Here is a 57,671-nt window from a genome sequence, read left to right as displayed (position 1 = left end):
GGGACCCGCATGTCGTCGCGGATTATAACGACAATGACATTATGGTCGCCAAGTTCTCGGGCGAATTCCCTTTCCATCTGCATGAAGACACCGATGATTTTTTCCTTGTACTGCAAGGCGAATTCACAATGGACCTAGAAGGCGAAAGCCACGTTGTAAAAACCGGCGAAGTCTTTGTGGTGCCGCGTGGCGTGACCCACCGCCCCCGCGCCGTGGAAGAATGTCACGTTCTCCTGATTGAACCCAAAGGCACACCCAATACAGGTGACGCCGAGACAGCAAGCGACAAACCAAGGATCTAACGTTATGCAAGCAGGCCCCACAAATAGCCTTTGCGATATTGCAGGCTTGCGCGTAGGCAACGCGCAAGACGCCACGCTGAAGTCAGGCACTACAGTTGTTGTCGGGGATGAACCGTTTGTGGCCTCTGTCGCCGTTATGGGCGGCGCACCGGGCACCCGCGAGACGGATCTGCTGGCTCCTGACAAATCCGTTGTGGCGGTGGATGCGCTCGTGCTCTCGGGTGGCTCTGCTTATGGGCTGGATGCCTGCTCGGGTGTGGTGGACGGGCTGCGCGCCGATGCTCGTGGGTTTCGCATTGCCGATGCACAAATCCCGTTGGTGCCGGGCGCGATCCTGTTTGATCTGCTCAATGGAGGTGACAAAGATTGGGCCGATAATCCCTACCGCGCCCTTGGGCTTGCCGCCTACCGTGATGCACAAGCCGAGTTCGAGATCGGCACCATCGGTGCAGGCACTGGCGCTCTGAGTGCGATGCTCAAAGGCGGGCTTGGCACTGCGTCTTTGCAGTTACCCGATGGCAGCACGGTTGCGGCCTTGGTTGCCGCCAACCCTGTAGGCGCCGTCACCACCCCCGGTGATCGTCATTTCTATGCCGCCCCGTTTGAGATGAACGGCGAATTTGGCGGGCTTGGCCCTGATCCGGCCAGTGGTCTGGGCCTCAGCCGAGAGAGCCGCAAGATGAACGCCATGTCAGCCCGCGCCAACACAACCATCGCTATCGTGGCCACTGATGCGACCCTAACAAAGGCCGAATGCCACCGTGTGGCCACCGCCGCCCATGACGGGATTGCACGCGCCTGCGTGCCTGCACATACACCAAATGACGGTGATCTTGTCTTTGCCCTTAGCACAGCCGCCAAACCCGCCGCAGATGTTTTACTGACGGGCCACGCCGCCGCGCTCTGCCTCAGCCGTGCCATTGCCCGCGCAATATATGCCGCCACCCCCGCCGCAGGGGATGTCATGCCTTGCTGGAGAACCGCCAATGCCGATCTTTAACCACGACGGAATTTCGCAACATTATGAAGTGTCTGGCGACGGCCCTCCGCTACTTTTGATCGCAGGTATGATGAGTGATAGCGCAAGTTGGGCACCGCTTGTCCCCTTGTTAGAGCCTGATTTCACCGTCATCCGCCCCGATAACCGTACCACAGGCCAGACCACCCCATGGGATGCCCCTGCCAGCGTAGACATCTTTGCCGCCGATTGTGCGGCCCTGCTGACGCATCTGGGGCTTGGTCCCGCGCATGTCTTGGGTCACTCGCTGGGCGGAATGATCGCGCTACGCCTTGCCTGCGGTTTCCCCGATCAGGTCAAAACCCTAAGCCTCGCTGCTGCCGCTCCCCTACGGCTTGAGCGTAATGTGGCTCTATTCAAGGCGCTTTCGGCAATACGTGAAAGCAACGCCGCGCCTGATGCATGGTTGAATGCGCTGTTCCCATGGCTGTTTTCCCCCGCAATTTACGAAGTAGAAGGCATGGTGGCGCAGGCGGCAGCTGCCTCTTTGGCCTATCCCTATGCGCAAACCGCACAGGCGATGGGTCACCAGATTGCCGCATTGGATGGCTATACGCCTGATCCCCTTTCTACCCTACGCTGCCCCGCCCAAGCAATTTTGGCGGCGGATGATCTGATCTTGCCTGCCACATTGGCTGCGCCAACATTGGGCGATCTGCCTGTGCATCTGATTGAGGGCGCAGGCCATTCCGTGCATTGGGACGCGCCGGATGCGGTTGCCGATCACCTGTGCAATTTCATCGCCCAGCATGAGGAAGCCCAACCATGACCCAAGACCTCTACAGCTTGCCCGTCACCGTCCAAAATCCTGATACCCTGAAGGGCATCAATGATTTCATTCACGGCTTTCTCAGCTATCAACCCAAGGCGGCAGACATCATCGCAGCCGCTGATGCAGATCCTGAGTGCGCCTTGGTCAACGCTTATGCCGCAATGTTGTGGATGTTTATGGAGGCCCCGATTGCGCCCCAAAACGCGGGCCCCTATCTGGAGCGCGCCAAAGCCGCACGCACAACAGCCACGCCGCGCGAAGAGCTGGCCATAGACGCCGCCGCTGCATGGATCAGTGGCGATGTACCCAAACTGCTTGAGATTTGCGACACCGCCCTCACCGACCATCCCCGCGATATGGTGATGCTAAAGCTGGCGCAATATCACCTGTTCAATCTGGGCGATGCCGCAGGAATGCTCCGCCTTGCGCTTAAATCCCAACCCGCCGCTGCCGATATTCCTTACGCCCACGGTATGATCGCCTTTGGCTATGAACAATGCCACCTCCTTGACCGCGCCGAAGCCGCCGCACGCCATGCGATGAATTTACGGCGGGACGAACCATGGGCGCATCACGCGATTGCCCATGTCATGCTGACCCAAGGCCGCATTGCCGAAGGCGCCGCGTTTATGGAAAGCGTCGCCGATACTTGGGCAGGGCTGAACAGCTTCATGCACAGTCACAACTGGTGGCATCTGGCGCTGTTTTACCTCAGCCTCGGGCGGCACGAAGACGTACGCAACGCCTATGACTCTCACGTTTGGGGGCTGTCCAAAGAGTATTCCCAAGATCAGGTCGGCGCAGCTTCGCTTTTGGCACGGATGGAATTTGCGGGTGTAGATGTAGGCGACCGCTGGGATGATGTAGCCGACCATATCGCGCAACGCGGTGCGGATACGGTCAGCCCTTTCTTGACCTTGCAATACCTCTATGCCCTATGCCGCACGGACAGACCCGAGGCTGTCTTGATGATGCAAGCCATTAGGGACCGCGCCCAAGACACCTCCCAACATGACCACATCGCATGGCGTGACGTGGCCCTGCCCGCAGCGACCGCCATCCTTGCCCATGCAAAAGGGGACTGGAGCACAACCATAACCGACATGTCCCGCGCCCTACCGCGCATGGCAGAATGTGGCGGCAGTCATGCACAGCGTGACCTGTTTGAGCAAATCCATCTGGATGCTTTGGTGCAAGATGGCCGCGCATCGGCAGCACAACAAGTGCTGGAAATGCGCCGCACCTATGACCCTGACGGTGTCCCGCTGAACCTGCTGCTGGGTGATATCTATGCCAAATCCGGCTTGCCTGTCCTTGCCCAAGAGGCCCGGGCACGCGCCGAACAGACCCGCACCACCTATGGCGACTGAGACCGTTGCAGCACTTGCCAAGCCGCGTTAGGCTTAGACCGAAACAACTTAACAAAGGCTTAGACCGAACATGAGTGCACAATGGTATTATGCGGTTGAAGGCGCGTCCCACGGGCCAGTCAGCCAATCCGAATTTGACAATCTGGTCGCCACTGGCACCATCCGCAGCGACACATTGGTGTGGCAAGAAGGTATGGAAGACTGGCTGCCTTATGGCCGCGCAGGCACAGATGCTGGATCGCCGCCCCTCACGCCACGCGCCCCTGTCAGCCACGCCCAAGATCCTGCAAGCGAAGATGCCAATACTTTTGTGGGCGCGCTGAAAGACGGGTTTTCCCGCTATGTCGATTTCGGCACCCGCTCTACCCGTTCGCAATACTGGTGGTGGACCCTGTGGACGATCCTTATTAGCCTTGGCACGGGTTTTCTTGACGGCATGCTTGGCATGGGCGAATTCGGCGCGATCAATGCGCTCGCTTCACTTGTGACATTCCTGCCTTCTATTGCCGTCGCCATCCGCAGGCTTCACGATATCGGGCGCTCGGGTTGGTGGCTTTTGTTGATGTTCATTCCGATTATCGGCTGGATTGTCCTGATTGTCTTTTACTGTACCCCGACCCAAGAAGAGCCGAACCAATGGGGCATGCCGCCGCGCCGCTAGGTTAGTCGAAATAGGAACGGGGGCCATACAGCGGCCCCCGTTCCATTTATCTGCGCGGGCCGATTGTGACTTCAAGTGTGGCGATCCCATCAACACCGCCTGTCACCACATCGCCTTCTACCAGCGCTGCAACACCTGCGGGTGTGCCTGTCATCACCAGATCACCCGGCGCAAGGGTCATACCTTCACTTAGGGTGGCGATGTGATCCGCGACTGACCAGATCAGCTCACCGATATCCGAATCTTGACGCAGTTTACCGTTCACCGCCAGCCAGATACGGCCTTGCATCAGACTTGGCACCTCTGCAATCGGCTTGATCGGCGCAATGGGCGCGCTGAGGTCAAACGCTTTGGACCAATCCCACGGGCGGCGGGTTTGTTTGGCGTCGGCCTGTAAATCACGGCGCGTCAGGTCAATCCCAACAGAAGCACCCCAGATGTGATCCATCACATCCGCTGCTTTGATGTTGGCACCACCTTTGCCAATCGCAATCACCAACTCGATCTCATGGTGCAGATCGTTTGTCAGTGACGGATAAGGGATTGTGCACGGCGTATCACAAGCCGCATCCGCAGGTTTGGTAAAGAAAAAGGGTGGCTCGCGGTCAGGATCATTGCCCATCTCACGCGCATGTGCCTCATAATTGCGGCCAACGCAGAAAATACGGCGCACGGGAAACCGTGCATCGCTGCCTTGCACAGCAAGGCTTGCTTGGGAGGGAGGCGAGAAAACATAAGCCATAAAAAGGGACCTTTCAGCTGGGATTGAGCATTTGAAAAACTAGACCAAAGCCCGCCAGAATTGTCCAGCCATCCTAACGGGGCGCTGTCTTTTCAGCGCCCCATCATCTAACAAGCGACCCTATCGCGCTCAATCGCCCAGTTTGGCGTGAACTTCATCCAGATCAATTTCTCCAACAGGCATCTTATTGCCGGGGTTTTCAAAATCATACTTGAACAGATTGAAATCCCGTTTGTAGATTTCATAGACCAGATGCATCGAAAGATCGTCAAAATAGTCCTCAACCGGATGCGCACGTTTGGGCCCGTGGCCTTCGCTTTCGTTGAAACGCGGGATTTCGGCGAGATCAATAGCATGGGGCGTCTCGATTGCATCCAGCACCTCGCGCATGCCTTCGTTAAAGCTCTCGGTCCAGATGATTTTATCGTATTTACCACCATTCGCGATGAAGGTGCTGACGTGGCCAGACATACCAGACCAGTGGATGTCCGGGTCCATCGGGCGGCGCCAGCGAATGGTGTCACGCGTGAACAACAAGAAGCGGCGGAAGCTGGCGATCTGGTCAAACTCTTGTTTGCCGTCGTCACCGCCCACCTCAATCCCGTATTTCTGGATCAAAAGTGGTACCAAATTGCCACGGTATCTTTTACCATTCCGCTGGATGCCACATATTTTATCAAAGAACGAACTCAGAATCCGCGTGTAAGGGTTGCGAACACAGGTGAAGGAGTAGGAGCTATTATTCTGCACATTTCGCGTGATCGGTTCTTGGCTGTGATCCAACGCCCACTTATGCAGTCCCGCCTTGGCATCATGGATATCACCATCGAAAAACGTACCATGATCTGAATAAAACATGATCTGACCAATGGTCGAACAGGCACATTTGGGCACCACGCGGTACACCACGCTTTCACTTTCCGTCATCCAAGTTCCGGGGAAACCCATGGTACATAACTCCTGCTCATACTATGATGCCGCCTCTCGGGACAGCTTTCTCGACACAAAAGCAAATTATTACGGTTTATTCAATCTGTGTTCACCATTATCTAGGTAACCAGTATATCTAAATTTAGAGTGAATGGTTTTTTTGAATGGCTCGGATCGCCTACATACTTCTATGCCATAAAGACACCGACGCCATCATCAAGCAGGCGGAGCGGTTAACAGCTGTGGGCGACTACATGTCGATCCATTTCGATGCCAGCGCCGACCCTGCATTATACCAAACCATTCGTGACGCCCTCATCAGTAACCCGAACGTGACTTTTGCTCAGAAACGCATTCGATGTGGCTGGGGGGAATGGTCGTTGGTCCAAGCAACCCTCTATGCAGTCGAAGCCGCGGTAAAGGCATTTCCGCGGGCCACGCATTTCTACATGCTGTCCGGCGATTGCATGGCCATTAAATCCGCTGAATACACCCATCAGTTTCTAGACGATAACGAAGCCGACTTTATTGAAAGTTTTGATTACTTCAACAGCGACTGGATCAAAACCGGCTGGACAAAAGAAAGGCTGATTTATCGGCACTGGTTTAATGAACGCACCCAGAAAAAGCTGTTCTACGGAATGTTTCATCTCCAAAAGCGCCTTGGCCTTACCAGAAAAATTCCAAGCGATATTCAGGTGCAGATTGGCAGCCAGTGGTGGTGCCTACGCCGCCAAACCATTGAAACCCTTTTAGAGTTTTGTAAAAAGCGCCGCGATGTTATTCGGTTCTTCCGGACAACATGGATTCCGGATGAAACATTCTTTCAAACGCTGGTTCCCCACATTGTACCCAAGAATGAAATCCGCACCCGTACCCTGACATTTTTGATGTTCACAGATTACGGAATGCCCGTCACATTCCACAATGATCACTATGACTTACTGGTCAGTCAGGATTATCTTTTCGCCCGAAAAATCAGCGCAGATGCACGTGATCTCAAACGTCGTCTGGGGTTACTTTACTCGGCCAAGAATGTGGCGTTCCAGATCAGCAACGAAGGGCGCAACCTGTACAAGTTCCTAACAGGACGGGGCCGCATCGGGCGGCGTTTCTCAACACGTTTTTGGGAAACAGAAAGCACCCTTGGCCGCGAACGTGAAATGCTGATTGTTGTGTGTAAAAAATGGCATGTGGCCAAGCGGGTTCTGGAACGCATCCGGCAGGTTACCAATGTCCCCGCCTTGGAATATGTTTTCAACGAAGAGGACACCCCCCTGCCCGCCCTAGGTGGCATTGAAAAGACATTGGGCAAACGCACACGGCACCGCCGCGCGTTGATGCGGATGCTGTTTGATTACTTTGAAACAGACCGTTTAATAGTGTGCATGGATCCCGGCAATCTGGACTTGCTAGAAGATTTCGCCGCCGACAGATCAACAACGCGTATTCTAGAAATTGACTGCCACTTTTCAGATGATTACCTGATTGGCCATGCCATGCGCGTAGGCCTTGCGGGGGATCAAACATCAAGAGAAACGCTCAGACGGCTTTTGCCTACAATCCGCAATGACATGGTGTTTGAGAGCGACGCAATCCGCGATAGCCACTTTGAACACCACTCCCGCCTTCGTGAAAGCGCATCCACCGACAGAAATGCGAGCGAATTAGCGGAATTTCTGGGGGTGACCCATGAAAAAGCGCATGAGATAACCAGCACTGAATATCTATTCATCGACTAAGGAGCATTCCCGATGGGTTACAGCTATGACGATCAGAACATTTTTGCCAAAATCCTACGGGGCGAAATCCCGAATACCACCGTGTTAGAGACAGAACACACATTGGCCTTTCGCGATCTTTATCCGCAAGCGCCGACACATGTCTTGGTGATCCCCAAAGGCCCCTACATCAGCTATGATCACTTTGCAGCGGCGGCCAGTGATGCCGAAATCGTTGATTACACCCGCGCCATCGGTGAAGTCTGCCGTATGGAAGGTGTCACCCTAGATGCCAACGACGGGTTCCGCATGATCAGCAACGCAGGGGAACACGGCGTACAAGAAGTACCGCACCTGCACGTGCATATCTTGGGTGGTCGCAGCATGGGCCGGATGGTTCAGCCAAAAGCCTAATATTATCCACCTCCGAAACGACAAGAGCCGGAGCTGCACACAGCCCCGGCTCTTTTATTTTCCGATACTCTGGCGCTATTTCTTTTTGCGCCACGTCCCAAACCAACTACTGACAGCGCTGGTTTTCTCGGCAAAATCATCCTCAATCGCTTCTAACGTCGGATCAATCCGCGCCTTGCGAAATCTGCGCCACCGCACCCAAACACCATAAACAACCGCAAAGAACAGCGTCAGGATGATGATATTGAGCCAAGGAATACCTTTGCTGGCATCTGGTCCGTCAACAGCACGCACCGAAATCGCGTTCGGGAAAATTGTCAGGAATTCATTGCGCCAGCCATAATGCTTAATCGCAACATAGCGCGGCGCCGCTTCGGTTGATTTCAGATCACCCGCTTCAGCCTGTAGGTTCGAGGTGTCGAATTTGAAATATGGCGGCCAGCCCCAGCCGGTATCTTCGTTGCGATACACCATCACACCGCCACTCACACGGCGCGTCTGGATGAAAAACACATCACGGTTTAGCACCGTACCATCCGTCCCCACATCGGCCTGCGCCCAAAAGATCGAGTTTTCCCCGAAGTCTTGGCGTTTTTCATAGGTATCCGTGATCCGCACAATATCTGTTTGCGGCAACGTATAGTGAAAGAACCCGGCAACCAGCACCCAAACAGTGATCCAGAACGCCCAACGTAGAAGACTCAGCATGTAAAACCCTTTTCAGGCAAAATTCGTAAGATAAATGATCACTGACACAAGGATCACAGGAATAACATAGACCGACAGGATCAATTTGCGTCGCAGCGAGCTGTCATAGTCCTCCAGCCCCTCGTCCAGAAACTCGTCCAGCGTCTGGTCTTGCGGCCCCTCCAGCCATTCTGCGCGCAGCTTGCCCTTGCGGACCGCGCGGGAATAGAGCGACAGACAGACATAGATCACCGTCAAAACGATAAAACCCACAACCATCAGCCGTGCAAGTGCGAACATCCGCTACCTCCTCTTTGCCTTGCCCCATGGCCCGACAGGCGCGATGCGCTGGGGGACGGGGGGCGGCTTTTTCCCTTTACGCGGCAGCGGCGGCACCTCCAACGCAGGCTCATGCCCGAACAATGCGTCACGCACACCCGCCTTATCTACTTTGTACTCGCGTTCCAGAAAATCGGCAACATAGGCACGTTTTGCGTCGGGCCAGCCTGCATAAGTCGCGTAAAACAGGTCTTTGTGGCAAATGAACAACTGGCGAATATCTTTGGGCGCCAACTCGGCCAGCAGCATATTCACCAGCGGCGCATCAGGCGTATCCGCCGCCCGTAGCGTATAGAAATACACGGGGCTGCTGCTGTCCACATTCGGGAAAGCACCGCCATTTTCCGCCCAATTCACCAATTGCCCCAGCGTGTGGAATTCGGGTGGCAGAATATCGGAATGCTCCCGCGCAAGGCGCCGCAGATCGGCGCGGGTCAGGCCCGTCAGGTCCACGCCCTGATCCGCCACCGCGTCAATCAATATAAAATCCATCTTCTGCCTCAGGATCGCCGCCGATTTGATCCCGCGTGCTTCCAATATCGTCTGGGTCAGCCCGTTCAACTGAAAGAACTGCGCGATATTGTTACGCTGGCTGGCGTCAAACACGTATTTCAACGGCAGATCGTCCAGCCCATCCTTGCCCGCAGGGGCGATCACCGCAGGGTGCGCCACGTCTTGGAACACATAAAGCCCGCCAAAATGCGCCGTCCAGAAATTGCGCTGATCAAAGCTCATGGCTTTCAGGCTGACGGGGTTACGCACCACATCGCCTGTCTTGCCCGCAAGGTCGATCATCTGCGCAATCAGCACATCGTCGTACCAGCCGCTCTCACTCTCGCGAAAGTTGTCCACCATCTCGGCCAGCTTGGCCGCGTCTTTTACCGTGCCGCCCGTGGTATCCGCATCAACCGTGATCCGGCGAATATCAAACAGCCGCGCAGCGGTGGATACATCATAGACCGAGTTCACCAACTCCCCCGCCACCGCATCCTTCGCCGTCAGGGCAAACAACGCCGCTTCATTTTGCCCGATAAAGTCTTGCAAAATGGTTTTCGAAGTCGAGAATTTTGTGTTCAACAACGGCGCCGTGCGCTGCTCCACACTCAGCAAAATAAACTGACGGTTCACACCTTTGTGGTTCAGATACAGCGGATCACCTAACTCATCCCCCACTTCGGGCGAATAGCCGGAAATGTCGATGTAGAAATCGGTGAGTTCAGTGCGCTTGCCCGTAAGGTGCAAAAGCGCACGGTTATAGCGTTCCACCAAGGCGGGCGAATGGACGTGGAAGAGATTGCCGAACATCAGGCCGGCGCGGATGAGGCGGTTCATGGATTAGCCCACCCTTCTTGGCTGGCCCATTTTTTCGGATTTTCACTGACATCCAAAAGAAATTTTTGCGTTTGTTTTAGTCGTGAAATTCGAATTTGTGCCTTACCGTATGAAGAAAGTTGATCTTCCAAAGCGATAATCTCGTCAAGCATTGTTAGAAACATGCTCCAATCAAGCGTCGTTTCAGGACCATCCCAATGTGAACCTTTATCGACGCGCCCCTTGCGTTTCCTAATATGGAAGAAAAGGTTTAAAACAATTTCCGTCAGTTCCAAACCCTGTTTCTGTGTCGGTGTTTGTCCCTCTCTACCAAAGAGCCATTTGCAAAATGGACGGCGTCTCCGATACCACTCAACTGCGTATATGAACTCATACAATAACGCTTCAAAGTGCCGCAAAGCTTCTTGCTGATCTCGCATTAGGCTATCATGCTCTATCGAGGCCAGACTTGATTTAGAAATCAGGCGTTGCCTTTTATGTTCCTCCCTAGTCAGTTGCAATTCGGATCGTTGAGCCTTCAACTCTCTCGATTGCATCATGACAGTCAAAATAATCCACAAAAAAGCGAGGGTACTAGCAACACCAGCCAATGCATCTCCAACCTCGTTCGGTGAACTTTCCATAAGCCTTGTTAGCTTTGTAACACATTTGCCATTCTCGTTGCAGTAGGGAGTTCCGTAGACAAAAAATATCAACACAAAGGTCATCAAAGACCCAAGAATCCCAAACTTGAATAATGGATCTTGACCTCGCAACACACGAAGTCGAGCCTTTGCTCTGATCCGAATTTTTTTTGGATTCTCAAATTTGACAAAAGCAAATCCTAGACCAAGAAAGAGTACAAGTTGAACCAGAGCTTCAGCCGTTATTGAAATGCCATACCAATTCACCCGCGCTCTCCCAAATACCGCTTCTTAGCCTCTTCATTCCGCCCAAAGTCACGGACCATGTTCTCAATCGCCACCTCATCCGACTTATCGGCATAGCGGAACTCGGAATCCGCGTAGCGGTTGATCTCCTGCACCACCATCTCCACCGTGATCGGCTGGCGCATATCTTCGATCATCGCTTTTTTGGCGTCATAATCCTTGAACAAAAACAGGTCAGGCTGCTCCATCCATTCATCGGGCAGTTCGAAATCCATCGCGCGGACCTTGACCGCGTCGGTGATGTTCTTGATCGCGCGGCCTGTGAACCGCGGATCGGCCTCTTGGATCGCTTTCAGATAGGTACCCAATTTGTTGATTGTGTCCAATTCACCCACGGTGCCGCACACGGCGTCATAGACTTTCACCAGCCCCGCCTCATGCGGGCGCGAATGGCCTTCAAACGATGCGGCAACCGCCTTTTTGATCGCTTGCGCCTCAAATACCTCGTGATCACCCAGCGGGATCGCATGGTTTTTGCCCATCAACAGATAGAGGATATCCACGTAATCCTCACGCGTTTGCGGCCCATCCACAAGGAACCGCGCTCCCGCCCGTTGGCGCAGGGCGTCATCGACGTTTTCAGGATAGTTCGAGAACATCCCGAACGTACAATTCCCGCGCACAACTGTATTCGCGCCTGCGAAACTCTCCATCAGGACGGCAGTAATCTCCAACTGCCCCGCGCTGGATTGGCGATCACCGCGTTTACCCGCCAGTTGGTCAATATCGTCAATGGTGCCAAAGCCGATGACCGACGGATCAATCACATTGTTGATAAATGCTTTGGCATTCTGGCCCGATTTGCCCTGATAGCTGTCGATGTTATCGGTGCTCAGGTTTTGATAGCGAAACGGATACCCCGCATTCCCGCAGTAGTCCGAGATCAGCCCCGCCATCATCTGGATCAGCGTCGTCTTACCCGTCCCCGGTGCACCGTCGCCCATAAAGGTAAAGATAAACCCGCCCAATTCGGCAAAGGGGTTCAGCTTGCGGTCAAAATCATAGGCCATCAGCATCTTGGCCAGTTTCATGGACTGATATTTGGCGATGTGGTTGCCCACCACTTCGTTCGGTTTCTTAAACGTCATGGTCAGGGTTGATGATTTCGCCTTTGACGCGGGGCTAAACCCGCGCACGGTGAAATCATCCGCCTCCACATGCCACGCGGCATTGGCAAAGGCCTCCAGCCGTGGGGCCGTACCAGCGCGCAAAGCAACCTTCTCCATCAACGCCTCGGCAAAGGCGCTGACCGTGGCCACCAGCCGCGCGTCGTCTTGTGCATGGGCGGCGATGTCTTGGTCCAATTCCCACAACGCACCGTGCAGGGCAGTTTGCCCGTTATCCGTTAAAACTTCCTCAACATCACCCACTTCAACCGTGGTTTCGGACAGATGCGAAGACAGCAGATAGGCTGCCGCATTGCCAAAGACATAAAGCGTCACCAAAGCCTCAGCCGCCAACAGCTCGGAAAACTCCGCTTTGCGGGTGGCAGGCAGTGACCCTTCCAGATTGGCGCGTTTCAGGTCACCCAAACTGGACTGTTCGGCAAAATTCTCGGCCACGGCCAAAGCAATCGCAATTGCGCGGCGGATGCCATGCAGCACCGTGGATTGCAGGGGCGACATCAGCGCGTCATCCCCATCCGCGCCCTCAACCCGCGCAATCAACTGCACAGCACCAGATGCCGTGCGCCGCTGCGTCACCAACCCCGGCGTCGTAGACCTAAACCGCCGCCGCGTGCCGATACCGTTTGAGCGTTCCTGCGCTGGCGCATCGCTGCCTTTGCCGATCCGTGGCGCATGGTCAAACCCCTCAATCAAGGACTGCGCCATCGCGATATGTTTAATAATGTCTTCTTCGCGAAGTTCCATTTGATCGGAAGTCTGGCTCATCTCACGCGTTCCTCTTTAAATTTTAATACCGCAAAACCCGCCCCGAGGGGCTGACCACAAATTTGCGCACACCCGTAAAACCGGGCGGATTATGTTCTTCCAGCACCTGATAAGGGCGCTGCGGCAGGATGATGCTACGGGTCGCATAGGTGGCGCCCATGTCGGGCAAATGCCCTTCCATCGGGTCCAGCGCAAAAATCTCGCGCTCGACCGTCGAAAACCATCCGGCTTTTTCTGCTATCACGTGGTCCGAAAGCAATTCTTCTTCGGTCCAGACCATCGCCCAATCCTGCCCGTCAGGTGCCTTGGCTTCGGCCAAGACATCGCGCAGCGGACCGTTCTGGCGTGTGTAGGCATGGCTATACATCGGTCCCAGATGAAAGCGGCGCAGACGTTTGGGGTGTAGGTCAGAAAAATCCTCGTCAAAACCACGGGCGATGGTAACCAATTTCAACCCGCCCAGCGCCTGTGCACTCAGATGGGCCTGCACTTCGGGCCAACGCTGCGCATCACGCGGCAACGCTTCACGGCCAGAATCCTCAAGCTCCATCATGTATATCACCGGCAAGTTCACCTGACTGTCATAGGTCGCCCAATGCAGCCGGTATCTGCGCCGTTTACCAACCTCGCCCAACCATTCCGCCTCTGGATCATTGCGCACCCAAAACAGTTCGCCCTTCAACAATTCCTCGTAATAGAGCCTTTGCGAGAGACTGAATTGCAGCTTTGTCGGGATGCTCCGATCGCTCAGGATCGCCTGCACCATCTTGTCTTTATGCACCTCAACCGAAGGCATAGACGCCAGATGGCTCTGCGCATTTTGCGCGTCATTGGCCATGCTCATCAGCTCTGCCGCCACAGGAAAACCGCTGTCTTGGCCATCAACGGTAAGCGAGCCAAAGAACCGGCCCGTTTCCCGCCCGACCAGCAGATACTTCCAACTGAGCGCCCGAAACGTGTAGGTCAGGCTAGAGGCATAACGCGCAAGGATCGTGACCTCATCACGGCTCAATTGCCCCTCAGCTTCCATCACCCCCGCCACACGCAGCATATGCTGCATGATGGCTTGGAACTTGGCGAAATACCTGCGGCTGGCGAAGGTGTCTTTCAGGTCGTAGTGGCTGGCGGCGGGATCAATCATTTGGCGATCAACCCGATGACACAGCAAAGCGTGACACGCGAGCTTTCAGGTGCATCACTCCCCATACGCATTGCTGTCGTGCTTTTCGATAATTGTCTGGAAACGTCGCGCAAAACGCTCATCTGCTTTGGCTTTCTGCTCCAACACCTCACGCGCAAAAACCATGTGGTCCTCGTGCTTTTCCATCATCTCGGCCATACGCGCCGTGGTCGCGGCACCAATGCCAGCCATGGCAGATTGCGCTTCTTGGTCAGTTTTCACGCCGATCTCGTTGATCCGGTGGGCTACATCTTGCTGTTGCGCGGTTTTCAAGGATTTGGTCAACGCATCATACAGAACCACACGCTGCTTGGTGTCTGTCTGCAACTTGTTGATCAACACCATCTGCGTCGCCGCTTGGTTCTGCAAACTATCAACCCAGGTTTTGCCCTTTTCGATATAGCGCTCCAGCGTCTGGGATTTGGCCAGCTTGACCTGCTCCTCTTGCACCATCGCATTATAGCGGCTGTTGGCCTCAGCCAATTGTGTTTCAAAGGCGGTGCGTTTGGCGGCATCCACTTCTGACGCAATCGCATTTTCCAGCTTGATGATTTCAGGGTCCATCGCCCCAATGTCACGGCGCAGCGCTTCAAGCTCGGCCACGGTCATTTCTCTATCATCCAGCGTTTCAACAAGGTTCGCTTCGACCTTGGTTTTCTGCTCTTCCAACACCGCCAACTGCCCTTCGAGCAGCTGCACAATCGTATCGGATTTCGCGATCAGGTCTTGCAGCTTATCGTCAATGCTGGCGCTGCGCACCCGCTCTTGCCGCATGCTATCCGCTTTGGCAGAAGAGAAAATCCCGACAACGCTTTCCCAACCTGTCTTGGAACGCATTTCATCAAAATCACGGCTAAATCCAGCGGTGACATCATCCAGCCCCATAATCAGCTCGGCGATGTTCGCGTTCATGACTTCGGTGTGGTTATGCACATCCTCAAGCGAGGCGCTTTCAATATCAATTTCTGCGGCATCACCTGCATTGATTTTTGCACGCGCCGTTTCAATCCGGCTGGTCAGCTCCGCAATTTTACCTTGCGCCTCAGCAACTTGTGCCTGAGATTCGCGAACCTGCGCATCAAGATTAGCCATGTAGATCTCCGCTTTTGTTTACTTTTTAAAAATATAAGCAATGTAAATGATATTTACATCCCTCAGATCAGGTCTTTCATCAACTTTCGCAAAGCTTGGAGGCAAAATAAAGCCTCAACCTCCAAGCCACATATTGAACCGGCTTACTTAAGCCCCAACAGCGCCTTCACCATCGGGCCATCAGAGTCCAACAAGCCGTCAATCACATCAAAATGGTGTTTACCTTCCTCGACAACACGGCGTGCGCCCCATGTGCGTGCCAATTGCTCGGCTTGCTCCAAAAACGCAGGACGCTCATCGCCGCCCACCCAAATGCTCAGGTCCAAACCATGCGGCGGCGCCATGTTCACAGGGCTTTCAGCCTGTGCTTCGGCGGCATCAATCCGCAAAACCTCGTTCATCGAGGTATCCATCAACGGTGCAAGATCCCCGAGCGGCGAAATAGCCACGACCTGTTTGATCCGCTCCCGTATTTCAGAAGGAAGAATCAGCGGATCAGTCATGCGACACACCAGATGCCCCCCCGCCGAATGCCCCGCCAGGGCCAAGGGGCCAAAGGTTCGATCAGAGATTCGCGTGATAGCAGCAGCAATCTGCCGTGTAACATCTGCTATGCGCACATCGGGGCATAAATCATAGCTTGGCATCGCCACAGCCCAACCCCGCGCCAAGGCACCCGCCGCCAAATGAGACCAAGAAGAGGCGTCAAATGCCTTCCAATATCCGCCGTGCACAAAGATGACCGTGCCCCGCGATACACCCTCGGGCTGAAAGATATCAAACACCTGCCGGTCAGATGGCCCATAAGACACACCCTGCTGCGCACGCGCACCTAGCCCCTCGCGGAAAGCCTTGGCGTCCGCCTCCCAACGCGGCGGAAAACCATCCGCGCCTTCAATATATGTGCCATTAGCATAAGCATCATCCAGCTTCATCATGCGGATCCTCTCAATGTGAACTGGACAATCATACCCATTGTTGCTTTGGGTTCCCAGACGAATTCAAGGAGAATGCACATGACTGCGTCCATAACAGACCTTAAATCCATGCTAAAAGACCCCAGCCTGCTGGAAACCCGCGCCTATATCGGCGGCAAATGGGTGGATGGCGAAGACGGCACATTTGATGTGACCAACCCAGCGCGTGGCGATATTATCGCCAAAGTAGCAAACCTGAGCCGCGCACAGGTTGCAGGTGCCATCGCGCAGGCAGAAACCGCGCAAAAGGAATGGGCCGCATGGACTGGCAAGGAACGTGCCGCAGTCATGCGTAAATGGTTCGACCTGATGATGGAAAATCAGGATGATCTGGGTGCGATCCTGACCGCCGAGCAAGGCAAACCGCTGGCAGAAGCCAAAGGCGAAATCGCTTATGGTGCCTCGTTCATCGAATTCTTCGGCGAAGAAGCCAAACGCATCTACGGCGAGACAATCCCGGGCCACCAGCGCGACAAACGCATCACCGTGATCAAGCAGCCGATCGGTGTCGCGGCCTCCATCACACCGTGGAACTTCCCGAACGCGATGATCACCCGCAAAGCTGCCCCTGCACTTGCTGCTGGCTGCGCCTTTGTTGCCCGTCCTGCCGCCGAAACACCGCTAAGCGCAATTGTCATGGGTGTGCTGGCCGAACGCGCGGGCATCCCCGCAGGTGTGTTCAACGTACTGCCTTCCAGCTCATCCTCTGCTGTGGGCAAAGAGTTCTGCGAAAACCCCGCCGTGCGCAAATTGACCTTCACAGGCTCTACCGAAGTGGGTCGCATCCTGCTCAAGCAAGCTGCCGATCAGGTCATGAAATGCTCCATGGAGCTGGGCGGCAACGCGCCGTTCATCGTGTTTGATGACGCCGATCTAGACGCCGCCGTAGAAGGCGCGATCCTGTGCAAGTTCCGCAACAACGGCCAAACCTGCGTCTGCGCAAACCGCATATATGTACAGGCAGGGGTCTATGACGCCTTCGCTGCAAAATTGCTGACAGCCGTAGAAAACCTCAAAGTTGGTGATGGCTTTGAAGAAGGTGTCACCCTTGGGCCGCTGATCAATCCCGCCGCAGGCGAAAAGGTCAAAGAGCATATCGAGGACGCGAAATCCAAAGGCGCAACCGTGCTGGTGGGTGGCGATGGCACGATGAGCGGCAACTTCCTTGCGCCGACAATCATGACTGGCGTGACCCAAGACATGGCCGTAGCCCAAGAAGAGACCTTTGGCCCGCTTGCACCGCTGTTCAAATTCGACACCGTAGACGATGTCATTGCCATGGCAAACGACACGATCTTTGGCCTCGCTAGCTATTTCTACGCCAAAGACCTCAGCCGCGTTTACAAGGTAGCCGAAGCACTGGAGTACGGCATCGTAGGCGTGAACACGGGTATCATCTCAACCGAGCTGGCACCTTTCGGTGGTGTAAAGCAATCCGGTCTTGGCCGCGAAGGCAGCCACCACGGCATCGAAGACTATCTGGAAATGAAATACATCTGCATGAGTGTGTGATATACCTTTAAAAATAAGGGCATCTGTAAAATTTCAGACACCCTTATTGGAACAAAACCTACTCACTATTGGGACATTTCTCCTATAGAAGGACACCGGACTAGACCAGCATAGGTGCTGATGGCTTATCATATCATTTTGCATTATTCGTTTATGAGAAGCTCGACCAATCCATCCAGATGATGCTTGGCCTTGCGCCAGTCGCCAGCGTGGGCATCGATCAACCTCCAGAATTCCGTGCTGTGATCGTGGTGCTTGAGGTGAGCAAGCTCATGAACCAGCACGTAGTCGATACACGCACGGGGTGCTTTGATCAGATGCGGATTTAGGATGACTTCGCCAGTTGGTGAACAACTTCCCCACTGGCTCGACATTTCAAGCAAGCGAAACGGCGGTGGGGAAGTGACCCACGGCAGCGACCGGGACAAGCTGTCGATCCGTCGGGCAAGATAGTCACGGCCTTTGACACGATACCACGCCCGAACACGCCCCCTCATGTCGTCAGGTGTCCCAGTCGCGGATTGGACTTCCAGTCGGTTGCCTATGAGGCGGACCGCTGTTGGCTTGCCCGTGACGGGGATGACCTTGAGCATATAGCGACGCCCCAGATACAGGACTTGTTCACCAGACACATATTCCTTGGGCCTGACATGGGCATAGCGTTCTCGGGCATCTTTGACATGGTTGGCCACCCACTTGGCACGTTTCTGAACGGCGCTTTTGATGGTGCTGTCATCGAAGCCTTTGGGAGCATCGACAGACACAGAGCCATCAGGATTCACGTGGATTGCTACACGGGATGTGCGGGCGTCGTCATATGCCACCTGATACGAGATACGGTCATCCCCATATACCAGCACAAACTGGGTCACTGAGAGTCTCTCACTGATCCAGCACGGACAACGGCGAGAACCTGATCAATCAGCGCGTATGCCGCATCGGTGCCGCCAAGCAGGTTGAAATACCGCACCAGCAGGCTCTTCCTGATCGCGGCCTCTAGGTTTCCTGGACTAATCGAATGGGACTGCACCGCATCTATTACCACAGACTCGATATACAGTGCTTCCTCGACGAGTTTGTCCTCGGTTGGACTCGTTCCGTCCAAATGATCAAGCAGCAGCCCGTAGTAGGCTTTAGCACGTGGCTGATCATTGAAACGATCTGGGACACCTGGCGTGTTGCGCTCAGCAACCTGTTCTTCAAGGTCTTTGAACATAGTGTATTGCTTACCAGGATGATCGAACATCGCTTCGGCGGCTTGGATCGCTTCTTTCAGCAGTTCTGAAAACACACGTTGCGCATAGGGATCATCGATCAGGTCTTGCTCGATGGTTTTGCGTAGTCGGGTTTTGATGACATCGGCTTCGGTTCGGGTCTTCTCGTCCGTCCAATCATCGGGGCCATCATCTTGTCCAAGCGTGTCAACGCGAATGAAGCCCTCGGGATCAATGATCTCTTGGCCGATGACCTGTTTGTCTACCATCCGTCTGATTTGATCTTCGTATTCCGAAAAATCAACGGTCTCACCCGCATCGCGCTTGGCTTGCACTCGAAGTTCAGTGAAGAACCGCAGGTCGCGCTTGTAACGTTGGATTGTCCTCTCATCAAAAGCACCGTCTTCAAAGAAGGTGCGGGATGACAGGGCCACCTTCAGGCACATGCCAAATGCCGTAAGCGCGTCGTAGAAGTCTTCACGCACCTTCTGAGCCTGATCGAAGCTGTGGCCTGCCTCATCCTCTGTGACTCTTGGCACCAACACGCGGCGAAGCTGCTCACGGTCCCCTTTGTTTTGAACGGACCCGAAGATCGCCCACAGGGCATCATGCAGGCTTGGCAGGCGTTTGTATTCTGTTGAGACGTTGGAGAACGTGCCAACCAGATCATCAACCTCATACCCGTTCTGGGTCTGTGCCGCGAGGTCTTGGTAATCCTGAATGGATGTGTCCAGTTCGGCCAATATACCACGGTAGTCGATCAGATAGCCGAACTGTTTGGCCTCATGCAGGCGGTTCACCCGTGCGATGGCTTGCAGCAGGTTATGGCTTTTGAGGTGCTTGTCGATGTAGAGGACAGCGTTGCGCGGCTCATCAAAGCCCGTCAGCAGCTTGTCCACGACGATCAGGATGTCTGGCGCACCATCTGTGGCAAAGCCCGCGATGACATCGTTCTCATACGCATCAGGGTCATTGCCGACCGTCTGGTTCCACCATGTCTGCACTTCCGGTGTCTTGGCCTCATCGGTGTCATCATGGCCTTCACGGGTATCGGGTGCCGATATCACAACGGCACTGGTGACCATACCAGTATCATCCAACGCCTTCTTGTAACGGATGGCCGACAGTTTGCTGTCAGTCGCAAGCTGCGCCTTCAGGCCAGGGCTGCGTTCGATGAAGTTTTCTTTGAAATGTGCTGCGATATCCCATGCAATCATTTCGATGCGGGCCTCCGCCTTATAGACCTGCCCGCGTGTGGCATACTTCTGCTTCAAGTCTGACAATTGCTGGTCCGACAGCCCCATTGTGCGCTGGTCAAACCATGCGTCCACAGCGCGTTCGTTTATATCAACGATGGGTTTGCGTTCTTCATAAACCAATGGCGTGACCGCACCGTCTTCAACGGCATCCTGCATGGTATAAGCATGAAGGATAGGACCGAACTTGTTACGGGTCTTGTCCTCTTTCAGCAACGGTGTGCCAGTGAAGGCGATGAACGCTGCGTTCGGCAAAGCCTGCCGCATCCGTTCATGATTTTCACCACCTTGGCTACGGTGGCCCTCATCGACCAACACGATCAACTTGTCTGATGTATTCTTGCACTCGGGCAGTTTGGTGGCTGAATTGAACTTTTGTAGCAGCGTGAAGATGATCCGACCGTTCCCCGATCCGATCTGCTTTGCCAGATCACGACCCGACTGCACTTTGGCCTTCTCACCGTCCTTCTTGGTCGCAACGACCGATCCGAATGCACCGCCTGTCAGGAACGTCGCAGCTAGTTGCTTCTCAAGGTCAACGCGGTCGGTGACGATGATGATGCGGCTGCTGGCAAGCTCGGGATCGAGCAACAGTGCTTTGGTCAGCAATACCATCAAGTTCGACTTGCCTGACCCCGTGGTGTGCCAGATCACGCCGCCCTCGCGACTGCCATCGGGCTTTTGCTTGGCCACCTGTGACAAGATCGCTTTGACGCCTCCGAATTGCTGGTATCGCGCTACGATCTTCTTGGTGCCACGGTCGTAGAAAATGAAACGCCTGGTGAAGTCGAGCAGCCTGTCGGGCCTAAGCAGGCTGATGATCATGCGATCCTGCTCAGTGGGCAGCACAAGGCCGCTGTGCAGGCGCTCAAAGTCATTCCTAGCCCAGCGCGGTTTGTCGGCAAACAGCAGAGCCTTCTGATCCTCGCTCAGCGGTGTGGATTTCACATCCTGCATCTGGGTCTCAGAAATCTCTTCCTCTTTCCACGCCCCCCAAAACTTTTTCGGTGTCTCGGTCGTGCCGTACTTGGCATCGGTGCCTGAGATCGAAAGCAGCAACTGGGAATAAGCATAGAGGGTCTGGATGCCCTGCACCTTTTGGTTTCGATTGTGCTGGCTGATACCTTCGGCAACCATGGATTTCTCTATTGAAGACGACGTGGGTCGCTTCGCTTCGATTACCACCAGCGGCAGGCCGTTCACGTAGCACACAACATCGGGCCGATACCGTCCCATCCCAGCGGGGCGCTCCACGCTGAGTTCTTCAGTGACGTGAAACAGGTTCGCATCGACGTTAGACCAATCAACCAACGGGACGGTAACGGATGTCTTGTCGCCCCCCACAAACTCGTCAACCGTGATGCCAAGCGTCAACTGCTTGTAGATCGCTTCATTCGCCGCGATCAGACCTTCGTTCAGCTTGGTGGTAGTGATCGCCTTGATCACCTGATTCATACCACCATCCGACAACGGATGTTGCTGCCCTTTGAAATCGAACCGATGCGCGGCCAACCACTCCCGCAACACGGGCTCCAACACGACCGACCGTTCAGACCCACGCATGGCCAAGGCTTCAGCAGGTGGTAAGTAAGTCCAGCCCATGACCATCAGGACGTGCAAAGCGGGTAGCTTTGATGCGGCCTCTTCACGGGTATCGGGGGTGTGGGTCTGTGTCATGATGATGCCTGACGAGAATAAGTGAAAGCCAGCCCTGTTGACTTAGGTTGCGAACTTCGCATTGACAAAATGGAGAGAACTTCCATATACAACGCATGAGTTCGCTGCCTATCGGCTTTGAACCAATCGAGGTTTCGGTCGCTGAGCCAGCGTAGCAAATCAGCGACCACACTACACTCCCAACGCATTTTTGCAGTCTTCCAAGTCCCATAGTGGGGACTGACGAATTTTGCCGATACTGTTGTCTGCGAAGTAGCACGTCACGAAATCGGCAACGACTTGGCCATCTTTCCGTGCGCGAAACTTCAACACCACCACAAAATCACCACATGCAACTGCAACTGACCGAGTGGTGTCATAGATTTTTTTTGCCCTGATCCAACCCTGATACCAATCAGCTTCTGGGTCGCGAAGTGTGTGAAGTATCCAATCCATTCGTTGCGACCGATCCTGAGAGAATTGATCCTTCACCCCGTTGCGCTGGGTCGATTCAAAAAATGCGTGGCCAAAATGGGAAGCTTTGAAGTGAACTCGAATCCCATGGTGCGTTCGAACATCTGCACGAACATAGGTATTCGTGAAGTGCTGCTGGTACGCGGCCTCATCAGCCAATTCTAGAAAAGGAGGCAACGCCACTACCAGCCACCCCCAAGGTTGATCTTGAAGATGTTGAACTTGGGTTCGCTTTGATACGTCGGGCGAAGCGATGGAATTGAAAGACGCTGCTCCAACGCTTTCACTACCGTTTCCTTGGCAGTGCCTTCACCCAACGTCTTGTTCATCCTGCTACTGGCAGCACCCAGCAGTAGATCAGTCAGTTGGATTAGCGTCACCTCTTTGGATGGCAAAGCCTGTACGCATTCGACGTTTGCCGACAGGTTTGCGTTATCCAAAACCTTTCGCAATTCCGCAAACCGATGTGGTTCGCGATTGGACTTTTGGTCGCAGAAGATGCGGTATGTGTTGAAGTCATAAATCCAGTGGTGCAGCACCTGATAGTAGAATTTATAAAACCCAAGCTCATGGTCACCGCCATGCAGTTGCATGTTCACCGATTGCTGATCGACCGCAATACAACGGAACCGCAACATCGTTCCGTACCCGACGAATAGGTCGATGAGGTCCAGATAGAAATTAAGCTTGGATGGTGACACCTTTGTCCATTTGATCTCACCCCAAGCACCATGCTTTTCACGCAGTGCTTTGATCTTGGCCTTAATCTCGTCGCGCAAGTCAGCGGGCAGCCATAAGCTACCAATCATCAGGTATTGCGCCTGAGGGTTGGCTGACGTGAACAGGTCAGGATGTGCTTCGTCGCAATAGACTTCAAACTGCATGGTGATCCTCCACCATGACCCGACGTTTACCAGTGAGAAGCTGCTGCATCAGAGCCTTCTTCTCGGTGCGGAGTTTGGTGATGCTGGTATGCAGAACGTCAATTTCGTCGCCCATATCGTCAATGACTTTGGATATAGCTTCTTGCTCCGCCAGGCTGGGCAACATGAAACGATAGTCCGAAACAATTTTCCAATCTGCTCTCGGCATCTTTGAACCCGCAGATTTTTCAGCTTCTGTCATGAGGCCGGCTGATTGCACCAACCCATGTAGGTAGGATGACAACAGTGTGTCGGCTTTCGGTTGCAAGACCCAGATTTCGGTCGAGCAGACTCCTTCGAAATCTGGAGCATGGAACTTCCGCAAGTAGGGGCGCAGTTTGCCGAAGAGAACATCACCCAGGCCGAACACGGCTTTGATACTGGCTTGTTTATCGCTGGACGTGGAACCTAACAATCGGCCTGTTTCGGCTTCGATATGTTCCATTTCGATGCATCGCCGTGTGTTGTGGTCTCTCCGAGGATCAAGGCGACTTTTCGACAGTGATACCACATCCCCCAACCGAACCTCCCTCCATGGCTGGCCCTCAAACGCGGAAAAGCGGCGTTTTCCTGTGAGGAGTTGCTGCATGAGGGCGCGTTTTTGGGTGCGGGCGTTGCTCAGCAGGGCCTCGGTCTTTTCAATGGCCTGATCCCACGTCGAGAGGATATCCGCGATCTTTTGTTGTTCGGGGAGTGGGGGGAGAAGTATAGGGAACGTGAATAGCTCTTTGAGGGTTATCGAGACTTGATTGGCATTGCCTCGCACCAGACCCGAAATGAAGGTGATGAACCGATTGTCCTTTAGGTGAGGATACAAAATTTCAGATATGACTCGATCTTTTTTTGGGGCCAGTTTCACTAAGTTCTGGTTCAAAAGACTGCCTTTGAAGTTCGCTGGTATACGAACTGCCTTGCCAACCATTGAGTCCAGAAGATGTGGTCGGGACCCCACAGTGCTTACAATGATGTCCCCACCAAATAATTGCCAATCACTAAAGCCATCCGCCCTGTCTTCAGCAACATACTTCGGATTGTTTGAGTGCAAACCGTCTCGTGTTGTATCGGAAATGCGAATGACCCGCACACCATTTTCAGAGTAGTCGGATGAATCGAAGGCGAACCCTTTTTTGTAGTTCACCACATCCCCAAGACTGGCTTTGCTCCACCCCTCAGGAACCATAACCAAGCTCCTGCAAATACCCTGCCATGCGGGTTTCTAATTCGGCTAGATCGTCTTTCAACTTTACCCGTTCGGCCCGCACCGCCATCAGATCAATCTCGTCTTCCTCTTCAAACGTGTCCACATATCGTGGTATGTTCAGGTTGAAGTCGTTCTCAGCGATCTCGGCCTGCGTTGCACGATAGGCGTACTTCTCCACCGATGCGCGATCCGTGAATGTCTGCATGATCTTGTCGATGTTGGACGGTTCCAGCGCGTTCTGGTTGCTGCCTGATGCAAACTCTCGGCTGGCATCGATGAACAGCACCGAGTCGTCCGCCTTGTGTTTGCGGAACACCAACAGCGCGGCAGGGATGCCAGTCCCAAAGAACAGTTTTTCGGGCAGGCCGATCACCGCATCCAGCAGGTTCTCCTCAATCAGCTTCTGACGGATTTTCCCCTCGGTCGATCCACGGAACAGAACACCATGGGGAACGACGACCACGGCACGGCCCGTCTTGGGTTTCAGCGTCTCGATCATGTGCAGGATGAACGCATAGTCGCCCTTGGTCTTGGGCGGGATACCACGACGGAAGCGTCCGAATGTATCAGCCTCTGCGGTCGCAGTCCCCCATTTGTCCAGAGAGAACGGCGGGTTGGCGACGACCACATCGAAGTGCCGCAGCGCATCTTCCTTCACCCGGAGCTTCGGGTTGCGGATGGTATCACCCCAGAGGACTTCGTGGTTTTCTTCGCCGTGCAGGAACAGGTTCATCTTGGCCAACGCCCATGTGGACCCGATGGATTCCTGCCCGTAGAGAGCGTAACGTTTGGTCCCCGTCTTGTTGCGTATCTGACGCCCGCATTTCATCAGCAGCGACGCGGACCCGCAGGTTGGATCACAGATGTCATCCCCTTCTTGAGGATCGGCCAGACGCGCCATCAGGTCGGACACTTCGGGTGGTGTATAGAACTCGCCAGCCGTTTTGCCCGCTGTCGCCGCGAAGTGTTTGATCAGATACTCATAAGCCCCACCGATGATGTCCAACTGCCCCACACGGGATGGACGCAGATCAAGCGCGGGCTTGGCGAAGTCTTCGAGCAGGTGGCGCAGCAGGTCATTCTTCTGTTCCTCATCGCCCAGCTTGGTGCTGTTAAAGTGGATGTCTTGGAACACCTGATCCAGCTTGTTGCCGTTGGCCTCTTGGATGGCATGGAGGGCCTTGTCGATGCGTTCACCGTTACCAGCCTCATGGCGACGTTTGTGCAACGTCTGGAAGCTGGCATCAGGTGGTAGCACGAACGACTCCTGCTGCATCATCGCAGCGACCAGTTCGGGGCTGTCAGGGTGTTCCGCCTGATACGTGGCAAGATGGTCTTTCCAAACATCAGAGATGTATTTCAGGAAGAGCATGGTGAGAACGTAGTCTTTGTAGATCGATGGATCGACCACACCACGGAAGGTGTCACACGCCGACCATGCCGCATTGTTGATTTCGGATTGGGTGACGGGAGTCATACATTCACTTTCGGAACATGGCCTCGATGAGGCCGTTATATCTGCTTGGATCAAATTCTGCCTTGGGATCGTTCACAATCCGCTCGATCTCCATGCGGTAGACCTCTGCCACGGCGATACCCACCTTCTCCGGTGAGGGCCTCACACGGGGCTGGTATATCCCTTTCTGAACGGCCTCGACGACTGCCCGCATCCTATCAAGATCAACAGTGGAGGGCATGGTAATTATACTGCCCTCGATAAGGGCGGACGCAGATACCTGATACAGACTGGCAAGCATTTCCAACCGGTCAGTGGAAACCTTGCTGAGGCCATTCTCCATTCGCGAGAAGCTGGCACCACTGATGCCAATACACTCCGCCGCCTTCTCAAGCGAAAGCCCTGCCTGCTCACGTGCCATACGAAGGGTCTGATAGATTGCCAATTGCTCAATCTCATTGGTTGATACTTCCCTTTTACAAAAAATGTAACGCTATGGAACCCCTCTTGAAAATTTCAGGTCTAGCGAATCACTTACATAAACCGTAAAATGTAAGTCAGATGAGGCTCAATGAATTTCTCAAACAGAACAATATTTCGATGTCACGGTTCGCTGCACTAGCGGGCACTACAGTAGCGACCATCAGTAGAATATCCGATGGCTCCGTCATACCACGCCGCGACTTAATGAAACGCATTCACGGCGAAACTCAGGGTCAGGTAACGCCCAATGATATCTTCGGTTTGTTCTGTGCCCGGCCCTGTAGAGCGGTGGCAGCTATCAGTGCCAGAGTGGAGCAGATTGATAGTAAGAATGCCGATTGCCCAGCGCGACTTGAGACAACTGCCGACATCCCAGCAACAATCCCAAAAGGAACCTTTGATGATTAGAACCGCATTTTCAATCGCATCGATTTTGATTGCTACAACGGCTGTCGCTGACAGCGACCCCAAATACACTGACCCAAACGTCATCTTGGACGATTTGATGGAACTGGCAGAAACATGCGAGGGAATGTCTGACGGTCAAACCAATGAGGAGATTTTTGGTATCATGTACACGCGCATGGGCGACACCTGTCAGTTCCAGAACGGCGAATTGGACGATCATGTTCGCGACTTCCTCCAAGACCAGAAACTGGATTGGGCTGGTGTCGATGGGAAAGACGGGCTTTGGGTTAAGTTGCCAGAACTTGCGGATTAGACCCGCTATCATAGGAGCAAATAGGTGGTCAGTTGGACTGTTCCCAGCCTTCAGCCCAAATGGGTCGATCGACGCGCTGTGCCACACCGTGTGGTCCCGGTGATGAGCAATGATATGAGTGTGGCATCTATGGAGAAGCGGGTGCTGTTTAAACGTCTTTGCCAGCGCTATGCGATACGACGATAGATCGGAATTCGTCCGATGGATGTTCAAAAGTGTTCAAACGGACATTGCAGTTGATGGCCGAACGTAGAGGCGGGGAAAAGGTATCACATCGGGACGAAAAGTAGTGATCATACCTGACGGGTGGACCACGACACCCATCCCGGCAATCACATTTACTGGTATAACGGGCCTGCCCGTGGGGGAAGTGGCCTATGCAAGTCCATGTATCGAAGCCTCTGCTGGTTTGGATATGACGAACTGGCGTTCTCTTTAACAGCCTCCTCATGGTGGTCTGGCGAACACGCCTGTGACGTATTTCAATTTGCGTTGCTGTTATGATCTGACGTATACGACGCCTTGGACGAGCGTAGCTATCTAATGCATGTCGCCACCTATGTGGCCTTCCTTTACCAAATTGGCTCAAACGTTGTGGTGTGAAGAAACGTCCTTGGCCGGTACGAATTTCACGGTGATCCAACTCGTCACAGATTTTGCCCAGAGACAGTCGTTGACCCCTGCCCCGAGAGGTCAGCCGAGATACCACGGATAGAACCGCTGCTTCTCTATCATCGGCCAAACGCTTCTTTTTTTGAGATGCATCACGTGACCGCATACCAATGTCTATCGACCCCATGACACCTCCAGTCGCGTGGTATCTTTTCAGACCTAACTGGCGTGATGTTCGATCACTTTCTGTCTGTTTCTCAATGACGTGATGGCCACCAGCGCGAACGATATCATCTAAACACAGGCCGGTTGAAACATCGTAGATACGCTGCCCCAAGCCTTGCTTTTGAATCAGCACAAAGATGTCAGCACGTCGCGCTATACGATCAGCACTCGATACCAGCAGAATGGCATGTGGATTACGTTTCAAACATCTCAGGCATTTACCCAATCCGGATGCCATTCGAATTTCAGCATCCGCACAACCAGAGATATCTTCAGTAACGTTTTCAATTGCTGCTCTGGCGACAATAAACTTTGAATACTTTAATTTGATGCGTTTTAGCTGATATGGGTATCCATTTTCGGGTTGGTTCTTGGTGCTTACCCTTCGGTAAAGGATGATCTGACCATCGACGATTTTGCTTTTAATGATCTTTGAATTCATTGGATTATTATATGTAAAACCTTTTCTAGCCTGCACTTGCTTTTAAATCATGGGATCGACCGCAATCGGACTCGCTCCTGTGATACGACGTTCACCGTTTCCGGGGGTGGTCCTTTGAAAACATAGGTGGTTTGGATGATTGCGATGTTGTCACAAATTCTGATATTTTGAGTCTTACCATGCGTTTGGCCTTTCCGTTTTTAACGCTTCTAATGGAAGGTAGTGAGATTTCCGCTGAAGTGTAGATCAGCGACCTTTGGCATCCCTGATCTCCCGTCGAGACGATTGTATTTAGGCAGACACGGGTCTGACCATTCGAGGTTGGGTGTTCTGGGGAGGTTCCCAGTGTCAGACTCGATACCGCTTTGGGTCACCAAACCCTAAATACCAGCAGGAGGAAGCCTTATGCTGAAACGATTTTCCGTTCGAAACCTAGACGAGGATGCCATTGATATGCTGGCTGATATTAAGGCTGAGGAACGCCGAGAACTTGGCGCGATCTTGGAGGACTGCATCTCTGCTTATTGGCACGAACTATTTGAAGCCGATGCATCAGACGACTTTCTAGCGGAAGTTGGTTCTATCCCAAAGTGACGGTGCTGTCCTAGCGTCGTCTGGAGAAGTCCAGCATTACTGGATTCAAAATTTATGAGGTGATTTCAACCCAGAGCATCTCCCTCCTTCACCATTGGCTGCAAACGAAATTGCTCAAATATTGTAGCACTGCTCCACGGGATAAAATGAAACGGCTATTTGATGAACTGTTGGATTCATAAATACGACAGAGCCATCATTTACAGGGAGCACACAATGCCGACAAATCGCCATCCAACGCAGAAAGACATCGAACCGACCAGAGCAGAAATTCAACTTATCAAGAACCAACTCTCAAACCGCAACAACGTCCGCCTCAATGCAGGCTTGCCTGCGTTGGATATGGAAGTGGTATACGAACAGCAGATCGACAAACTGGCAGACGATAAGTTTGAAGAACTGTTGGAACCATATCTGGTCGCGGCTTACGAAATCTACACTGGTAGCCCTGGTGTGGCCAATAGGCTCAAGCAACACATTGAGGTATACCAACACGCTGAAAAGGCATTGTTCGACGATACAGGGCTGCGTCGACCAAATCCAAAACCGTTCAACATGGTGAAATTTCTGAGCATGTATTTTGGTGAAGAGCTTCCAGTTGCATCTCGACGGAACTGCTGACTGCAATACTGGCACCTCGGTGGTAACATGGCCGAACTGGTCGGAATTAGCAGCCTATCGCTGACTGGCTGGCAGCGTTCGGTATAGCGTTGGTACCGAGATTCCAAACGCAGCCGCAATGTCGATGGCAGGCGTTCCGACCTTGAACATCGCCTTAGCGCCACTAATCTGCTGATCCGTCATTTTGCGTGGACGACCACCAACGCGACCTCGACTCCGCGCTGCTGCAAGTCCGATATTGGTCCGCTCAATGAGTGTATCACGCTCCAGTTGCGCACAGGCTGCCATCACCGTGAACAACATCTTACCTGTCGGTGTTGTGGTATCGATAGCCTCAGTCAGCGACTTGAAACCTACGCCCCGCTTTTCAAAATCAGTCACGATCTTGATCAAGTGGGATACCGATCTCGCCACACGGCTAAGGCTAAGGCAAACGAAGGTATCGCCTGTGCGGCAGAATTCGAGGGTTTCCTTCAACGTGGAGCGATCCGCTTTTGCCCCAGATGCGACTTCCTGAAAAATGCGTTCGCACCCCGCTCGTGCCAGTTGATCGATCTGGCCATCAAGATTTTGGGTAGTCGTTGAAACTCTCGCGTATCCAATCAGCATCGCATCCCCTGTCATTCTTGAAACTCATCAGATCATAAAGGGATCGAGGGTAAATTTCGAGCAGGGGTTACGAGAAGCATAAACATTGGATGTCAGGTGTTTCATCTTGGCCGGGTTTCGAGCATCGCCAACGACCGTTTGTGAGAAGACTGATCTTTTGCACCGCGACTTGTTGATCAACGAACAAAAAACACAGACAATAAATGACAGAAGTTTGTTGAGATCAAATTCATGTTGAAAAAGATACTCGGTTTAGTCGTTATCGGCGGCTTGGGATATGTTGGTTATGACTACTATCGTGCGGGGTTCCACACTGCACCAGAACAACAGACTGGTGATTTCCTTTTGTCCTACTCCAACGGCTTACGGGCGGTAATGAGGGGAATTGACAATGAGAAAGCAAGTAGAACCTACCTCGGGTACCCAGCCAACAATGTTCCTTCTTGGTACCAAGATACATGGTCCATCTGCCGCATTCCAACTGACGATGAAGCTACTGCATTTCTAACGCACGTGGAGATTGGTCCAGGCGGACGGCTGGACGCAATCTGTGAAATTGATGCAGATGGCGATGTCTTTGTTCGTGGATGGGTCGCATCCGTGCCAGACCTATAAGGCTGGCGATTTCGATAATACACCTGCACATCGGCACAATAGTCCTTTGTTGAAAATGTTGATTTGCGGAGCGACGAATCGACTTTTCAACACTTGGTAGAGAACAATTGTCGACGTGGTTATCCGCACCTGTCATACAGCAATCATTCAATTTAATGGCGAGTAGTTTGAGATGGGCATTGATAGGGTTGAGGTGGAGAAATTTCTCAAGGACTGGGCAAACACTAAGTCAAAGCCTCACTTTGCAGTATTGATCGAAGGTCTTTGGGGCTGCGGAAAGACACATTTCGTAACGAAGCTTCTGGAAGATGGTTCATTTACGGATCGCAAACCAATATATATTTCAGTCTTTGGTATTGCTGATATCCAATCTCTTGAAACCAGTCTCTTCTATGCCAGTGCCAGCACGGCCACCAAGGCGCTGCACAAAGGTATGGGGCTTGCAGGGTCAGTCTTCAGTGGGGCACTTACGCTTGGTACAGGTGGTATCCTGGGTGGGACTGCAAATCTCAATAAGGTTGTTGATGCCGCCACTTCACAACTGGAACAGTCAGCCAAAAACATGGATGGGGCCTTATTGGTCCTTGATGACTTAGAACGCTGCAAAATACCAATGTCAGAACTATTGGGCGTGGTGAACCGCTTCGTGGAGCATGGTGATACACGTGTAATTCTTTGCGCGAATACTGACAACTTGGACGATGATCATTTCACGGCCTTCAAAGAAAAGGTGGTTGGACATTCCTTCTTGCTTGAAAGCGATCCCGACAGCGCATTGGCATCGTTCATTACCGAGATCGGGCAGCCCGAAGCCCGTGAACTTTTATTGAAGTTCCAAGATGATATCCTTGATCTTTACGGTAAGTCGGGGTTTCACAACCTTAGAGCCTTACGGCAGTTTGTTTGGCAGTTAGCTTCAATTCTTGAGAAAATGAATGAGGACTACTGTCAGAATGACAAGCTAGTTCAAAACCTTATAATTCAATTCTTCATCTTCTTCATCGAGTTCAAGCTCGACCTTTCGGATGAAACCTCAACTCTGACACCCCAAGATTTGTTGGGCAAGTATGACGCAGGCAAAGACGAGGTTCGTCATGTCTATGAGTTCTCACTCGACAAAGACAAGGAACCTACCCCCAAACAGCGTGTCTTTAAGAAATATGAGCAACACAACGGCATAAGGGCAGTCATAACTGTCCAGCAGTGGATTTCGATCCTCACCTCTGGGGTTGTTGATGCCGTGAGATTGAATGCCGAACTAGCCCAGTCAGACGAGGTGGCTGGCGTCGCCTCTTGGCCGTCCTGGAAGAGGTTGTGGTACCTCTATAGCTGGGATTTTTCGGATGGTTCAGAGCACGAATTCTGGTCCGATGTCGAAGACATGCAATCGCAACTGAAAGACGGCAGCTACGTCGAAGTTGGAGAGTTGCTTCATGTCGTTGGTGTATCCCTTATGCTGGCGGATCACGAACTGATTGATCAAACAGTTCCAGATACAATTGCAGCGATGAAGACTTACATTGATGAAAAGTTTATCGCCCAGCTAACGGATGAGCGTTGTCGAGGTGTCAGTGAAAGGTTTGGCCGCCACTTAGATGCATATGACGGCCTTGGTTTCATGAGGCGTGAGGATGCAGAATTTAAGGAGGTCTTGGAACATCTGGTCAAGAAAATGGATGTGTGGCACCAAACTTGGCTGAGCGGGGATGCAGGCAAACAACTCTTGAAATTCCTTACTGAGGATTGGTTACGCTTCTTTGGAAACCTCACCGTAATCAACCACGCACCTGAGCAGCGTTATTTGGATGTGCCGATATTGGCGACCATTGACGTAGCTACCTTTGTCGATGCCTGGTTCAGCCTGTCACGTCACGACGAACGACTTGTCGTAGGGAGCATAGAAGACCGATACCAATATCGGCCCGCCCTCTTGGATGTTGAAGGTCCATGGTGGAGAGAAATTCAAGCTGAACTCATGCGTCGGATTGCAATGACAGAAAGCAAGCCGCGAAATGTGCAAATTTACAACCTTATAGAGCATATCGATTCAGCAATCATTGAAAGGTGGGAGCTACGGCAGTTTGAAGAGTTCTCAAATGGTAATTCATCTGACCTTAGTTGGATGACGCGAAAGCGGATCGGTCAACAATGAGATTCCACGAAAACGGTCCAATCATCCCTGATGTTCTGCTGGAACGCAGTGATGCTGGCCGAGTCGTCTTCCTTTGTGGCGCTGGTGTTTCATTGCCGTCTGGCATGCCGAGCTTCATCGGCCTTGCGGAGCATGTGATCGACTTCTTTGATCCGCCTGAGGGTTCCGAAATCATGCGGGCGTTTCAACCGTGGATTGATGATCAGGCTGGCACAAACATGCCGCTGGACCAAATCTTCAACCTGCTTCACTTGGAGTATGGGCGCGATGAGGTAAATGCTCTTGTTACTGAGCGCCTTCAGGCTTCGGCAGGAAGCGGTCAAGTTGGCCATCACCACAACTTGGTCAAACGCATCTCAACCAGTCCGAACGGCGTACCACAGATCGTCACCACGAACTTTGACCTGCTGTTCGAAATGGATGGTGAACTGCCAACCTTTGCGCCTCCCGCCTTTCCTGATCTGGCATTTGGACGTTCGGTTGAAGGTATCACCTACCTTCATGGTCGGCTTGCGAACGCTGACGCTGACCATCACCCGTACGTCCTAAGCAGTGCGGATTTTGGACGCGCATACCTGTCTGAAGCTTGGGCTACGAGTTTCATACGTAACCTGCTGGAACATTACACCGTGGTACTGGTCGGCTATCAAGCTGAAGACCCGCCGATCAAATATCTGCTCCAAGGTCTGAACCATGACGGTCAAGTTGATCGCACACGAATCTACGCTTTTGACAAAGGTACACCTGAAGATATCGAAGCGAAGTGGCGTGATCGCGGCGTTACGGCAATTGCTTACGCCGATCATCCTGACCTTTGGCAGACTATGGAGGCATGGGCAGATCGTGCAGATGATCCTAGAGACTGGCGAAAGGCGGTAATTGCGACAGCAGAGCAGGACCCAAAGTCACTCTTGCCATACCAGCGCGGTCAAGTTGCGCATGTGGTGCGCTCCGTACCTGGAGCAAAGCTTTTGGCTGATGCTGAACACCCAACACACCCAGAGTGGGTATGTGTACTCAGCGGCTTCATTCGCTCGGCGAAGCGGGTCAGCGGGTTTGGTGATAATGCCGAAGTCTTTGAGCCGAATGTGGCATATGGATTGGACGATGACCTTCAGAACCTAACTGATGAAGACTATCGCCGTGGAACCTTCAACGATGATCTTTTGTCGTGGCGAAATGGCGATGAAAACGTAACTGATGCACATCGACTTGGTGGCAGAACACCAGACGGCCACACCAATGTCCCACCACGTCTATGGCATCTGCTACGATGGATCGGAGACCATCTATCCAGCCCTGTTATTGCTTGGTGGGCTATCAAGCAGAATGGTTTGCATCCGCGTTTGCTGAACCACATCGAATGGCGGCTGGATCAGAACAAGGAACTAGATGACAAAGCTCGGCACATCTGGAGCTTGATTATCGATCATCACAAAGACCCTCGGAACCGCGAATGGGATGGCGATTGGTTTGACCTGAAGAGACGGGTCGCGAATGAAGGGTGGTCTCCAAGTGTCCTGCGTGAGTTTGGTCGGATTGCTGCACCCAAGTTGGATATCAAACCACCCTACAGCATAGCAGGTGCACGACCTCCTACATTGGACTGGCCAGACATAGAACTTGGTCATCTGGGCCAATTCGAAGTGAAGTTCCTTGAGCGTCACAAAGATGATCTGACCATACCTGACGATGTGCTTCCTCAGGTGTTTGCCCTACTACAAGAGGCGATGAAGGCCGCTTCAGGAATGCTGTCAGATATTGGTACGACCTATTTTGTCACGCCAACCTGTTACCCTGATCGTGAGGTAGATGGCGAAGATCGGCATAACGAAGCCGCCGACGCGATGAAGTTCTTCGTTGAGCTTTTTGAACGACTGATTCAGGTGACACCCGACGTGGCACTCGGACACTTCCTGACGTGGCCAATTGAAGATCAATTCTTCTTCAAGAAACTGGTCCTATACGCTCTGTCAAAGGAAGACTTGTTCGCACCTGAAGAGGTCGGTGAGCGTGTCCTTGCCCTAAACCAAGCTACTTTCTGGGATACCGACGTAGCGCGGGAACTGATCTTTCTTCTGGTTGACAGGTGGTTGGCATTTCCAGAACCGCTTCGTCACCAACTGGGTGAACGGCTTCTCAACGGACCAGACCAAGAAAGCTACTGGTCTGACGATGTGTATCCAAGCAGGCGTGACGAGTTTATCGCAAGATATGCACGTTACTTGGAATTGCAGGGATGTGAGCTTGCAGCCGATCAAAGTGAACGTCTTGCTACTATCATCAACAGCATCGAAAACTGGAGCGACGGATGGGCGACCTCCACAGTCACCGAAAACGGTTCCCATGTTGGATGGGTTGGAACGGATGAAACTCCCGATTCAGTGGTTGATCTCGCCGTCGATGAAATCATTCCCCGTGCAAAAGAGGACATGCAACGGGACTTTGGCAGCTTCACAGAGAAACGTCCATTCACTGGACTGGTGAAAGCCAACCCGCGCAAAGCTCTGTCTGCGTTGTCGGTTGCGGCCAGAGCGAAAGACTACCCACAGGTGTTCTGGTCAGCCATGATCAATGAGCTTCCTGATGATATTTCTTCGAGGCTCCGAAGGGTGTTTCTGCACCGCCTTAGCCGCTTTCCTCATGCGGTGATCGTGGAATTGAGACACACTATCTGTCGGTGGCTGGAACAGAACATCACAAAGCTGATCGAGTTCGATGACGAGCTTATTTGGGCCGTGTTTGATAATGTCGTGGATGGCGTTGTCGATGGTGGCAACAACGCCACCGAAAGCGGGATCGGAGAAATAAGTCGTGGCGGTGAAGTCATCCCCCAATCACGTCGCACATACCAACACGCAATTAATGGGCCTTTGGGAATGTGTGCGGAGGCTTTGTTCCATGCCGTGCCTGGTGAAAAGCAAGAACAAAACTCGCTGATTCCCGACTTCATCAAGAGCCGCATTGAACGCCTGTTTGCGTCGCCAGGTGAAGGTTCCGACCATGTTGTTTCGATCACCTTCAGCAAGCTGAACTGGCTGATGTACGTTGATCCAGAGTGGGTCGAACACCGCCTCGTTCCAATGTTGGCTTTTGGTCATCCCGCCGCTGAACCCGCTTGGAACGGGTTCTTGTCCAGCGGTCGGGTTCCGTGGTCACCTCTTGCAGTCTTAGTCAAACCATTGCTGTTGCAAGCCGTGCCATGGGTTGAGAACCAAGCATGGGATCGCGATTTAGCCAAGGTCGTCGCCCAATGGTTGGGTTTCTTGTACCTGTTCAAACGTGATGAGGACGACGGCATAAGCAAACAGCAAATGCGTCATGCGCTTCGCGATATGTCTGATAGCTCACGCAACCAGTTCATCTGGTGGTTGGGAAGAGTTGGCCAAGAGAATGACGAAGGCTGGGAGGGGTTAGTGGCACCTTTCTTAAATGAAGTCTGGCCAAGAGAACGCATCTACCGCACCTCGTCATCTGTTGAGTCGTGGATTAGTATGCTTGATGACACTGGGACAAGTTTTCCTTCAGTGTACAAAGCAGTGAAGCGGTTCCTGGTACCAGTCGAAACTGACCGTCATCCGTTCTACCGATTTACTCGTGAGGTAGGCGAAGATGAACCAATCACAGCACAGTTCCCTGAAGAGGCACTTGATTTTCTTGATGCCGTAACTCCAAAGGTTCTGACCCGGTCGCCCTACGAACTGCCGAAAATTCTAGAGCTAGTGCTGGAAGCTAAACCTGCATTGAGAAGCGACCACCGATACCTGAGACTCGTTGATTTGGTTGATCAATCTTGAGAGGAAATAGGAATTTTTCAGTGTCAAGGTTCATTGGGCAAGGCCGTAAATTCGATACAATGACATCCATTCTCGATACAAATTTAAAAGAAGCTACGTAAGACAACCCGACTCGACCCTTAAAATATTGGAAAATTTGGCCACACTCAGAGCGTGGAAAATTCGATTCCAGGGTCGCCCACCGCATCGGCCAAGTTGTGAAACTTCGTTGATGCTGGGTTTTGAACCCATTCAAATATCTGCTTCTTAGCGCATTCAGCTAAAGGCAATCACTCTCCGGCGCCCACTACACCACCACCCTCTCAACGAACTAGCTGGGGATATATATCTCCGTATTCAGACAGTGGACTTACCCGCTGATACAATCCATTTTATTGACCCACTCCAACTGGTTGTCCAAGTCTTCAAAGTGAAACCTATAGCGTTTGGCAGAAGATGATTTCGAGTCGGACTTATGACCCATGATCGCATTGCGCATTGTCTCCGACATCCCAACCCTAACAGATTCCCCTGCCCAACTATGCCGCAAACTGTAGAGCACTTTCTGCGGATCAGCCGTTATTTGAGCGCGGAAATGTTTGCTCCAATCAGCCCCAATAGGGGTCGCGTAGCGGCCCTTTTCCGTCATTGGTTCGAACGATGGGAACAACAATCCTGAATTGCTGACTTGGAGCACTTGCTCCATGTGTTCGGACAATCTTGGAAGTAAGGCATTGTGAATCGGAACGCCGCGTACGGATTCTTCATTTTTTAGCTTCCGATCAGATGCCTCAATCTCATCAGTCTCGTTAGTGATCATAATGCCCATACGGTCCAAATCCACATCATCAAGCCGAAGTTGGCATATCTCTTCGGGCCTTGCCCCCGTCCAAACAAGTAAGTGCAACGCAGTGATCGAATCCGTCATGCGCGACATCTGGGTTCTGTGCGTCTGATATCTGCGGCGGGCCCAAATATCCGTCGCCACATCAATTAACTTACGCACCTCAAGCTTCGTGAACGGCTTGTAGGTCTGGTCACCAAGGGGGCGAGTATCCTTGGGAGCTTTGACTGTCTTGCCAACATTATATGGAACTGCCTCTACCATCGTCGCGAACTGCAAAATCGCAACCAGCCTATCGAGCCGCTGCTTCACTGTCGTTGGGGCCAAGGGCATGTTTCTGACCCTGACCTTTGTGAGATGTGCCACGTATTCTGACAAATGCTGCTTGGATATCTTAACCAGAGGCAGGTCACCGTGCAGCCCTATGAACTCCTCAATAGTCCGATAGTGGCCCTCTTTGGTTGGTTGGCGCGGTTGGTTTTGCTGATGCATCTTTGGAAGAATTGTTCGCAGAGTATCACTTCCTGCTGGTGCGACCTCATCGATTTTACGTCGGAAATTAGCAGCCTTCAGTTCGTTCAACTCCAACTCGACACCTTCGGCTTTAGGTATCGCTTGATTGAGTTGTGCCAGATCAACTTGATTGAATGCTTCATCTCGTGACATTGCAAAGAAGCCATCTTTTTCAGCCTGCCTAAGGTATTCTGGATCGTCAGAAATCGCGATCTTGAGAGTCTCGATAACCTTGCCATCGCGACGGAACTTCAGCGGATGCTTGAAAATAGTTGACCAATCAATCCGCATAGCCAGATCATCGGTCTCGGGAATGTAAGTGGGTTCAACCACATTATATGTCATTGCCTTGTTGTGCTGGTGCGCCAATGCGCCTGCTTCAACCCTACGGCCAGCCTCTGTGGCTGATTCCAACTTGATGTTCCATTCTGTCTTACCGTCGAACATCCAACGAAACGCCTCTGGTATAGCGCGACGATAGTAAAAGTGCTTACCACGCGACTTTATATAGTTTGCTTTGCCGCTTCGTGGCGTAAACTGCGTCATCAATCAGACCCCTTATTGGGACAATTTACCCTCACTATTGGAACAAAACAAGAGAACCCAAGTAGCAGTGCGACATGGCATTTAATATTTCTCTATTAACTATCAATAACTTAAAGATAATTTGATTTCATGGCCTTCCCCCTCGGAGGCGGCATGAAAATATGAAATACATCTGCATGGCAGTGTAACCCATCTTCCTAAAAACACCCGTGCCGCCGATACCCCATCGGCGGCACTTCTTATTTCGGGAACACCTGCGCCATCTGCGCATCAAACCGCGCCCAACTTATGCTTGCTTTGTTCCCAGCATAGCCATGGTAATGTGATTTCCCCGTGTCATTCGGCAAACCCGCCCAAATTTTCGCAAGGTTGTTCATAAACGCACGCCTGCTTAGCGCCCCGTTTTTCACCTCATGATACCCCGCCTCCGCCAGTAGAACATCGGCCAGACGATCCTGCAAAGCAGGCGTAAACCGCTGATCGAGTGACACATTCGCCTCACGGACCACACGGCGTAAAGTAACGGGAATAAACTGATACCGTCCAATGGCATGGGGTTGGCCGGGCGTCGCCTCAATCCATCTATAAATCTCCGCCACAGTCATTTTCGTTGGTAGCTGCGGCGGTTTGATCTTGGCGCCATGTTGCACAGCGTCATAGCCTGCACGACTTGATTCCGCCTGCTGGATGATATCACGAACCAAGGTTACAGCACGCCCGGACAAGGGTGTACTGCGCCCTTCCCGTTCAACCATCGCAAACAGGCTGCCCTTTTCGCGCCCCGCAAACAAGCTGGCCGGAGCCAGCGTTGCCGTCATAACCATAGGGGCATTGGGGACCGTAGAATACAATGCACCGCGTTGCATATCGCTCAGACCACCCCGCGATTTACTCCCGATCTCCAGCAACGATACCGCCCCTGCGTATAAAGTTGTCGCCGTAAAAATCCCGCAAAGCGCCCCGCCCAGCCATGATCCGATCTGCATCTATATCTCCTGCGTTGTGATCCTCGCGAAGATGGCAGTGACAAGTTTATATTTTATGAGGCCCGCCCCTTTTATGCGATAAAACGCAAAAAGGCCCGGTGGGGGGAACACCGGGCCTTCGTCTGTCGCTGCGCGCTGGGTTAGTTCACCGCAGCGGCATCCACGACGTCTTTGCCAATCGCAGGCGCACCTGATGCGATCTGGATCTGGCGCGGCTTCAGCGCGTCTGGCATCTGGCGTTCCAGCTCAATGTGCAGCATGCCGTCCGCATGAGCGGCTCCTGTCACAACCACATGATCAGCCAGTTGAAATCTCCGCTCAAAGGCGCGGGTGGCGATACCGCGATGCAAATAGGTCTTATCCGCGTCGTCGTCGGCCTTGCGCGCCGAAACAATCAACGCCCGTTCGCGAACTTCTACGCTTAGATCAGCATCGGCAAATCCCGCGACCGCAATCGAAATACGATAAGCGTCGTCCTCGAGCTTCTCAATATTATAAGGCGGATAGCTGTTTTGGGCCGGCTCGGTGGTCAACGCGCGATCCATCAGGTTGGCGATCTGGTCAAAACCAACTGTGGAACGGTAAAGGGGTGCAAAATCAAAGTTACGCATGTGTTCATCCTCATCAAAGAGCGATTATCATTGGGGCCTTCCAACATTGGACAGACCCTCGCTTGGTTAAATCGGGACCCTTCATAGGCGTCCTGACCCTACCGATGTGGGGATTGTTTTTAGGGTTTCAAGACCCACCAGAACGGATGAACTTGGCGCCGCCCACACTTCGGGTTCCCGCTTCGATACGCTTGATCCCCGCGGGGGGCGGTGCCCCTTCCGCAATCATTTTAGCTTTAAGAGTCTTAACAAGCTCTGGCAAAGCCACTCCCGTTGTGCGGCGCGTCCCATCAACACTGACAGAGCCCGAAACAACCGATGCGATCCTGATTTTAATGCCATCACGGCGGAAAACAGGCGCACCGGACGAGCCGAATGTCGTGTTACAATCCATCAACATCATGCCACGGTAATTTTGCAAAACCGTGCAGGTGCGCTGTAAAGAGGGCAGGTTATCCCGCCCACGGCCATAGGAAACAACACTGACTTCACCGCTGTTCAACGGTCGCGGCTCAACCAAAAAGGGTGAAATGACATGCGTTGCGATAGGGGTGGACAAACGCAATAATACCGCATCATTGGCCACCTTTGTAACCCAGTTCTCGCCTTTATAATCATATGCTTCGGGCCGTACGATCTGCACCACTTTACGTTCCGCTTCGACACGGCCATTGCGAAATCCGGCCCGAAACGTCAGGTCACTGGCAGGCAAACGCGTACCTTGCTTATCGAACGTACAATGTGCTGCGCTCAGCACGAGGTCCGGCGCAATCAACGTGCCCGTACAATACCCTGCACTGGAATCCAAACGGCCCACGGCCTTCCAAGGAGACGCCTGCTCAACACGGTTCAACCCGATCAGCGCAGTTTCTGCCCAAGCAGGCAGTGCCGCCAGCATCGCGATGATCAATGCGCTACGGAGAAACAAATTTGCCCCCTGTTTCGCTACGCTCACCAACACGTAGACGGCGGTCTTTAGGTTTCTCGCCCAAATAGCGGGCGCGACCCGCAACCAACTCAGCCTTCAATTCAGCCAAAGGTTGCCCCAAAGCAGTACCAAGAGAAACTTTTTCGCCCTCGACTTCTGCTTTGGCCGAAACGACTGAGACGATCTGCACCTCACCGTCATTAACGACAAAAATGGGTGCGCCGCTTGATCCGAAATCAACAGTACATGATGTAACCAAAACCCCATCCTGACGTCCCAGAACCTCGCAAACGTCCTCCAAAGACGGCGCTTCCGAGCGGTCAAGCGCGTAACTCACCACCCCCACTTTATCTCCCTCTCGGGGGCGGGGGGCCGTTCTGAACGGCTTTATTGATGGATTTCGAATGGGTTGATCCAACTCCAACAGCGCAAGATCATTGCGCACGCGGCGCGACGAAACAGCTTCGTCAAAATCAAAGTCAGGGTGCACAACCATACGGACAACATTGCGGTAAGCATCAGCGCGGCCATTGCGCCACCCGGCTAAAAACTGAACACGACCATTTACAATCTGTTGCCTCGTCTTGCTGTCAAACATGCAGTGCGCTGCGGTCAGAACCAGCTTGGGCGCGATAAGAGCACCCGTGCAAAAGCCTTTGCCGTCGATATCCAACCGACCGACAGCTTCCCACGCCTTCGCATCATCACCGTTATCAAGCCGCTTAAGAGTCGCGTCTTCGGCAATCGCCCCCGAGGTAAGCAACAACCCAATAATGGCTAAAGCACCCCATCGCCGCACGAAGAAACCCCCACAAATTTGTTAATCTAGGACATACAGTCAACTTGAGGCAAAATTAGGGCAAAAACCTCATCTTAACCGTGGAATATTATCTTTCTCGACCAAATCACCGCATAGCGCAGGCGGCTTCGGCCCACCCCAAGCCCAATCCAATAACTCTACACTATGGACAATCGGCACCGCAGACGCAGAGCCAATCTGCATCATACAACCGATATTCCCAGCTGCGATCACATCAGGATTTTTCGCCTCTAACGTTTTGATCTTACGCTCTTTCAGCTGCGCAGAAATCTCTGGCTGCATCAGATTATACGTTCCGGCAGACCCACAACACAGGTGCGCATCTGCGGGCTCAACCACGATAAAACCTGCCTTTTTTAACAACGTTTTAGGATGGGTTTTGATCTGTTGCCCATGCTGCAAAGAACACGCAGCGTGGTAGGCAACGACCATCCCTTCAGATGCACTGTTTACGCCCCATTCAGGGTCAGCCTGCCATGCAGCCCCCTGCGCATCAGCAGTCAGCTCCATCACAACTTCGGACACATCCCGTGCAATTCCCGCAACCCGCGCCGCATCGGCCGCCAGCGGATCATTGCGGAACATATGGCCATAATCCTTTACCGTGGTACCGCAGCCAGAGGTGTTGATTACAATCGCGTCCAACCCGCCTTGGTCCATTTCGCGGGCCCAAGCACGGATGTTTTTCGCAGCAGTGGCGTGGCTTTCACTTGTTTTACCCATGTGATGGGTCAGCGCGCCACAACACCCCGCCCCTTCCGCCACCACAACTTCTGCCCCCAGCCGCGTGAGCAAACGGATCGTTGCATCATTGATATCCGTGTTCAGCGCCTTTTGGGCACACCCCGTCATAAGCGCCACCCGCATTTTACGCGGAGTGGCCGCCGCAAAGGTTTGCGGATCGTCGTTACGGCTGACAGGAGGGATATGCTTCGGCGCCATTTCCAACATCGCACGCAAACGCGCATCGGGCATAAACCGCGCAAAAGGCCGTCCGATTTTCGCCCCCAACAGCGCCACACGAAAGCGCATCGGATAAGGCAGAATACGCGCCAAAACCCAGCGCAACGCGCGATCCGTGAAGGGCCGTTTGTATCGTTGCTCAATATAATCGCGGGCGTGGTCCACCAGATGCATGTAATGCACCCCCGACGGGCAGGTTGTCATACAGGCAAGACAGCTCAGGCACCGGTCAATATGCTTGACTGTCTTGGCGTCTGGTTGCCGCTCGTTCTCAAGCATGTCTTTGATCAGATAAATCCGTCCACGCGGGCTATCCAACTCATCGCCCAGCACCTGATAGGTGGGACACGTGGCAGTGCAAAACCCGCAATGCACACAGGCCCGCAGAATTTCATTGGAGCGCGCCGTCGCCGGATCGGCAAGCTGCTCTGGCGTAAAGGTGGTCTGCATCTTGTTTCCCCTATGCGGCCAAAGCGCTGGCACTGGCCAGCCCGAACCAAGGTATTGTTGTCCCTAACGATCCCATCATCGACGTCCAGCGCCGCATCCGCAGACCATGATCCATCCGCCGCAGCGCCTGCGCACCATAAGCCAGCACGCCGATCCATCCCCCCCAGATAAAGGCAAGCCCCGATCCCGTCAGCACTAAATCATGCCCCCACAAATCTGCGAACCCATAGCGCAGCGCCAACCCCGTGGCGGCGCAAATGGCCGTGAACATGGCCAAACGCCGGAAAGCCGCAGGCGAGGTCCCACCCCGCATTAGCCCGCGAAAGGCCAAAGGCCCCCCGACAAAAACAATAATAAACAGCGCGACATAACTCATCCCATCAATCCTCTATTCAACAGATTGCGCGGATCGAACCGTTCCCGCAAACCCGCAGTCAGACGCGCCACACCCGTGGCTTCAGGCTCAAACCGCTGTTGGTCTTTGCCCCGTATCAATGTCGCATGACCGTCATAGCGCCCCAAGGCCTCCCGCAGATCGTGCCCGGCTGGCATTCGCAGCCAGATCAACCCACCTGCCCAATCATATCGCACACCCAAAGCACCCGATTTCGCCGCCAAAGCAGGTCCATCCGATGGCTTGCACGACACCCGCCAGATGTCTTCATCTACCGCTGCAAAGCCCGCCACATCGCGCCAGCCTGCCCAAAGTATACCTGCCTCCTGCACCACATGGTTTTCACCGCCCAACAATTTTTGCAACGCCTCCATTCTGTACCGCACCGAGGGTTCAAACCCCTCAATGCGCAGCAATGTCTGCCTTTTATCTGGGTCATGCGCAGCGCCAGTGATCTCAAACGGGCTGCCCAGCGCCTTGGCAAGCGCCGCAATACCCTGCACCTCTGTCAGCCCCTCAAGGATCAGCGTTGCCGAGGTTTCTGGACAGGGCAAAACCTTAAGCGAAACCTCACTCAGCACACCCAAAGTGCCGTAGGCACCCGACATCAGCTTGACCAGATCATAGCCGGTGACGTTTTTCATCACCCGCCCACCATTTTTCACGATGGCACCCGCCCCGTCGACATATCGCACACCCAGCAGAAAATCACGCGCAGCGCCGACAGATATCCGCCGTGGTCCGCTGATATTTGCCGCCATCACACCGCCAATCGTCGGTTCCCCTTCGGTCCCCAACAGCCTGCGGTGATCCATCGGCTCAAAAGCAAGCCGCTGGTTTTCAGTGGCCAACGCCGCTTCGATCTCAGCCACAGGCGTTCCGGCCTGCGCCACCACCGTCATTGCACCCGGTTCATACAGGGTGATCCCGCTCATCCCTGCCGTGCCCAACGTCACACCTTCACAGGTCACACCACGGGTGCCACCGCCAGATATTGCCAAAGGCGCATCCGCATCACGGATCACTTCGGCCAATTCGGTCTCGGTCTGGGGAAGATACATGTTTTCTCGGCCTTTATCGTCTTCGGATAGGAACTCAGCTATGTTTACTCGGCTGCAATCGCCACTTGGCGACGACTCTCAGAGGCATCCAGCGGGAATACTTTGGCGGGGTTCAGCAACCACTGCGGGTCAAACACGTCTTTCACCGCCATCTGCGCCTCCAGATCCGCCGCCGCATATTGCACATGCATCAGATCGCGCTTTTCAATCCCCACGCCATGCTCTCCGGTCAGGCAACCGCCCACCTCAACACATAGCTTCAGGATATCCGCGCCAAAGGCTTCACATAACTCCAGATCACCGGGTTTATTCGCATCAAACAGGATCAAAGGATGCATATTGCCATCCCCCGCGTGAAACACATTGCCCACACGCAGCCCGTATTCTTTGGACATCTCGCCAATGCGGCGCAGAACATGCGGCAGGCTGGAAACAGGAATTGTCCCGTCCAGACACATATAGTCACCCATCTGCCCCATCGCCCCAAAGGCACTTTTGCGCCCCAGCCAGATCGCCGCACTTTCCTCAGCAGATTTGCTTTGGCGCAGCTCAACAGGGTTATGCCGCTGCGCAATTTCCATGATCAGGGCCAATTGATGGTCAATCTCGTCATCCGATCCTTCGACCTCAACAATCAACAATGCCTCACACATCGGGTAACCCGCATGGGCAAACGCCTCTGTCGCTTCGATGCAGGGACGGTCCATGAATTCAATCGCAACAGGTAAAACACCCGCTTTGATGATGTCCGAAACACAGGCCCCTGCCACTTCGTTATCGTCAAACCCCATCAACACAGGCCGTGCGCCTTCGGGTTTGTGCAAAATCCGCAGGGTGGCTTCGGTCACCACACCCAACTGCCCCTCAGACCCACAAATGACGCCCAACAGGTCCAAACCACCCGCATCCAGATAGGTGCCGCCGATCTCGACAATCTCGCCATCCATCATGACCATCGTCACGCCCATCAGGTTGTTGGTGGTCACGCCGTATTTCAGGCAATGCGCCCCGCCCGAATTCATTGCGATATTGCCCGCAATGGCGCAGGCAAGCTGGCTGGAAGGGTCTGGCGCATAAAAGAACCCGTCTTCCTCAACGGCCCCTGTCACGCTTAGGTTTGTGCGGCCTGTCTGAACGCGAATGAAACGGTTGTCATAATCCGTTTCAATCACACCATTCATACGTGCCACACCCAGAATGACACAATCCGCCGTGGGCAGCGCCCCACCTGCCAACGATGTGCCAGAGCCGCGCGGCACCACGGGCACACCTTCTTCATGACAGATCCGCAACACAGCCGAGACTTCGGCAGTTGTGGCAGGCAAAACGGCAACCATTGGTGCGCAACGATAGGCTGTCAGCGCATCACATTCATATGCACGCGTCTCGCTTTCCTCATGAATGACCGCTTGCGCAGGCAGAACCGCTTGCAGCCGCTCTACCACACGCGCCTTGCGGGCCAATACCGCAGGATTGGGACGTGGCATTTCCATAAGACAAGCTCCGCAACTGTCGCATTAAATTTGGTAATATATTATTACCAATCATGACTTGATACAAGTCACCACAAGGCGACCCAACGATGGCATCGCTCCCCTGATGGGATAGCCACCACAAATTGACATGAAGTGAATTTATGCCAAAGTTACTTTCATCCGCGACAGACACCTTTCCTGACTGGCTTTGCCAAGCCCCGCCACCTAGAGAGGACATATGATTTTATACGACTCCCTTTCGCTCCTCACCGCGGTTGATCTGGCTGCCTTGGTTCTTCTTATTCTGCTGTGGTGCGGGATTGGTTGGCGTGTCGAACATTCTTCATCCAAAAACCCGTCCACCTCCAGCATCATGGCAGGCTATCGCCGCCAGTGGATGACACTGATGACCCAGCGAGAGGTCCGGATTTTTGACTCGCAAACCCTCAGCACATTACGGCAGAGCACATCCTTCTTCGCCTCCACTTGCGTCATTGCAATCGGGGGTACGCTTGCGCTGATCGGCAACGCCGAGCAAGTTGCGGACGTCGCCGCAGACCTCACAGTGACAAGCGATCCCGCAATCATCTGGGAAATGAAATTTCTCGTGATCGTGTTTTTCCTGACAAATGCATTCCTCAAATTCGTCTGGTCAAACCGCCTGTTTGGCTATTGCTCGGTTGTCATGGGGGCCACTCCAAATGACATCGAAGACCCTAAAATGCAGTCCTACGCCCATAAAGCAGCCGAATTAAACATCGCAGCCGCCCGCAGCTTCAACCGTGGCCTGCGTGCCATGTATTATGCGCTGGCGACTGTGGCTTGGCTGATCGGCCCAGAATTTCTGCTGGGTGCAACCATTATTACATCGCTTGTGATCTGGCGGCGAGAATTCGCCTCACAGTCTCGTAGGGTCCTCTTGGAAATAGATAGCTGAAAGGCTATATCTTGCTCAAAGATTGGACAAAGTAATGATTAAGAAAACACTTGTGATTCTCGCCCTTTCGGCAGCCCCTGCTTTTGCGGACCCCGCAACAGTTCACTATGTGAAAGTGTCCAAATCATCCGGCGCTTATACCTTTGATGTCACCGTCAAACACGCTGACACGGGCTGGGAAGACTATGCGGATATTTTCCGCATCAAAGACCCTTCGGGCAACATTCTGGGCGAACGTGACCTTGCGCATCCCCATGTGGATGAACAACCCTTCACACGGTCACTCTCTGGCGTGAAAATCCCTGACGGGATTGATAGCGTTACTGTAGAAGTCCACGATAACGTCACCGGATGGGCACCCACGGGAAAAACCGTCAAGCTGCCTTAAACGCGGTGATACGGCCCCCCTGACAGGATCGAGGCCGCGCGGTATAACTGCTCGGCCAGCATCACACGCACCATCATATGCGGCCAGACCATTTTGCCAAACGACAACAAGTGGTCGGCCTCATTACGCAGCGCCGGATCAATGCCATCCGCCCCCCCGATGATAAACGCCAGATCACTGCGCCCCGCGTCACGCCAACCCGCAATGCGTTGCGCAAATTTGGGTGATGTCTCGACCGTACCACGCTCATCGAGCGCACAGATAACGGCACCCGCAGGCAAAGCACGGCGCAGCAGCACCGCCTCTCCCGCCATACCACCGCCTTTGCGATCATCGACCTCCAAAACAGAAACCGGCCCAAGGGAGAGCCCCCGGCCGGTTCTATCAAATCGCGTCAAATAATCGTCAATCAGCGTCTTTTCAGGGCCGGCACGCAGCCGACCAACGGTACAGATATGTACCTTCATCGCGCTTTAGGAAGCGGCTTCGGGCTGCGGCAGCCACATTTTTTCAATCTGGTAGAATTCGCGCACTTCGGGACGGAAGACGTGAACGATAACATCGCCCGTATCAACCAAAACCCAGTCGCCTGAATCCTTGCCTTCAATACGCGCCGCATGGCCGTAGGCATCTTTGACGTCCTGCGCGACCCTTGCGGACAGCGCGCTGACCTGACGTGTGGAACGGCCAGAGCAGATGATCATGTAATCGCCAATTTCGGATTTGCCGCGCAGATCGATCTGCACAACATCTTCGGCCTTGCCGTCATTCAATGACTCAAGAACAGTTTCGAGCAGCAGGTCGCTGGTGGCTTGCTTTTGGCCGGCCATTACGACCGCACCATTATGCGCAGGGGAAGCTGCGGAAGTATGCGTAGACAGGACATTGTCCTCCTTCTGGCGCGCCGACGGGCCCCCGGCGCTGGGGATATCTTTAAATTAGCGCCCCAAGTGTCACATTTCAATGACAGGCACAATCGCCAGTGTCAGCAGCGGCTGATTGTGGCTCTTTTGTCCGCATTTACGGCCCAGACTGCCGCCCAAAGGCACCAGTTGATGCCAAAAATCACGCCACCCAGACGGGAATCACCCCTATTCTTCGTCCAGCATCCGCACTTCGCGCTGCGGAAACGGTATCGAAATACCATTTTCCTTAAACGTGTCCCAAAGCGCCAAAAACACATTCCCGCGAATATTCGTCAAACCGCCTGTGGGGTCTCTGATCCAGAACCGCAGGATATAATCAACCGAGCTGTCACCGAATCCGACGATGTGGCACACAGGTGCCTTATGGTTCAGCACCCGCTCAACCGAAGCCGCCGCCGCAATGGCCAGCCTGCGCACCTCATGCGGGTCATCCCCATAAGCAGTGCCAAAATGAATATCCAACCGCACAAAATCATTCGAATGCGACCAATTCACCACCTGTCCGGTGATCAAATCCTCGTTCGGGATCAGATATTCCTTGCCGTCCCGCGTCACCACCGACGCATAGCGCGCGCCCAGCGTTTGTATCCAGCCAAACGTCTCGCCCAGCGATATCACATCCCCCGGTTTGATCGATTTATCCAGCAGAATGATCACACCCGAAACAAGGTTCGACACAACCTTTTGCAGGCCAAAACCAAGACCCACACCAATCGCCCCCGACAGTACCGCAAGCCCCGTCAGATCAATACCAACGGCTTTGACGCCCATGTAAAACGCGATGCCATAGGCCGCCAGCTGTACCCCCTTCACCGCAAGCACCTGCATAGAGGGGCTGATGTCTTCGTTCCTGCGGATCGTGCTGGCCGTGGCCGTTGACGTAATCCGCGCCAAAGTAATCAGCAGACCAATCACCACAACCGCAGTGATCAACGTCAAAATCGACAGGCGGAAATCGCCCAACTCAATCGCGACGCCATCCAGAAACGCAGCAACCTGATCCGATAAATTCAACATGTATAGCGTGGCGTACACCCACAAAGACCACGTCACAATTCGCCGGATCGGGCGGTTGCGCACCAGCCGCGCAGCAAAGGCAATACACAACCAGACAAAACCCAGCTTACCTGCAAGCCCGATCAAATATGAGCGCGACGGCCAAGTCAGGTTTTGCATCAGCAGAAATACAATTCCGATGATCAGACAAAACCACATCAGCCCCAAACGACGTTTGATTTGAACAATGGCCCGCAACTGCCATTTTTGCCACCCTTCCCGCGCACGCACCCGTTCATGCAGGATATCGCCGCTTTTGCGATGCAATCCCCAAGACACAAGAGCCACAGCAAGGATGATAAAAACCTGATTCTGCCGCCACCCCGGCTCGGCCACACCCGCAGCAAAGCCCACAGCATTCGCCCATAGAGCCTGCAGGGTAACTAAAAACTCGGCAAACGGATCGACAACGTCTTGCATGATTACTCCATATTTCAGGAATCGTCGCACAAGGCAGCACTTCCCACAAGCCATGCAATATGCCCGCCTTTGATATAGCGATCAGCGGGAATTTTTTCACCTTTGGTGCTTTTTGTTAATTCGGGCACTCAGACTACTGGCCCATATTGCGGCCCCCACAATGCCAGTCCTTGCAGCACGGCTCTTTGCCCTGTATCTAGCGAAGCTATGAACAATGTCTTCAACCAGACAGACCGCGCACGCCTGCGCGAACGCTTTTTCGGTGCCACACATAGCGTGCTGGCGCAGCTATAAATCTGTCTTGCGCGCCCTCGGGCCGCTGATTTCCGAATTTCGCAAACAATTACCCACATCAATACCCCAAGGGAGAGGTCCCCCATGTCCCCCAAAACGCTCTATGATAAAATCTGGGATGCACACGTCACCCACGAAGCAGATGACGGCACATGCCTTTTGTACATCGACCGCCATCTGGTGCACGAAGTCACCAGCCCGCAGGCCTTTGAAGGTCTGCGCATGGCGGGCCGCTCTGTGCGTGCGCCGGATAAAACCATCGCTGTGCCGGATCACAACGTGCCCACCACGCTGGACCGTGCCGATGCAACCACCATGACCGAAGACAGCCGTATTCAGGTTGAAGCACTGGATAAGAACGCCAAAGAATTCGGCGTACACTATTACCCTGTCTCTGATGTGCGCCAAGGTATCGTGCATATCGTTGGCCCCGAACAAGGCTGGACCCTTCCGGGCATGACCGTTGTTTGCGGCGATAGCCACACCGCGACTCACGGCGCGTTCGGCTCGCTTGCGCATGGGATCGGCACCTCCGAGGTGGAGCACGTTCTGGCAACACAAACGCTGATCCAGAAGAAATCCAAAAACATGAAGGTCGAAATCACCGGCAAATTGCGCCCCGGTGTTACGGCCAAGGACATCACCCTGTCTGTCATCGGCGTCACAGGCACCGCTGGCGGCACGGGCTATGTCATCGAATATTGCGGCGAAGCGATCCGCGATCTGTCCATGGAGGGGCGTATGACCGTCTGCAACATGGCGATTGAAGGCGGCGCGCGGGCTGGCATCATCGCACCTGATGAAACAACATTCGAATACTGCATGGGCCGCCCCCACGCGCCAAAAGGCGCACAATGGGAAGCTGCCCTTGAATGGTGGAAAACGCTCTATTCTGACGATGATGCCGCATGGGACAAAGTCATCACGCTGAAAGGCGAAGACATTGCCCCCGTCGTGACATGGGGCACCTCCCCCGAGGACGTTCTGCCAATCACCGCCAAAGTCCCTGCCGCCACAGACTTCAAAGGCGGTAAAATCGAAGCCGCCCAGCGCTCGCTTGATTACATGGGTCTGACCGCAGGCATGGCGTTGACAGATGTTGAAATCGACACTGTCTTCATTGGTTCTTGCACCAATGGCCGTATCGAGGATCTACGTGCAGCCGCCGCAATTCTGAAGGGCAAGAAAATCAAGGACGGCATGCGCGCCATGATCGTTCCGGGCTCCGGCCTTGTCCGTGCCCAAGCCGAAGAAGAAGGCCTTGCCGATATCTTCAAGGACGCGGGTTTTGAATGGCGTCTTGCGGGCTGCTCTATGTGCCTTGCCATGAACCCGGATCAACTGGCCCCCGGTGAACGCTGTGCCGCGACCTCCAACCGCAACTTCGAGGGCCGTCAGGGCCGCGGTGGTCGCACCCATCTGATGTCGCCTGCCATGGCCGCCGCTGCGGCAATCACGGGCAAGCTGACAGATGTCCGCGATTTGATGTGATGCCCCCCGCCCGTCCGCCGCGCATAGTCGGTGTACGGGCGGTGCACAGTCGGTGTACGCTATGTGACACAGGTCCGTTGCGTTCCACCGAGATGAAACACACCACATCTTGTGGTCCGATTTTAGGAGTTTGTTAATGAACAAGTTCACCACCCTCAGCGGCATCGCCGCCCCAATGCCTTTGATTAACATCGACACCGATATGATCATCCCCAAGCAGTTCCTCAAAACCATCAAACGGTCAGGCCTCGGCGTGAACCTGTTTGATGAAATGCGTTACGATGACGACCGCAACGAAATCCCTGATTTCGTGCTAAACAAGCCCCAGTACCGCGATGCGCAAATCATTGTAGCGGGTGACAATTTCGGCTGTGGCTCCTCACGTGAACACGCCCCATGGGCAATCGCCGATTTCGGCATCACCTGCATCATTGCCCCCTCTTATGCGGATATCTTTTACAGCAACTGCTTTAAAAACGGCATTCTGCCGATTGTCCTGCCACAAGAGCAAGTTGATGCGCTGATGAAAGACGCCGAAAAAGGCGCAAATGCGCGGATCGAGATTGATCTGGAAAACCAGAGCATCACCTCCTCTGACGGCGATGTATTCACGTTTGAAGTCGATTCATTCAAAAAACACTGTTTAATGAATGGCTTGGACGACATCGGTCTGACCATGGAAAAAGCGGCTTCAATCGATACCTTTGAAGAGTCGGCCTCCCAGAGTCGGCCCTGGGTTTAGCCTTTTATTAATCTATCTCAAAAATTGAGCATTTTTCTTGTGGGCGCGACCCGCCCCGCCCACAAGATATTGCGTCTGCCTTATTCACGCCCTCGAATTGATGCAAGAACGCACCACCCTCTCCCTCAAAATGCCGTACCGACAGGGTTATCTACCCTAACAGACTTGAGGAATAAGGCAAAAGAGGGCACAATTATGACAATAATGAGGCAGGCCTTCCAAACCCGAAGGCATCAAGTTGGAACTAGCACGCAGAAACTGCGGCAGGCCAGTTTGAAGGGATAGAGTTTTGATAGTACGGATGACCAGTGCCTTCGCGCGCGGCCTTTTGGTTGCGACAATGATTATGACGCCAGCGCTCCTGCTGCCGAACCTCGGCAATGAGTCCACACCCTTCGTTTTGCTTGTTGCGTTGCTCGCGGGGGTATTGACCTTTGTCGAATATAACTCTGTCTTCCCCAGTATTGTGGAATTCCGCGATGCCGCGCCCTTTAACCGACTGCGCTTTGTAGCGCTTTTCACAATTATCTTTTCATTAAGCCTCATCTTAAGCGGAATGTCTCATCCAACACTTATGAGCACTGCCGTGACGTCGGTAGGTACGATTGCTGGCAATGCAATCGATTTCCCCTACTCACCTGTGCGTCTCGTGGTTCTCATGCTCCCCTCGGACGCAACATCAGCAACCATCAATTTTGTACGTACCGCGGCAGGAACTTCTTATATTGTCTCGCTTTTTGCGATGACTGCATTTCTTGTGATGGTCCGCGTCTTAAACTGGCCAGCCCGCTCAGGTGCTTTCAACGTATGGGTTAACCTCCCCGTTTTTGACCCCACCGCTGGGGGCGATGTGGTAGAGCGGCTGCACCGTGATGCGCGGATCAACATCGTAATTGGCTTCCTTTTGCCATTCCTTGTCCCCGCTGTGGTCAAACTGGCTTCCGATCTGCTAGAACCTATCACATTGCAACACCCGCAAACCCTCATCTGGACAATTGCAGCATGGGCCTTTCTTCCAGCAAGTATCATCATGCGTGGCATCGCCATGGGCAAAATCGCGGACATGATCGAAGAAAAGCGCAAGCGGGCCTATGCGGAAGCGGAACTAGAGCACGACAACGGCTTTCAACTCGCCTAATTCATTCAATCTTCGCGGCCTCACTATGCATGGTTTGGCCCACTGCTGCCCTGCACGCCGAAAGCCTACGCATCGCGACCTTCAACACTGAACTATCGCGCAAAGGCCCCGGGCTACTATTGCGCGGCATCTTGCGTGGAAATGATCCGCAGATCGAAGCATTCAAACAGCTGATGATCGAGGCAAAGCCCGATGTCATCGCCTTGCAGGGGGTAGATTATGACCTGCGCCACGCCACACTTGAGGCGCTGATACAGGATTTAGCAGCCAATGGGCTGGTCTATCCCCACAGCTTCGCAAATCCCCCCAATGCCGGACAAACCAGCGGCATGGATATGAACGCTAATGGCAGACTGGGTGAAGCTGATGACGCCCATGGCTTTGGTCACTTTAACGGCATGGGCGGAATGGCTGTTCTGTCCCGCTTCCCCATCCAGCATGAAGCGGTTGAAGACTACACTCAGATGCTATGGCGTGATCTCAAAGAGCACTTATACCCCACCCAAAACGGCATAGTTTTTGGCGGCCCTGCTGTCTTTGATACGCACCGACTTTCATCAAAAGGACATTGGGTTGTTCCCATCCAGACGCCCGCCTTTGGCACCCTGCGGTTGATGACCTTCCATGCAACACCTCCCGTTTTCGACGGCCCAGAAGACCGCAATGGCAGGCGCAACCATGATGAAGTCGCATTCTGGTTAGATTATCTGAAGCGGGATCAATCGCTTCTCCCCTTTATCCTAGCTGGTACAGCAAACACCGATCCGATGCGTGGTGATGGCCGGCCTGAGGCGATCACTGCATTGCTGTCCCATCCGAAAATCCAGAACCCTTTTGACGATTCACCCACAGCCGATTTTACCGAGCCGACCCCCGGCGATCTACGAGTGGACTATCTGCTGCCTTCAACAGAGTGGCAAGTTCTAGACCATGGGCTGATTAGCACGCCACTTGCCAGCCGACATAGCCTGCTGTGGATAGACATCGCGCCACGATGACCACGGCCTATCCTTGACGCCCTGCCCCCTGCAAGGTACGCCAATTGCAACCAATTTCAGGAGCATTACGCATGGCAAACCCCACCCTTTTGATCCTCGCCGGTGACGGCATCGGCCCCGAGGTTATGGGCCAAGTGACCCGCATTATCGACTGGTTCGGCGTCAAGCGCGATCTGACTTTTGATGTAGAGCATGATCTGGTGGGCGGTTGCGCCTATGATAAACACGGCACGCCCCTGCATGACGACACAATGGCGCGCGCTCTGGAAGTAGACGCCGTTTTGCTGGGTGCCGTGGGTGGCCCAAAATACGACAATCTGGACTTCTCAGTCAAACCCGAACGCGGCTTGCTGCGTCTGCGCAAAGAGATGGACCTGTTTTCCAACCTGCGCCCCGCCCAGTGTTTTGACGCGCTGGCCGATTTTTCATCACTGAAAAAGCACCTGATCGCAGGTCTCGATATCATGATCGTGCGCGAGCTAACTTCGGGCGTTTATTTCGGCGAACCACGTGGCATCTTTGAAGAAGGTAATGAACGTGTGGGCATCAACACCCAGCGCTACACCGAATCCGAGATTGATCGCGTTGCGCGCTCAGCGTTTGAATTGGCCCGCCGCCGTGGCAACAAAGTTTGCTCAATGGAAAAAGCCAACGTCATGGAGAGCGGCATTCTATGGCGCGAAGTCGTCCAGAAGGTTCATGACGAAGATTATCCGGATGTTGAACTGTCGCATATGTACGCTGACAACGGCGCGATGCAACTAGTTCGTGCACCCAAGCAATTTGACGTCATTGTAACCGACAACCTGTTTGGCGATATCCTGTCTGATTGTGCGGCAATGCTGACAGGCTCGCTGGGCATGTTGCCGTCAGCTTCCCTTGGCGCCCCAAACGCGGATGGCCGCCCAAAAGCCTTGTATGAACCCGTACACGGATCAGCCCCTGACATCGCGGGACAAGGTAAGGCAAACCCGATTGCCTGTATTCTCAGCTTTGCTATGGCGCTGCGCTATTCCTTTGACCAAGGTGAAGAAGCCGCACGTCTGGAGGCGGCTATTGAAAAAGTACTGGCCGACGGCGCACGCACAGCCGACCTGATGGGCGAAGAAGGCGGCACACCGATCTCCACCTCAGAAATGGGTGACGCAATTCTCGCGGCTCTCGAAGCGAGTCTCTAACTGACTGAAAAGCACTAGCGTGCGTCCGTATGACATGTGATGCGCGCTACTTTCGACCTTTCTGGGATGAAATTTTTCAGCTTACTATCAGGCAAACCTCTGCGCTGAACCTTCCCCAAATATTTAAATTCAAACCTATTTCACGCAATTGATTTGGTCCAATTCCCCTGAGTGACTACTACGATTCCTGTGGTTAGCCTAACCGTGCCGCCTAATCACTTGAACATGATCAGATACGCATGTGGTCGGTTCGCCGAATTTGGTCCTGTGTTGCCCCCAAGCATTACCTCCCGACCGAGATTGAAAAAATCTAGAAGTAACTTCGCACCAAACTTCCTGCAATCAGTGCCCAACCGTCTGCAACAGCAAAAAATGCCAACTTGAACGGAAGTGAAACAACTGCTGGAGGAACCATCATCATCCCCATGGACATCAAAATTGCAGCCACCACCAAGTCAATAATCAAAAACGGCAAATAAATCAAAAATCCGATTTGAAATGCTCTGGATATCTCTGACAGCATGAAGCTTGGCACGAGAACGGATAGAGGAGCAGAAGCTACTGGCTTTGCATCGATGGTATCTGGCCGTAATTCTGCCATCGCGAAGAAAGTTTCAGGATTCAATCGCGCGGCCATAAAACTACGAAATGGCGCAAGGGTGAGTGAAAAGGCTTGTTCGATGTCAATCTCTTCACGAGTCAGAGGACCAATCCCGTTCTCCCAAGCAGCCATAAAAACCGGTTCCATTATAAAGTATGTTAGAAACAGAGCGAGGCTAACGATCAGCATATTAGGTGGAGATTGCTGCAAGCCGATTGCCTGCCTCAGAATCGACAGAACAGTTACAAGAAAGGGAAAACAGGTCACCATGATGGCTAAACCAGGCGCAAGACTAAGGACCGTAAAAAGCACGAACAACTGGATAGTACGTGTAGAAATCGATCCCGTATCCCCCAAAGAGATCGACAAATCCTGCGCCGTAGCCAACTGTGGTAAAAAAACAGAAACGAAAATTACCAGCCAAAGCAATGGTTTTCGCTGCATCAAATACCCTGCTTCATATCAATAACCTCAGTCAGTCGAACCATCAATTGGCCACTTGTACTCCCTTCGCCCTCTTCCAGAGTGCCACGCGCAATCAATTTTTCACCGACGTACAACTCAACAGGGTCGTCTACACGCCTATTCAAGGTAAGCACCGCATTTTCCCCTAACATCACCAAGTCGCGAACCAGAGGACGGGCCTTACCGACACAGACCGTGATTTCTATGGGCACTGAGGTGAAAGGGTTCGAGGTGTCAGTGGCTAAACTGGTTTGATCAGGCATCAAGGTGCTCCTGTTGGGTGTGAAATGTAAATGCTTCCATTGCGGTTCTGATTTCCTCACAAACAGCGTCCAGATTAACCTCCCGCTCTAGGATATCTAACGAGACAAATAATTGATTAGGGGACAATGTGGGGTCAGAGATCACGGACACTGGTGGGTTCAATTCTATGCCCTCAAGCAGATCTTCTGTAAGCGGTGCGCCCACCCCACCTTCCTTGTGAGCCCCTGATCTGAGATTCAGCCCTGACAGATGGATTATAAGGGAGTTTCTCCATGGAGCGCT

At 53.3% G+C, this 57,671-nt stretch carries 54 protein-coding genes and 1 pseudogene (1 of these 55 running past the window's edge); 21 read left to right on the top strand and 34 right to left on the bottom strand.

Annotation, left to right across the window (positions count from 1 at the left end):
• From GGR95_RS00270 to GGR95_RS00250, 5 genes are all read left to right on the top strand, one after another.
• Positions 1 to 302, top strand: the 3' portion of a protein-coding gene (locus tag GGR95_RS00270) for a cupin domain-containing protein (RefSeq protein ID WP_184561601.1). Its footprint begins 49 nt before the window's first position; only the last 302 of its 351 coding nucleotides appear in the window; its start codon lies off the left edge, out of view; it ends in the stop codon at positions 300 to 302.
• A 4-nt stretch (positions 303 to 306) separates the two neighbouring features.
• Positions 307 to 1,302, top strand: a complete 996-nt coding sequence (locus GGR95_RS00265; RefSeq protein WP_184561599.1) for a P1 family peptidase — start codon at positions 307 to 309, stop codon at positions 1,300 to 1,302.
• Positions 1,289 to 2,089, top strand: coding sequence for an alpha/beta fold hydrolase (locus tag GGR95_RS00260; RefSeq protein ID WP_184561597.1), 801 nt, complete (start codon positions 1,289 to 1,291; stop codon positions 2,087 to 2,089). The genes GGR95_RS00265 and GGR95_RS00260 overlap by 14 nt, the downstream gene beginning before the upstream one ends.
• Complete coding sequence (locus tag GGR95_RS00255; RefSeq protein ID WP_184561595.1) at positions 2,086 to 3,462, top strand: tetratricopeptide repeat protein; 1,377 nt, start codon at positions 2,086 to 2,088, stop codon at positions 3,460 to 3,462. Before GGR95_RS00260 ends, GGR95_RS00255 begins: the two co-directional genes overlap by 4 nt.
• 70 nt (positions 3,463 to 3,532) lie before the next feature.
• Positions 3,533 to 4,123 (top strand): DUF805 domain-containing protein, encoded by a 591-nt coding sequence (locus GGR95_RS00250; protein ID WP_184561593.1) that lies wholly within the window; start codon positions 3,533 to 3,535, stop codon positions 4,121 to 4,123.
• A 46-nt stretch (positions 4,124 to 4,169) separates the two neighbouring features.
• Here GGR95_RS00250 and GGR95_RS00245 read toward each other — a convergent pair whose 3' ends face one another.
• Both GGR95_RS00245 and GGR95_RS00240 read right to left on the bottom strand, forming a co-directional pair.
• Entirely contained in the window at positions 4,170 to 4,865 is a 696-nt protein-coding gene (locus tag GGR95_RS00245; RefSeq protein ID WP_184561591.1) for a fumarylacetoacetate hydrolase family protein, read from the bottom strand.
• 129 nt (positions 4,866 to 4,994) lie between these two features.
• A complete protein-coding gene (locus GGR95_RS00240; RefSeq protein ID WP_184561589.1) occupies positions 4,995 to 5,813 on the bottom strand; it encodes a sulfotransferase family protein in 819 nt (272 codons plus the stop codon).
• Between the two features lie 146 nt (positions 5,814 to 5,959).
• Between GGR95_RS00240 and GGR95_RS00235 the strand changes: the two genes are divergently transcribed.
• Complete coding sequence (locus GGR95_RS00235; protein ID WP_184561587.1) at positions 5,960 to 7,537, top strand: DUF5928 domain-containing protein; 1,578 nt, start codon at positions 5,960 to 5,962, stop codon at positions 7,535 to 7,537.
• 12 nt (positions 7,538 to 7,549) lie between these two features.
• Entirely contained in the window at positions 7,550 to 7,930 is a 381-nt protein-coding gene (locus tag GGR95_RS00230; RefSeq protein ID WP_184561585.1) for an HIT domain-containing protein, read from the top strand.
• A 75-nt stretch (positions 7,931 to 8,005) separates the two neighbouring features.
• Here the strand turns inward: GGR95_RS00230 and GGR95_RS00225 are convergent, their stop codons facing one another.
• The 8 genes from GGR95_RS00225 to GGR95_RS00190 form a co-directional block, all read right to left on the bottom strand.
• Entirely contained in the window at positions 8,006 to 8,638 is a 633-nt protein-coding gene (locus tag GGR95_RS00225; protein ID WP_425506357.1) for a DUF1523 family protein, read from the bottom strand.
• A gap of 12 nt (positions 8,639 to 8,650) precedes the next feature.
• On the bottom strand, positions 8,651 to 8,917 hold the full coding sequence (locus GGR95_RS00220; protein WP_184561583.1) for a hypothetical protein: 267 nt from the start codon (positions 8,915 to 8,917) through the stop codon (positions 8,651 to 8,653).
• A 3-nt stretch (positions 8,918 to 8,920) separates the two neighbouring features.
• Positions 8,921 to 10,288, bottom strand: coding sequence for a DUF6638 family protein (locus tag GGR95_RS00215; protein ID WP_184561581.1), 1,368 nt, complete (start codon positions 10,286 to 10,288; stop codon positions 8,921 to 8,923).
• Positions 10,285 to 11,178: a hypothetical protein gene (locus GGR95_RS00210; RefSeq protein ID WP_184561579.1), complete on the bottom strand. Its 894-nt coding sequence runs from the start codon at positions 11,176 to 11,178 to the stop codon at positions 10,285 to 10,287. Before GGR95_RS00210 ends, GGR95_RS00215 begins: the two co-directional genes overlap by 4 nt.
• Entirely contained in the window at positions 11,175 to 13,109 is a 1,935-nt protein-coding gene (locus tag GGR95_RS00205; RefSeq protein WP_184561577.1) for an AAA family ATPase, read from the bottom strand. Before GGR95_RS00205 ends, GGR95_RS00210 begins: the two co-directional genes overlap by 4 nt.
• Before the next feature lie 22 nt (positions 13,110 to 13,131).
• On the bottom strand, positions 13,132 to 14,250 hold the full coding sequence (locus GGR95_RS00200; RefSeq protein WP_184561576.1) for a hypothetical protein: 1,119 nt from the start codon (positions 14,248 to 14,250) through the stop codon (positions 13,132 to 13,134).
• A 54-nt stretch (positions 14,251 to 14,304) separates the two neighbouring features.
• Positions 14,305 to 15,381, bottom strand: coding sequence for a coiled-coil domain-containing protein (locus GGR95_RS00195; protein WP_184561574.1), 1,077 nt, complete (start codon positions 15,379 to 15,381; stop codon positions 14,305 to 14,307).
• Between the two features lie 143 nt (positions 15,382 to 15,524).
• Positions 15,525 to 16,316, bottom strand: a complete 792-nt coding sequence (locus tag GGR95_RS00190) for an alpha/beta hydrolase (protein WP_184562727.1) — start codon at positions 16,314 to 16,316, stop codon at positions 15,525 to 15,527.
• Between the two features lie 81 nt (positions 16,317 to 16,397).
• On the opposite strand from GGR95_RS00190, the gene GGR95_RS00185 reads away from it, so the two are divergent.
• Positions 16,398 to 17,870: an NAD-dependent succinate-semialdehyde dehydrogenase gene (locus GGR95_RS00185; RefSeq protein ID WP_184561572.1), complete on the top strand. Its 1,473-nt coding sequence runs from the start codon at positions 16,398 to 16,400 to the stop codon at positions 17,868 to 17,870.
• A gap of 143 nt (positions 17,871 to 18,013) precedes the next feature.
• On the opposite strand, the gene GGR95_RS00180 is transcribed toward GGR95_RS00185, so the two are convergent.
• The 7 genes from GGR95_RS00180 to GGR95_RS00150 all read right to left on the bottom strand — a co-directional run bounded on the left by GGR95_RS00180 (position 18,014) and on the right by GGR95_RS00150 (position 26,471).
• Positions 18,014 to 18,742: a YgjP-like metallopeptidase domain-containing protein gene (locus tag GGR95_RS00180; RefSeq protein WP_184561570.1), complete on the bottom strand. Its 729-nt coding sequence runs from the start codon at positions 18,740 to 18,742 to the stop codon at positions 18,014 to 18,016.
• Entirely contained in the window at positions 18,739 to 22,017 is a 3,279-nt protein-coding gene (locus GGR95_RS00175; RefSeq protein ID WP_184561569.1) for a type I restriction endonuclease subunit R, read from the bottom strand. The genes GGR95_RS00180 and GGR95_RS00175 overlap by 4 nt, the downstream gene beginning before the upstream one ends.
• 171 nt (positions 22,018 to 22,188) lie before the next feature.
• Positions 22,189 to 22,653: a hypothetical protein gene (locus tag GGR95_RS00170; protein WP_184561568.1), complete on the bottom strand. Its 465-nt coding sequence runs from the start codon at positions 22,651 to 22,653 to the stop codon at positions 22,189 to 22,191.
• The gene (locus GGR95_RS00165; RefSeq protein ID WP_184561567.1) at positions 22,653 to 23,354 is read right to left on the bottom strand and encodes a DUF3800 domain-containing protein; all 702 of its coding nucleotides are present in this window, start codon (positions 23,352 to 23,354) and stop codon (positions 22,653 to 22,655) included. The genes GGR95_RS00170 and GGR95_RS00165 overlap by 1 nt, the downstream gene beginning before the upstream one ends.
• The gene (locus GGR95_RS00160; RefSeq protein WP_184561566.1) at positions 23,344 to 24,573 is read right to left on the bottom strand and encodes a restriction endonuclease subunit S; all 1,230 of its coding nucleotides are present in this window, start codon (positions 24,571 to 24,573) and stop codon (positions 23,344 to 23,346) included. The genes GGR95_RS00165 and GGR95_RS00160 overlap by 11 nt, the downstream gene beginning before the upstream one ends.
• Positions 24,563 to 26,071, bottom strand: coding sequence for a type I restriction-modification system subunit M (locus tag GGR95_RS00155; protein WP_184561565.1), 1,509 nt, complete (start codon positions 26,069 to 26,071; stop codon positions 24,563 to 24,565). The genes GGR95_RS00160 and GGR95_RS00155 overlap by 11 nt, the downstream gene beginning before the upstream one ends.
• Before the next feature lie 4 nt (positions 26,072 to 26,075).
• A complete protein-coding gene (locus tag GGR95_RS00150; protein ID WP_184561564.1) occupies positions 26,076 to 26,471 on the bottom strand; it encodes a helix-turn-helix domain-containing protein in 396 nt (131 codons plus the stop codon).
• A gap of 462 nt (positions 26,472 to 26,933) precedes the next feature.
• Here GGR95_RS00150 and GGR95_RS00145 point away from each other — a divergent pair, with 462 nt between their 5' ends.
• Positions 26,934 to 27,254: a hypothetical protein gene (locus GGR95_RS00145; RefSeq protein ID WP_184561563.1), complete on the top strand. Its 321-nt coding sequence runs from the start codon at positions 26,934 to 26,936 to the stop codon at positions 27,252 to 27,254.
• A gap of 148 nt (positions 27,255 to 27,402) precedes the next feature.
• Here GGR95_RS00145 and GGR95_RS00140 read toward each other — a convergent pair whose 3' ends face one another.
• Positions 27,403 to 28,533, bottom strand: a complete 1,131-nt coding sequence (locus GGR95_RS00140; RefSeq protein WP_184561561.1) for a recombinase family protein — start codon at positions 28,531 to 28,533, stop codon at positions 27,403 to 27,405.
• 405 nt (positions 28,534 to 28,938) lie between these two features.
• On the opposite strand from GGR95_RS00140, the gene GGR95_RS00135 reads away from it, so the two are divergent.
• Positions 28,939 to 29,127, top strand: coding sequence for a hypothetical protein (locus GGR95_RS00135; RefSeq protein WP_184561560.1), 189 nt, complete (start codon positions 28,939 to 28,941; stop codon positions 29,125 to 29,127).
• 216 nt (positions 29,128 to 29,343) lie between these two features.
• Entirely contained in the window at positions 29,344 to 29,748 is a 405-nt protein-coding gene (locus GGR95_RS00130) for a hypothetical protein (RefSeq protein ID WP_184561559.1), read from the top strand.
• 54 nt (positions 29,749 to 29,802) lie between these two features.
• Here GGR95_RS00130 and GGR95_RS00125 read toward each other — a convergent pair whose 3' ends face one another.
• Positions 29,803 to 30,372 (bottom strand): recombinase family protein, encoded by a 570-nt coding sequence (locus GGR95_RS00125; RefSeq protein WP_246423244.1) that lies wholly within the window; start codon positions 30,370 to 30,372, stop codon positions 29,803 to 29,805.
• A gap of 216 nt (positions 30,373 to 30,588) precedes the next feature.
• Between GGR95_RS00125 and GGR95_RS00120 the strand changes: the two genes are divergently transcribed.
• From GGR95_RS00120 to GGR95_RS00110, 3 genes are all read left to right on the top strand, one after another.
• Complete coding sequence (locus GGR95_RS00120) at positions 30,589 to 30,972, top strand: hypothetical protein (protein WP_184561558.1); 384 nt, start codon at positions 30,589 to 30,591, stop codon at positions 30,970 to 30,972.
• Positions 30,973 to 31,144: 172 nt separating this feature from the next.
• Entirely contained in the window at positions 31,145 to 33,124 is a 1,980-nt protein-coding gene (locus GGR95_RS00115; RefSeq protein ID WP_184561557.1) for a P-loop NTPase fold protein, read from the top strand.
• Positions 33,121 to 36,921 (top strand): SIR2 family protein, encoded by a 3,801-nt coding sequence (locus tag GGR95_RS00110; RefSeq protein WP_184561556.1) that lies wholly within the window; start codon positions 33,121 to 33,123, stop codon positions 36,919 to 36,921. The genes GGR95_RS00115 and GGR95_RS00110 overlap by 4 nt, the downstream gene beginning before the upstream one ends.
• A 349-nt stretch (positions 36,922 to 37,270) precedes the next feature.
• Here the strand turns inward: GGR95_RS00110 and GGR95_RS00105 are convergent, their stop codons facing one another.
• The 9 genes from GGR95_RS00105 to GGR95_RS00065 form a co-directional block, all read right to left on the bottom strand.
• The gene (locus GGR95_RS00105; protein ID WP_184561555.1) at positions 37,271 to 38,803 is read right to left on the bottom strand and encodes a tyrosine-type recombinase/integrase; all 1,533 of its coding nucleotides are present in this window, start codon (positions 38,801 to 38,803) and stop codon (positions 37,271 to 37,273) included.
• A gap of 239 nt (positions 38,804 to 39,042) precedes the next feature.
• Positions 39,043 to 39,789 (bottom strand): lysozyme family protein, encoded by a 747-nt coding sequence (locus GGR95_RS00100; RefSeq protein ID WP_246423243.1) that lies wholly within the window; start codon positions 39,787 to 39,789, stop codon positions 39,043 to 39,045.
• A 140-nt stretch (positions 39,790 to 39,929) separates the two neighbouring features.
• Positions 39,930 to 40,400: an Hsp20 family protein gene (locus tag GGR95_RS00095; RefSeq protein ID WP_184561554.1), complete on the bottom strand. Its 471-nt coding sequence runs from the start codon at positions 40,398 to 40,400 to the stop codon at positions 39,930 to 39,932.
• Between the two features lie 127 nt (positions 40,401 to 40,527).
• Positions 40,528 to 41,328 carry a trypsin-like serine peptidase gene (locus tag GGR95_RS00090; protein WP_184561552.1) on the bottom strand — a complete coding sequence of 267 codons (801 nt, stop codon included), beginning with the start codon at positions 41,326 to 41,328 and terminating at the stop codon, positions 40,528 to 40,530.
• Positions 41,315 to 42,127 (bottom strand): trypsin-like serine peptidase, encoded by an 813-nt coding sequence (locus GGR95_RS00085; protein WP_343042013.1) that lies wholly within the window; start codon positions 42,125 to 42,127, stop codon positions 41,315 to 41,317. Before GGR95_RS00085 ends, GGR95_RS00090 begins: the two co-directional genes overlap by 14 nt.
• Positions 42,128 to 42,196: 69 nt before the next feature.
• Positions 42,197 to 43,561, bottom strand: coding sequence for a glycolate oxidase subunit GlcF (glcF, locus tag GGR95_RS00080; RefSeq protein WP_184561550.1), 1,365 nt, complete (start codon positions 43,559 to 43,561; stop codon positions 42,197 to 42,199).
• Positions 43,562 to 43,571: 10 nt separating this feature from the next.
• Entirely contained in the window at positions 43,572 to 43,937 is a 366-nt protein-coding gene (locus GGR95_RS00075; protein WP_184561548.1) for a hypothetical protein, read from the bottom strand.
• On the bottom strand, positions 43,934 to 45,016 hold the full coding sequence (locus GGR95_RS00070; protein ID WP_184561545.1) for an FAD-binding protein: 1,083 nt from the start codon (positions 45,014 to 45,016) through the stop codon (positions 43,934 to 43,936). Before GGR95_RS00070 ends, GGR95_RS00075 begins: the two co-directional genes overlap by 4 nt.
• 44 nt (positions 45,017 to 45,060) lie before the next feature.
• Positions 45,061 to 46,509 (bottom strand): FAD-linked oxidase C-terminal domain-containing protein, encoded by a 1,449-nt coding sequence (locus GGR95_RS00065; RefSeq protein ID WP_184561542.1) that lies wholly within the window; start codon positions 46,507 to 46,509, stop codon positions 45,061 to 45,063.
• A 220-nt stretch (positions 46,510 to 46,729) separates the two neighbouring features.
• On the opposite strand from GGR95_RS00065, the gene GGR95_RS00060 reads away from it, so the two are divergent.
• Together GGR95_RS00060 and GGR95_RS00055 are read left to right on the top strand one after the other, a co-directional pair.
• Positions 46,730 to 47,428, top strand: coding sequence for a DUF599 domain-containing protein (locus GGR95_RS00060; protein WP_184561540.1), 699 nt, complete (start codon positions 46,730 to 46,732; stop codon positions 47,426 to 47,428).
• A gap of 34 nt (positions 47,429 to 47,462) precedes the next feature.
• On the top strand, positions 47,463 to 47,816 hold the full coding sequence (locus GGR95_RS00055; RefSeq protein WP_184561538.1) for a hypothetical protein: 354 nt from the start codon (positions 47,463 to 47,465) through the stop codon (positions 47,814 to 47,816).
• On the opposite strand, the gene rlmH is transcribed toward GGR95_RS00055, so the two are convergent.
• The 3 genes from rlmH to GGR95_RS00040 all read right to left on the bottom strand — a co-directional run bounded on the left by rlmH (position 47,813) and on the right by GGR95_RS00040 (position 50,218).
• The gene (gene rlmH, locus GGR95_RS00050; RefSeq protein ID WP_184561536.1) at positions 47,813 to 48,283 is read right to left on the bottom strand and encodes a 23S rRNA (pseudouridine(1915)-N(3))-methyltransferase RlmH; all 471 of its coding nucleotides are present in this window, start codon (positions 48,281 to 48,283) and stop codon (positions 47,813 to 47,815) included. The genes GGR95_RS00055 and rlmH overlap by 4 nt on opposite strands.
• A 6-nt stretch (positions 48,284 to 48,289) precedes the next feature.
• Positions 48,290 to 48,646, bottom strand: coding sequence for a ribosome silencing factor (gene rsfS / locus GGR95_RS00045; RefSeq protein ID WP_184561534.1), 357 nt, complete (start codon positions 48,644 to 48,646; stop codon positions 48,290 to 48,292).
• Positions 48,647 to 48,907: 261 nt separating this feature from the next.
• On the bottom strand, positions 48,908 to 50,218 hold the full coding sequence (locus tag GGR95_RS00040) for a mechanosensitive ion channel family protein (protein ID WP_184561532.1): 1,311 nt from the start codon (positions 50,216 to 50,218) through the stop codon (positions 48,908 to 48,910).
• Between the two features lie 378 nt (positions 50,219 to 50,596).
• Here GGR95_RS00040 and leuC point away from each other — a divergent pair, with 378 nt between their 5' ends.
• The 5 genes from leuC to leuB all read left to right on the top strand — a co-directional run bounded on the left by leuC (position 50,597) and on the right by leuB (position 56,059).
• Positions 50,597 to 52,003 carry a 3-isopropylmalate dehydratase large subunit gene (gene leuC / locus GGR95_RS00035; RefSeq protein ID WP_184561530.1) on the top strand — a complete coding sequence of 469 codons (1,407 nt, stop codon included), beginning with the start codon at positions 50,597 to 50,599 and terminating at the stop codon, positions 52,001 to 52,003.
• A gap of 136 nt (positions 52,004 to 52,139) precedes the next feature.
• Positions 52,140 to 52,745 carry a 3-isopropylmalate dehydratase small subunit gene (gene leuD, locus GGR95_RS00030; RefSeq protein ID WP_184561529.1) on the top strand — a complete coding sequence of 202 codons (606 nt, stop codon included), beginning with the start codon at positions 52,140 to 52,142 and terminating at the stop codon, positions 52,743 to 52,745.
• A gap of 346 nt (positions 52,746 to 53,091) precedes the next feature.
• Entirely contained in the window at positions 53,092 to 53,883 is a 792-nt protein-coding gene (locus GGR95_RS00025) for a hypothetical protein (RefSeq protein WP_246423242.1), read from the top strand.
• Positions 53,884 to 53,912: 29 nt separating this feature from the next.
• Positions 53,913 to 54,881: an endonuclease/exonuclease/phosphatase family protein gene (locus tag GGR95_RS00020; RefSeq protein WP_184561525.1), complete on the top strand. Its 969-nt coding sequence runs from the start codon at positions 53,913 to 53,915 to the stop codon at positions 54,879 to 54,881.
• A gap of 71 nt (positions 54,882 to 54,952) precedes the next feature.
• The gene (gene leuB / locus GGR95_RS00015; protein ID WP_184561523.1) at positions 54,953 to 56,059 is read left to right on the top strand and encodes a 3-isopropylmalate dehydrogenase; all 1,107 of its coding nucleotides are present in this window, start codon (positions 54,953 to 54,955) and stop codon (positions 56,057 to 56,059) included.
• A 310-nt stretch (positions 56,060 to 56,369) separates the two neighbouring features.
• Here the strand turns inward: leuB and fliP are convergent, their stop codons facing one another.
• From fliP to GGR95_RS18810, 3 genes and pseudogenes are all read right to left on the bottom strand, one after another.
• A complete protein-coding gene (gene fliP / locus GGR95_RS00010) occupies positions 56,370 to 57,104 on the bottom strand; it encodes a flagellar type III secretion system pore protein FliP (protein WP_184561521.1) in 735 nt (244 codons plus the stop codon).
• The gene (locus GGR95_RS00005; RefSeq protein ID WP_184561519.1) at positions 57,104 to 57,388 is read right to left on the bottom strand and encodes a FliM/FliN family flagellar motor switch protein; all 285 of its coding nucleotides are present in this window, start codon (positions 57,386 to 57,388) and stop codon (positions 57,104 to 57,106) included. Before GGR95_RS00005 ends, fliP begins: the two co-directional genes overlap by 1 nt.
• A pseudogene (locus tag GGR95_RS18810) lies at positions 57,381 to 57,671 on the bottom strand (hypothetical protein); the annotation flags it as partial. The gene GGR95_RS00005 and the pseudogene GGR95_RS18810, both read right to left, overlap by 8 nt.

The organism is Sulfitobacter undariae, from assembly GCF_014196805.1.
GTDB classification, from domain to species: Bacteria; Pseudomonadota; Alphaproteobacteria; order Rhodobacterales; family Rhodobacteraceae; genus Sulfitobacter; species Sulfitobacter undariae.
This window is presented reverse-complemented; position numbering and strand designations above follow the sequence as displayed.

Coding starts and splice junctions, on each gene's coding strand:
- GGR95_RS00020 (WP_184561525.1), top strand. CDS start 53,913: ATGGTTTGGCCCACTGCTGCCCTGCACGCCGAAAGCCTACGCATCGCG.
- GGR95_RS00205 (WP_184561577.1), bottom strand. CDS start 13,109: ATGAGCCAGACTTCCGATCAAATGGAACTTCGCGAAGAAGACATTATT.
- leuB (WP_184561523.1), top strand. CDS start 54,953: ATGGCAAACCCCACCCTTTTGATCCTCGCCGGTGACGGCATCGGCCCC.
- GGR95_RS00235 (WP_184561587.1), top strand. CDS start 5,960: ATGGCTCGGATCGCCTACATACTTCTATGCCATAAAGACACCGACGCC.
- GGR95_RS00110 (WP_184561556.1), top strand. CDS start 33,121: ATGAGATTCCACGAAAACGGTCCAATCATCCCTGATGTTCTGCTGGAA.
- GGR95_RS00175 (WP_184561569.1), bottom strand. CDS start 22,017: ATGACACAGACCCACACCCCCGATACCCGTGAAGAGGCCGCATCAAAG.
- GGR95_RS00225 (WP_425506357.1), bottom strand. CDS start 8,638: ATGCTGAGTCTTCTACGTTGGGCGTTCTGGATCACTGTTTGGGTGCTG.
- leuC (WP_184561530.1), top strand. CDS start 50,597: ATGTCCCCCAAAACGCTCTATGATAAAATCTGGGATGCACACGTCACC.
- rlmH (WP_184561536.1), bottom strand. CDS start 48,283: ATGAAGGTACATATCTGTACCGTTGGTCGGCTGCGTGCCGGCCCTGAA.
- GGR95_RS00150 (WP_184561564.1), bottom strand. CDS start 26,471: ATGGCACGTGAGCAGGCAGGGCTTTCGCTTGAGAAGGCGGCGGAGTGT.
- GGR95_RS00135 (WP_184561560.1), top strand. CDS start 28,939: ATGCTGAAACGATTTTCCGTTCGAAACCTAGACGAGGATGCCATTGAT.
- GGR95_RS00120 (WP_184561558.1), top strand. CDS start 30,589: ATGTTGAAAAAGATACTCGGTTTAGTCGTTATCGGCGGCTTGGGATAT.
- GGR95_RS00075 (WP_184561548.1), bottom strand. CDS start 43,937: ATGAGTTATGTCGCGCTGTTTATTATTGTTTTTGTCGGGGGGCCTTTG.
- GGR95_RS00195 (WP_184561574.1), bottom strand. CDS start 15,381: ATGGCTAATCTTGATGCGCAGGTTCGCGAATCTCAGGCACAAGTTGCT.
- GGR95_RS00145 (WP_184561563.1), top strand. CDS start 26,934: ATGATTAGAACCGCATTTTCAATCGCATCGATTTTGATTGCTACAACG.
- GGR95_RS00065 (WP_184561542.1), bottom strand. CDS start 46,509: ATGGAAATGCCACGTCCCAATCCTGCGGTATTGGCCCGCAAGGCGCGT.
- GGR95_RS00070 (WP_184561545.1), bottom strand. CDS start 45,016: ATGTATCTTCCCCAGACCGAGACCGAATTGGCCGAAGTGATCCGTGAT.
- glcF (WP_184561550.1), bottom strand. CDS start 43,561: ATGCAGACCACCTTTACGCCAGAGCAGCTTGCCGATCCGGCGACGGCG.
- GGR95_RS00060 (WP_184561540.1), top strand. CDS start 46,730: ATGATTTTATACGACTCCCTTTCGCTCCTCACCGCGGTTGATCTGGCT.
- GGR95_RS00055 (WP_184561538.1), top strand. CDS start 47,463: ATGATTAAGAAAACACTTGTGATTCTCGCCCTTTCGGCAGCCCCTGCT.
- GGR95_RS00005 (WP_184561519.1), bottom strand. CDS start 57,388: ATGCCTGATCAAACCAGTTTAGCCACTGACACCTCGAACCCTTTCACC.
- GGR95_RS00260 (WP_184561597.1), top strand. CDS start 1,289: ATGCCGATCTTTAACCACGACGGAATTTCGCAACATTATGAAGTGTCT.
- GGR95_RS00215 (WP_184561581.1), bottom strand. CDS start 10,288: ATGAACCGCCTCATCCGCGCCGGCCTGATGTTCGGCAATCTCTTCCAC.
- GGR95_RS00240 (WP_184561589.1), bottom strand. CDS start 5,813: ATGGGTTTCCCCGGAACTTGGATGACGGAAAGTGAAAGCGTGGTGTAC.
- GGR95_RS00255 (WP_184561595.1), top strand. CDS start 2,086: ATGACCCAAGACCTCTACAGCTTGCCCGTCACCGTCCAAAATCCTGAT.
- GGR95_RS00200 (WP_184561576.1), bottom strand. CDS start 14,250: ATGATTGATCCCGCCGCCAGCCACTACGACCTGAAAGACACCTTCGCC.
- GGR95_RS00105 (WP_184561555.1), bottom strand. CDS start 38,803: ATGACGCAGTTTACGCCACGAAGCGGCAAAGCAAACTATATAAAGTCG.
- GGR95_RS00230 (WP_184561585.1), top strand. CDS start 7,550: ATGGGTTACAGCTATGACGATCAGAACATTTTTGCCAAAATCCTACGG.
- rsfS (WP_184561534.1), bottom strand. CDS start 48,646: ATGGCCGGCCAAAAGCAAGCCACCAGCGACCTGCTGCTCGAAACTGTT.
- GGR95_RS00265 (WP_184561599.1), top strand. CDS start 307: ATGCAAGCAGGCCCCACAAATAGCCTTTGCGATATTGCAGGCTTGCGC.
- GGR95_RS00160 (WP_184561566.1), bottom strand. CDS start 24,573: ATGGTTCCTGAGGGGTGGAGCAAAGCCAGTCTTGGGGATGTGGTGAAC.
- GGR95_RS00220 (WP_184561583.1), bottom strand. CDS start 8,917: ATGTTCGCACTTGCACGGCTGATGGTTGTGGGTTTTATCGTTTTGACG.
- GGR95_RS00130 (WP_184561559.1), top strand. CDS start 29,344: ATGCCGACAAATCGCCATCCAACGCAGAAAGACATCGAACCGACCAGA.
- GGR95_RS00025 (WP_246423242.1), top strand. CDS start 53,092: ATGACGCCAGCGCTCCTGCTGCCGAACCTCGGCAATGAGTCCACACCC.
- GGR95_RS00040 (WP_184561532.1), bottom strand. CDS start 50,218: ATGCAAGACGTTGTCGATCCGTTTGCCGAGTTTTTAGTTACCCTGCAG.
- GGR95_RS00165 (WP_184561567.1), bottom strand. CDS start 23,354: ATGCAGTTTGAAGTCTATTGCGACGAAGCACATCCTGACCTGTTCACG.
- GGR95_RS00140 (WP_184561561.1), bottom strand. CDS start 28,533: ATGAATTCAAAGATCATTAAAAGCAAAATCGTCGATGGTCAGATCATC.
- GGR95_RS00190 (WP_184562727.1), bottom strand. CDS start 16,316: ATGAAGCTGGATGATGCTTATGCTAATGGCACATATATTGAAGGCGCG.
- GGR95_RS00115 (WP_184561557.1), top strand. CDS start 31,145: ATGGGCATTGATAGGGTTGAGGTGGAGAAATTTCTCAAGGACTGGGCA.
- GGR95_RS00155 (WP_184561565.1), bottom strand. CDS start 26,071: ATGACTCCCGTCACCCAATCCGAAATCAACAATGCGGCATGGTCGGCG.
- GGR95_RS00245 (WP_184561591.1), bottom strand. CDS start 4,865: ATGGCTTATGTTTTCTCGCCTCCCTCCCAAGCAAGCCTTGCTGTGCAA.
- GGR95_RS00095 (WP_184561554.1), bottom strand. CDS start 40,400: ATGCGTAACTTTGATTTTGCACCCCTTTACCGTTCCACAGTTGGTTTT.
- GGR95_RS00100 (WP_246423243.1), bottom strand. CDS start 39,789: ATGCAGATCGGATCATGGCTGGGCGGGGCGCTTTGCGGGATTTTTACG.
- leuD (WP_184561529.1), top strand. CDS start 52,140: ATGAACAAGTTCACCACCCTCAGCGGCATCGCCGCCCCAATGCCTTTG.
- GGR95_RS00185 (WP_184561572.1), top strand. CDS start 16,398: ATGACTGCGTCCATAACAGACCTTAAATCCATGCTAAAAGACCCCAGC.
- GGR95_RS00125 (WP_246423244.1), bottom strand. CDS start 30,372: ATGACAGGGGATGCGATGCTGATTGGATACGCGAGAGTTTCAACGACT.
- GGR95_RS00250 (WP_184561593.1), top strand. CDS start 3,533: ATGAGTGCACAATGGTATTATGCGGTTGAAGGCGCGTCCCACGGGCCA.
- fliP (WP_184561521.1), bottom strand. CDS start 57,104: ATGCAGCGAAAACCATTGCTTTGGCTGGTAATTTTCGTTTCTGTTTTT.